This window comes from Vibrio sp. 10N.222.47.A9 (assembly GCF_963872585.1).
Classification (GTDB): domain Bacteria; phylum Pseudomonadota; class Gammaproteobacteria; order Enterobacterales; family Vibrionaceae; genus Vibrio; species Vibrio splendidus.
The window spans coordinates 103,203-160,873 of sequence record NZ_CAWNBB010000030.1 but is presented as its reverse complement, the minus strand read 5'-3'; the positions used below and the strand labels follow the sequence as shown (position 1 = coordinate 160,873).

The following is a 57,671-nucleotide window of genomic DNA, read 5'->3' as shown; positions in this document are numbered from 1 at the left end:
GGAAATCGCAATTGGTACACCGACCAACATGAAAGCAATTACCATTAAAAATAGAAATAACATTGCCATGATTAGTCTTCCTTACCGTTAGATTTTGTACCCGACTCGTTCGCCTTGTTTTGCTTAGTCGAATCCAATACCGCTGTCGCGTCTTCATCAGAACCCGCTAACACATCAGCTTTCAATGCATCCAGCTCTTCTTCGGCTTCATGGCCTGCAATCATGCGGTCAAGCTTGCCCGTCGCCACTTGATAAGCGATTTGGATGAATCGGAACGTCAGCATTGCCATACCAATCGGCAGCGCCATATAAGGAATAAAACGTGGCAGTTTCTCGTATCGCTCGCCTTCATTCAACCAGTCAGCAAGAAACTGAAGCATCTCGGGCATTGGAATATCATCGGTCTCGTACCAAGCGCGCTCAGTCGCGAACGGGTACCAGTAATTCCAAGAACCGATAAGAAGTAAGATTGAGAATGCTAGGCAGCTTGTGACGGCGATTAACGCATACACTTTACGTAGCTTTTCTGGGGCAAGGTTGATGATCACATCAACGCCAATGTGGAAGTGTTTTTTAACGCCATAAGATGCGCCCACTAACACCATCCAAGCGAACATGAACACAGTCAGTTCTAGTGCCCACAAGATATTGCCATTGAATGCGTATCTGAATACAACATTGGCAAAAGTAAGTAGCGTCATTGCGCCAAGGAAAAATGCGATTAATGACTCTTCAATCACATCTGTAACTCTTCCGACTTTGGAAAAAAAAGAGGTTTCCAGTGCTGATTCGCTAGAATTTGGTTGTTCCATTTGAGGATTATCCATAATTGACTCCGCTTATAGTTATTTTAATAAGGAGTGGCGAAATGCGCGCCACTCCCTTAGCGGTGTTATTGGTTTGAAGCTAACGCTGCATCGATAAGGTCTGAACCGATGTCTTTTTCAAACTTCTTCCATACTGGTTGAAGTGCAGCTACCCATGCTTCACGCTGTTCAGGCGTAAGTGTACGAACCTCACCACCGGCTTCGATGATGTTATTTTTGTTCGCTAGGTTAACTTTTGAAGATTCTGCATTACGTGTTTCAGAGACTTCTTGAACGATAGTGCCAAGCTGTGTACGTACATCTTCAGGTAGGTCTTTCCAGAAGTCGTTTGACGTTACCACTAGGTAATCCAAGATACCGTGATTGGTTTCAGTTACGCCGTCTTGTACTTCAAAGAACTTCTTACCGTAGATGTTTGACCATGTGTTCTCTTGACCATCGATAACCTTAGTTTGCAGGCCACCATAAACTTCTTTGAAAGACATCTTCTGTGGGTTAGCGCCTAGTTGTTCAAACTGAGCCACCAATACGTCTGATGCTTGAACACGGAATTTCAAACCTTCCGCGTCTTCAGGGTTGATAAGAGGCTTATTCGCCGACATCTGTTTCATGCCATTGTGCCAAAACGCTAGACCTTGAAGGCCACGACGCTTCATCGCATTCTTCAGTTTTTCGCCAGATTCTGAGTTTTGGAAACGGTCAACGGCTTCTACGTCTTCAAATAGGAAAGGAAGGTCAAAAATGCGGTATTTCTTAGTGAACTTCTCAAATTTAGACAACGATGGCGCCGCCATTTGAACATCACCATTTAACAGGGCTTCCAGTACCTTATTATCATCGTAAAGTGTTGAGTTAGGGAAAACTTGCATACAAGCTTTGCCATTCATTTCCGTGTTTACTCGCTCTTCCAGTAAAGAAGCGGCAATGCCTTTCGGGTGCTTATCGGTATTGGTTACATGACTGAATTTAATCACGATTTCACCTGGATCACAGTTTGCAGCAGCATTAAAACTTGTGAGCGCCAGAGCAGAGACAGACAGCAGGGTAAGAGGCTTAAACATTATTATTCTCCTTAGTAAACAAAACAGCCCTTCAATGGGAACTGCGTGCTTTCACTAAGGCAATTAGCGCGCCACATTGACACAAATCATTAACAACCCTTTAACTATAAGGCTTCATGATATCTGCCTGCTGCAATCACCAACTCGCTGCAAAAATCAATGGGTGGGAAATGACACATAGAATATTTGTAAATGGGTGGGAGTTGACCAAAGCATCACTAATGGATACGGCCGAATGAGGTCTGACCAAGAGCCACATTGCCGATGATACCTTGAAGTAATTTCGACCTATCCTGTAGAGTGCTGCACAACTTAGTCAGATTTACAGCCCCACTACTTACCAAGAGTTGATACCAATGAGTCAGATCTACCATCACCCAGTACAAATTTACTATGAAGATACCGATCACTCAGGTGTGGTTTATCACCCTAACTTTCTAAAGTACTTTGAGCGTGCGCGCGAACATGTCTTGGGTAGCGATAAATTGGCGGAATTGTGGAACGAGCACGGACTAGGTTTTGCGGTCTATAAAGCCAACATGACTTTTCAAGATGGTGTTGAATTCGCTGAGATCTGCGACATCCGAACCTCTTTTGAACTCGATGGCAAATACAAAACGCTATGGCGACAAGAAGTGTGGCGTAAAAATGCAACCAAACCCGCGGTGATTGGTGATATCGAAATGGTCTGTTTAGATAAAGACAAACAACTGCAGCCCGTACCTGCCGAAGTATTAAAAGCGATGCTTGGCGAAACGAGCTAACTTCGTCTCACCAAACCAGCTTAAAAGAGATGAGACGACGAAAAGGTTCTCATCTCTAATTGCATTGGCAGACTCGCCCCACCAAGCGTAACAGCAAAGCGATACTGGTCATCTAATCGACCCAAGCAACATTGCCAATCTGTAGAAATATCGTCTTGTTGATAAGAATCCAAATCCAACCCAATCCCGCTATCTAGCCTGATTTCGCGATACAATCTAATTTCATCCTGCAAGTTTGGTTGAAAATCCGAAGCGTGAATTGGCAATGTTTGCTCCGTCAGATTGGAGAATTCGAACGAAAAGCTTCGCAACGATGTGGCTAGCCCCTTACCCGTCGCTTTGATGTAAGACTCTTTCAACGCCCACAGATCGAAAAAACGCTCTCTCTGTTCTTCTTTGCTGAGCTCAAGTAAATCCGCCAATTCTTTATCTGAAAAGTAGTGCTTCATGATCGAGCCGATATTGGTCGAACTCCTTGCGTGTTCAATATCAACACCCAATTGAACTTGCTTCCCTTCTCTCTGGCAAACTGCAATCAACAAATGTTCTTTGCTATGACTAATATTGAAATTTAACCCCGTCTTGAGTTGCTGTTTGGCGACTAAACTTGGCTTTCCTTTCTCGCCATATTCAAAGCGCCACGCTTCAGGCATCAAATCAGAATAGCGAGACAGCACTTTTCTTAGGTAATTTCGAACATACAGAGCCTGAATTTGAGATGAGGGCATTCGATAGCGCTCAACTTTGGCTATCTCATCGGCTGCCAGTCTCTTTTTGAGCTGCGATACATTGTCTGGCTGGTCATTTAAATGACTCAGAGAACATAGCCACAAATCAACAACGGAAGTTTTCATTTAACTCGAACTCACTTCTAGAAATCACTCTTCAAAACACGATTGGAACAACCAAATCGAACAAATTTAACTCATCTATGATTTAAGTGAAACCTAGAGAATACGGGAGGGAAACACCCTTCACATACGGACTTAAAACCAATTTTTCAAATAATAACAAATTAAAACACAGATCACACTTAGCCTTGCACAAGAGGCATCCATTAAATGTTACTTACAAAAACATGACATAGATCTCACCAAATCAAAATATAGAGTAAAAACACTAAATAACAACTCATAACCATTAATTATCAACAAGTTAATGAAATTGAAAATGCAAAAATTAAAACCATACCAAATTCATCTGGTCTGAACAGATCATAGTGGCCTCTCGGAGCATTGTATCAATAAGTCACCTCGGGTAGCCTGCTCAACCATTAAACAAATTCACACGTTTTCTTTGCGGTTACCGACTTTTCATTTAGTCAGACTTTGAACAGGATTTTAATGGACATCGCCTCAACATTTGAATGCCACCGTCGCGCATGAAACACCTCCCCTACTCTCGTAAGTCAACGCACTTCGAAAGCCTAATTTCTATCTGGTTGCCGCCACTCAGCAACCTGAATTTTCAGCTGCGCTTCCCTAAATCTGTTTCAGATTTTCTTTCTTTAATTTTAAAAGCGCAGCCTCAAAACACGACATCACTTTCTGTGATTTCTAGTGGAGACTCATAATGAGCCAACCCGAGACAAATACACCGGAATCAGTCGACGATACTCGACTGAATAAACGCCTTAAAGATATGCCTGTCGCTATCGTTGGTATGGCGAGCATGTTTGCAAACTCTCGCTACCTGAATAAATTTTGGGACCTTATCAGCGAAAAAATCGATGCGATTACTGAAGTACCAGATACGCACTGGCGTCCAGAAGATTACTACGACTCAGATCGTACTACGCCAGACAAGTCTTACTGTAAGCGCGGTGGTTTCATCCCAGAAGTGGACTTCAACCCTATGGAGTTCGGTCTTCCGCCAAATATCCTAGAACTGACTGATACGTCGCAGCTGCTTTCTCTGATCGTTGCAAAAGAAGTACTTGAAGATGCCAAGCTGCCTGAAGGCTACGATCGCGATAAGATCGGTATCACGCTCGGTGTTGGTGGTGGTCAGAAGATCGCTCAAAGCCTAAATGCTCGCCTGCAATACCCTGTTTTGAAAAAAGTCTTCAAGAGCAGTGGCATCAACGACGAAGACAGCGAAATGCTGATCAAAAAGTTCCAAGACCAATACATCCACTGGGAAGAGAACTCATTCCCTGGTTCATTAGGTAACGTAATTTCAGGTCGTATTGCTAACCGCTTTGACCTTGGTGGCATCAACTGTGTGGTAGATGCTGCGTGTGCAGGTTCTCTAGCCGCAATGCGCATGGCACTGAGCGAGCTGGTTGAAGGCCGCAGCGAAATGATGATCACAGGTGGTGTGTGTACTGATAACTCGCCAACCATGTACATGAGTTTCTCTAAAACACCTGCATTTACCACCAATGAAACCATTCAACCTTTCGACATCGACTCAAAAGGCATGATGATTGGTGAAGGCATCGGTATGGTTGCTCTGAAGCGCTTAGAAGATGCAGAACGCGATGGCGACAGAATCTACTCAGTGATTAAAGGTGTCGGTTCTTCTTCGGATGGTAAATTCAAGAGTATTTACGCACCTCGCCCTGAAGGACAAGCAAAAGCACTGAAACGTGCTTACGACGATGCTGGTTTCGCACCGCACACGCTTGGCCTATTAGAAGCGCACGGTACAGGTACAGCAGCGGGTGATGTTGCTGAATTTGGAGGCTTAAACTCGGTATTCAGTGAGAACAATGAAGAGAAGCAACACATTGCGTTAGGCTCTGTGAAATCTCAAATTGGTCACACCAAATCAACCGCGGGTACTGCAGGTTTAATCAAAGCTGCATTAGCACTGCACCACAAAGTACTGCCGCCAACGATCAACGTATCGGCTCCGAATCCTAAACTGGATATCGAGAACTCTCCGTTCTACCTAAACACACAAACGCGTCCTTGGATGAAACGTGTCGACGGCACACCACGCCGTGCAGGTATCAGCTCATTCGGTTTTGGTGGCACTAACTTCCACGTTGTATTGGAAGAGTACACACCAGAGCACGCTCGCGGTGACAAATACCGTCAGCGCCAAGTGCCGCAAACGCTGTTATTCAGCGCAGAATCTCGTCAAGCACTGATCAATGAGCTCAAGCAGGTTTCAACTCAAGCTGCAGACGCTGCGTTCAAACTGGAAGCGCTTGCTGAACAACACGCTCTACGCGAAGTTGATGCTAAGCATGCTCGTATTGGTTTAGTTGTCACTGACCAAGCAGACCTTCAAGCGCAACTGACTCAAGCGGTTTCTATGCTTGAGAGCCAAACCAAAACACATTGGCAGATGCCAAACGGTACTAGCTACCGTGAATCAGCACTGATTGCTGAAAACGGTGCTGGTAAAGTGGCTGCATTATTTGCAGGTCAAGGTTCGCAATACCTAAACATGGGTCGCGAGCTTGCTTGTCATTACCCTGAGATGCGTCAACAGCTTGCTCAAGCGGATCAGGTATTTGGTCAACACAAGAAAACGGCTCTGTCGCAAATTCTGTTCCCAATTCCAACCTTCACACCAGAAGCAACCAAAGCTCAAGAAGCGGTGCTAACCAACACGGCCAATGCGCAAAGTGCGATTGGTACTGTGTCTATGGGTCAGTTCGACATCATGACTCAAGCTGGCTTCAAAGCCGACATGGTCGCAGGCCACAGCTTTGGTGAGCTAAGCGCACTATGTGCATCGGGTGTTATCTCGCAAGACGATTACTACCAGCTAGCTTTCGCTCGTGGCGATGCGATGGCGGCGACACCAGAACAAGGCGACAGCGGTACTATGTTTGCGGTCATCCTAGACGCAGACAAGCTTCCAGCCGTTGAAAGCTGCATCAGCCAATTCGAAGGTGTGAGCATTGCCAACTACAACGCTCCGACTCAATTGGTTATTGCAGGTCCAACAGCAACCGTTCAACAAGCAGCACAGGCGCTAACAGAACAAGGCTTCAAAGCGATTGCTCTGCCAGTATCTGGTGCTTTCCACACACCACTTGTTGCTCACGCTCAAAAGCCATTTGCTGCGGCAATTGATAAAGCTTCATTCAGCGCTCCAACGCTGCCGCTTTACTCAAACGCAACAGGCAAGCTGCACAGCAAAGACGCGAAAGCGATTAAGAAAGCATTCAAACAGCACATGCTGCAATCGGTTCGTTTCAGCGAACAAATTGAAGCGATGTACGAAGCAGGCGCGCGCGTATTCGTTGAGTTCGGTCCGAAAAACATTCTTCAAAAGCTGGTTGAAAAAACATTGGCTGATAAGAACGAAGAGCTTTACGCAATCAGCATCAACCCAAGCCCTAAAGGCGACAGTGACCAACAGCTTCGTTTAGCTGCGGTTCAACTGTGTGTGGCAGGTGTTTCATTAGACAACATTGACCCTTACCAAGCTGACATTGCTGAACCTGCAAAGGCATCACCAATGAACATCAAGCTGAATGCAACCAACTACATCAGCCCAGCTACTCGTAAGAAAATGGATCAATCATTAGCTTCGGGCAACGTCACCGAAAAGACTGAGATTGTTGAAGTGAAAGTTGAAGTCGAGAAAATCGTGGAAAAAGAAGTGATTAAAACAGAAATCGTTGAAGTACCTGTGGCTGCTCCTCAAGCTTCAAATGTACAACAGTCAACTGCTCCAGCACCAAGTGCACAAGTAGTAACAGCAGCTCAGCAGCCACAAGTGGCGCAACCTGCACCAGCGACTATCCAGCCAGCAGCTCAAGTAACGGTTGATGAGTCTTCACTGCAATCGTTCTTCAATGCTCAACAACAAGCAGCAGAAGTACATCAGCAATTCTTGGCGATTCCTCAGCAATACGGTGACACATTCAATACCCTAATGTCTGAGCAAGCGAAAATGGCAACAGCAGGCGTAGCAATTCCTGAGAACCTGCAACGTTCTATGGAAATGTTCCACCAGCACCAAGCTGAAACGCTAAAAGCTCACGCTCATTACCTAGAGATGCAAGCACACAGCAACAACTCAGCACTTAATATGCTGACGCAAGGTTCAGTACAAACGGCACAACCAACCTTCGTTGCTTCTGTAAATGCTCAGCCAGCGATTCAAGCTCCAGCTACTCAAACTACTCCAGCAGCTACCGTCCAACAGCCTGTAGCTCAAGTACAGTCGACTCCTGTACAAGCTGCGCCAGTTCAAGCTCAGTCTGTTCAAGTTACACCAGTACAGAAAGCAGCTCCTGCACCACAAGTAGCGGCTCAAGCGGCAGCGTCTGTTGCAGCTCAACCTGTGCCAGTTAAAGCGCAACCAGCTCCTGTGGCTGCACCAGTAGCAGTACAAACAGCCGACGCTGAAAAAGTGATGCTAGAAGTCGTTGCCGAGAAAACGGGTTACCCAACGGAGATGCTTGATCTAGAAATGGACATGGAAGCAGACCTTGGTATCGACTCAATCAAGCGCGTAGAGATCCTTGGTACCGTTCAAGACGAAATGCCAAACCTACCTGAGCTGAACCCTGAAGATTTAGCTGAGTGTCGTACTCTTGGTGAAATCGTCGAGTACATGAACAGTAAAAGCATGAACAGCAAGATGCCAGCATCAGCGCCTGTGGCAGCACAGCCAAGCGCAACTGCTGCTGTTCAAGCAGCTAACGGTCTTGATGCGAAAGTCGTTCAACAAACCATGCTAGAAGTGGTTGCTGAGAAGACAGGTTACCCAACTGAAATGCTTGATCTAGAAATGGATATGGAAGCAGACCTTGGTATCGACTCAATCAAGCGTGTTGAGATTCTTGGTACGGTTCAAGATGAACTGCCTACTCTTCCGGAGCTAAACCCTGAAGACTTAGCTGAGTGTCGCACTCTTGGCGAAATCGTTGACTACATGAACAGCAAGCTTCCGGCTTTGGCACCTGTAGTCGCTCAAACTGCAGCAACTTCAGTTCAAGCAGCTAGCGGTTTAGATGCGGCTGTCGTTCAGAAAACCATGTTAGAAGTAGTCGCAGAGAAGACGGGCTACCCGACTGAAATGCTAGATCTAGCAATGGATATGGAAGCTGACCTTGGTATCGACTCAATCAAGCGTGTTGAAATTCTAGGTACGGTTCAAGACGAGCTACCGACTCTTCCAGAGCTAAACCCTGAAGACCTCGCTGAGTGTCGTACTCTAGGCGAGATAGTCGACTACATGAACAGCAAACTTCCAGCTTCTGCTCCAGTAGCGGCTCAAGTATCTGCACCTACGCAAGCAGTATCAAATGGTTTAAACGCGGAGCAAGTTCAAAGCACAATGCTGAGCGTAGTGGCTGATAAAACAGGCTACCCAACAGAAATGCTAGACCTAGCAATGGACATGGAAGCAGACCTTGGTATCGACTCAATCAAACGTGTTGAGATCCTTGGTACGGTTCAAGACCAGCTACCAACATTGCCAGAGCTGAACCCTGAAGATCTAGCTGAGTGTCGTACTCTGGGTGAAATCGTTGACTACATGAATAGTAAGCTAGGCGCTACTGCTACTACGAGTACAGAAGTCGCTGCAGCAACTGTAGAAAGCACGAGCAATGACCTAAACCCTGCTCATGTTCAATCAACAATGATGGAAGTGGTTGCCGACAAAACAGGTTACCCAGCAGAAATGCTCGACCTAGCGATGGACATGGAAGCAGACCTTGGTATCGACTCAATCAAACGTGTTGAAATTCTAGGTACAGTTCAAGACCAGCTACCAACGCTGCCAGAGCTAAACCCTGAAGACTTAGCTGAGTGTCGTACTCTTGGTGAAATCGTTACTTACATGCAAAGCAAGCTATCCGCTGCTGCACCCGTAGCGCCTCCAAAAGCGGAATCAGTAACGCCTATCGCAGAAACAGCGACAGCGGAACTTCCTCCACACAATGAGGTAGCGCTAAAAAAGCTACCAGCGGCAGATAAACTCGTCGATTGTTTCTCAAAAGACGCTTGTGTCGTGATCACAGATGATGGTCACAACGCCGGTGTTCTAGCAGAAAAGTTGACCGCTAACGGCATTCAAGTTGCTGTAGTGCGTAGTGCTCTTTCTGCCGCGTCACCTTTAAACAGTGAAATCGCAAGCTACACCCTCAACAGCGTCGATGATGCTGGCGTCACTGCGGTTATTAACGACATCGAAGCAGACCTTAAAACGTCGAGCAAAGTGATTGCTGGCTTCATTCACCTACAAGCTATCGTTGATGCGAAACAAAGCAACGAGCAAGCGGTTAACTTGAATGCAGACTCAAGAGCTTCGCTAACCACAGCGTTCTTGTTCGCGAAGCACCTAAATGGCCAACTGAATGCTGTTTCTGGTCGCAGCGTGTTCTTCACGCTAAGCCGTATCGATGGTGGCTTTGGTTACCTAGATACTAAGCAACTAGCAAATGCAGAACTTAACCAAGCCGCGTTGTCTGGTCTCACTAAGACACTGAGCCATGAATGGTCAAACGTATTCTGCCGTGCATTAGATGCTGACGCTTCGATTGATGCTCGTCACCTAGCTGAAGCTATCACAGGCGAACTGTTCGATATCGATACCAACACGGTTGAAATCGGCCTTAGCCATGCGGAAAACGGGGAATCTGGTCGTGCAACATTGATTGCGACAACACCAGGTGATGCGCAAACCAAAAACGCAGGTGCTCAGCTCACCAAGAGCGACAAAGTTCTGGTGACGGGTGGCGCTAAAGGCGTGACGTTTGAATGTGCACTGACACTTGCTAAGCAATGTAAGTCTCACTTCATTCTTGCAGGTCGTAGTAAGCATATTACTTCAGCTGAGCTACCTCAGTGGGCACAAGGCAAGCAAGAGAAAGAGCTAAAACCAGCGGCTATCGCTCACCTACAAGCAACAGGTGACAAACCAACGCCGAAGAAAGTTGATACCTTGCTAAAACCGGTATTGAGCAGCCTTGAAATCAACGCAGCACTTGCCGCTTTCAACGAGATTGGCGCGAGCGCTGAATACCTAAGCTTAGATGTGTCGAACCATGAGTCAGTAGCGAAAACACTGGCGAATTTCGAAGGCATCACGGGTCTCATCCACGGTGCAGGCGTACTGGCTGACAAGCACATTCAAGATAAAACGCTTGATGAACTGAACATGGTTTACGGTACGAAAGTGGGCGGACTAGAAGCAGTTCTTAGTGGTCTTGATAGCAGTAAGCTAAAACTGATTGCGATGTTCTCTTCGGCGGCGGGTTTCTACGGAAACACAGGCCAAAGTGACTACTCGATGTCTAACGAAATCCTAAACAAAGCGGCTCTGCAGTTGTCTGCGCGTAACCCTCAAGCAAAAGTGATGAGCTTCAACTGGGGACCGTGGGACGGTGGCATGGTCAACGCAGCATTGAAACGTATGTTCACAGAGCGCGGCGTGTACGTAATTCCTCTTCAGGCAGGTGCAGAGCTGTTTAGTTCTCAACTACTGAACGAAACTGGCATTCAACTGCTGGTTGGTACGAGCATGCAAGGTTCTGACAACAAGGAAGCTGCTGTAAAAAAGCTTAATGCGGAGTCTGTGCATCTTGCAAAGAGTCCGCTGAATACAAGCATCACTGTGACACGTCATCTTGATCCGAAGGCATTACCTTTCATTCAAGATCACTGCATTGCCGGTAACCCAGTGTTACCGACAGTGTGTGCTATCCAATGGATGCGTGAAATAGCAGAGCAACTGTTAGGGGTGAACGTTAGCATTCACAACTATAAACTGCTTAAGGGTGTGATTTTTGATACTGATGAAGTGCAAGAGCTAACGCTTGTCTTGTCTGCAGACACTAAGAAGCCGTCCTCTGATGCTAAATCAAAAGGTCAGCTAAAAGCAGTGATCAGTTGCCAAGGGCGACCACAGTATCAAGCTCAGTTGCAAGTTCCCTCTGTGCAAGTGTCTGAAGATGTTCAACAAGCGTCAGTAAAACGCTTTGAGGCCAACACTTCAGCACCTGTAACAACGGCACAAGCTCTATACAGTGACGGTACTCTGTTTCATGGACCAAGATTGCAAGGTATTACCTCAGTCGAACGCTTTGACGACTTAGGTTTATTGGCTCAATGCCAGTTGCCTCAGATTGAAAACAGCGACTGCGGAGCATTTATTCCTAAGCAAGGCTTTGGCGATAGCCAGCCATTTGCTGAAGATTATCTGTTGCAAGCCATGTTGGTATGGGCTCGATTGAAATACGGTGCGGCAAGCCTACCGTCTGCAATCGGTGAGTTTATTTGTTACGCACCGATGCACGATGGTGACCAAGGTTGGCTAGATCTGAGCGTGATAAAAAGCACGGCTCGTTCGCTTCAAGCTGATATCTCGCTTTACCACCAAGATGGTCGTTTAAGCGCAGTAATGAAAGGTGCAAAAGTCACCATCAGCAAGAGCTTAAACGACGCATTTTTGCCGAAGTCTAGCTCAGCAGTATCGAAGAAAGAGGCGACTAAGAACCCAGAAAAGGAGCAATTATCATAGTGACTGTTCCTTCTAATAAAGCGATGCCATTGCGCATCGCTCTTTTAGCTCAGCCAGCAAACGCGGCTGAGCTTTCTGCCGACTTATTCCCCTCGTTCCCAGGCATGAAAACTGTTGTGGTTGATGGCAATTTTAATCAAGCACTTAGCCGTGCGATTGAGACTGTAAATCAAGGCACTGCTGTTAAACTCTGTTTGGATTCTCACTCACCATCATTGTTGATGTTAAGTGCGCTGAATGCTGCTCAGAATAAGATTCACCCACACGCGAATTTATCAGGTTTTGCCGAAGCTCTCGATCTAGATAATAGAGATAGCGTTCAGCTTGCTCTGGATATGTCACGCCGCCCCGCTTCAGATTTAAGCCATCAACAACAATACTCAACCCTATCTGCTTCGCAGCAGTTTAATGAGTTGTTGAATATGATTGAGGCAATATCGAGCCGTTCATTACCGAGCTATTCATTACCGAGCCACTATTGGTTCACTGAGCCGAACAAAGCACGTGTTGCTGCGTTAACCTTCAGCGAAGAAAACCAGAAATCCACCAGCCTGATATTGACTCAAGCGACCGGTTTGCAACAACCAAAACCATTGCTATCGAGCGAGCGTTTGATGTTTGTGGTTTCTGGCTGCGAACAAGCCGAATTGGTTTCTCAGTTAACCTCGTTAAGAGAAGAGCTAAAATGCGTTAGTGATTCATCGGACAGCGAGCTTGCTATCGCCGCCCTAATGCATTCGAACCTAAGTCACTTCGAAAGCGTTCAACACAATGCTGGCCGAGGTGCAAACATCGTGATTCAAGCCGCTTCAATTGAGGCTGCACTACAAGAGATCACCGCGCTAGAAAATGCGTTGCCAAAAGTAATGGCTGACAATAGCCACTACAAAACGCCAGCGGGCAGTTGTTTCTCACCGATGCCTCAAAGCAAAGGTGGCGTTGCATTTGTTTACCCTGGTGTTGGCACGGTTTATCCCGGCATGTTGCGCGAATTTCACCACCATTTCCCACAGTTATTTGCTCGTTTAGAACGTGAAGGTAACTTGAAAGAGATGCTGCAGGCTGAAAAAACCTACGCTGAAGACTCGCAAGAAATGTCACTCAGTGAATTGGCAATTGCAGGTGTAGGCAGTAGTTATCTGTTATCACAACTGCTGTGTGATGAATTCAAAGTGCAGCCAGATTTCGCTTTGGGTTACTCCAAGGGTGAAGCCTCCATGTGGGCCAGCTTAAATGTTTGGAAAAATCCGCATGCGCTGATTGAGATGACTCAAACCAGTCCTATCTTCACCACGGCTATTTCTGGCGAACTCACCGCAGTACGTCAAGATTGGCAGCTGAACGGCGACGAAAGCATCCAATGGAATAGCTTTGTGGTTCGCAGTGATGCGCAAGCGATTGAGGCTCTGTTACCAGAGTTTCCACGTGCTTACCTTGCCATTATCCAAGGTGACACTTGCGTACTGGCAGGCTGTGAAAGCACCTGTCGTGCTCTGCTCAAGAAACTGGGTAAACGTGGCATTGCCGCGAATCGTGTTACCGCAATGCACACCACACCGGCATTGAGCCAACATAGCCAAGTGCGTGAGTTTTACACACAACCACTGTTCGACGAATTGCCAAAGCATATCCGCTTTATCAGCGCAGCAGGTCTACCGACTGGCGAACCAATCAATATAGACAGCGACAGCATCGCCCTTTCGATTGCCGACACTTTCTGTTCGACGCTGGATTTCACCGCGTTGATCCAGAGTGCGCGTCAACAAGGTGCTCGCCTGTTTGTTGAAGTGGGTGCCGATCGTCAAACCAGCACATTGATCGACAAGATCAATCGTAGCGACAACGTAGCAGACCAGTACTGCTCAATCGCTTCCAATGCCAAAGGCGGGGACGATATTGTCACGCTCATCAAATGTATTGGTCAGCTCATTACTCATCAAATTCCACTGTCTGTCGAGCCACTTATTCAAGGGTTAGAACAACAGATCACCACGAAGCAATTAAGTGGTGTGTCTCAAGGCAGCGCAGTGAATCATCAAGGAGAGCTAGTATGAGTTCTCAATCGAATCAGGCTCAGAACAAACAGCAAGTGAAGTGCAATAAGATCGCGATTGTCGGTATTGCTAACCAATACCCTGAAGCTGATACGCCAAAAGATTTTTGGCAAAACTTGCTAAACAAAAAAGATTCTCGAACCACATTAAGCGCTGAAAAGTTAGGTGCTAAACCTGAAAGCTATCAGGGTGTGCAAGGTGAGTCAGACCGCTTTTACTGTGATAAAGGCGGCTACATCGAAAATTTCAATTTCGACAGCAATGGCTACCGTTTAACAGCCGAGTCATTCAAAGGCGTCGACCAAAGTTTCCTTTGGGCTTTGGATACCAGTCGCAAGGCTTTAGACGACGCAGGCGTTGATTTAAATGCCGATGTTTTAGATCGCACAGGCGTGATCATGGGCGCCCTTTCGTTCCCAACAACACGTTCGAACGACCTATTTCTACCGATGTATCACTCGGTCGTCGAAAAGGCACTACAAGCTAAATTAGCTAATGACCAGTTTTCACTGCTACCAACTAATGAAACCGCGCAAGACCTTAATCCTATCAATGGTGCTGCAGCACATAACGCCTCTAAGTTAGTGGCAGATGCATTGGGTTTAGGCAACGTGCAACTTAGCCTAGATGCGGCATGTGCAAGCTCAGTGTATTCATTGAAGTTAGCGTGTGATTACTTGAACACAGGCAAAGCCGACATGATGTTGGCAGGGGCGGTATCCGGTGCTGACCCGTTCTTCATCAACATGGGTTTCTCCATCTTCCACGCTTACCCTGATCACGGTGTGTCGGTTCCGTTTGATAGCAACAGTAAAGGTCTGTTTGCTGGCGAAGGTGCAGGTGTTTTAGTGCTAAAACGTTTGGCTGATGCAGAGCGTGATGGCGACAATATCTACGCAGTCGTCAGCGGTATTGGCTTGTCGAACGATGGCCGTGGCCAGTTCGTATTAAGCCCAAATAGCAAAGGGCAGGTACAAGCCTTTGAACGCGCTTACGAAGCATCAAACCTAACACCAGACAGCATTGAAGTGATTGAGTGTCACGCAACCGGCACGCCATTAGGTGACAAGGTTGAGTTAACCTCAATGGAGCGTTTCTTTGCTAACAAATTGAATGGCTCTAACCCACCATTGATTGGCTCTGCGAAGTCAAACCTCGGTCACTTACTGACTGCGGCGGGTATGCCAGGGATCATGAAGATGATCTTTGCGATGAAAGAAGGTGTACTTCCGCCAAGTATTAATTTGGACAAGCCACTATCGTCGCCTGAAGGTTTATTTGGCCCACAGACTCTGCCAACGCAGGTTCAACCTTGGCCAAGTAAAGCGGGTAACTCAGAGCGCTGCGCGGGTGTTTCTGTATTTGGTTTCGGTGGTTGTAACGCTCACTTACTGCTTGAAGCGTATTCAGACACCAGTCATGTAAACCAGATTCCAGAATCAGTATCTCCAAGCCTACAACCGTCTAATTTAAGCATTACTGGTCTAGCGTCTCACTTCGGTTCTCTGCAAAGTATCAACGCGCTAAGCACTGCGATTGAGACCAACAACGATGCTTTCATTGCTTTGCCTAAGAAACGCTGGAAAGGCTTAGACCAACATCCAGAACTACTGAATCAATTTGGTTTACACGACATTCCAAACGGAGCGTACATCGATCAATTCGATCTCGATTTCCTGCGCTTTAAAGTGCCGCCTAATGAAGATGACCGTTTGATCTCTCAGCAGTTGTTACTGATGAAAGTTGCAGACGAAGCGATCAAAGATGCCAAGCTTGTGGCTGGCCAAAAGGTTGCAGTTTTAGTTGCGATGGAAACTGAGCTTGAGATGCACCAATTCCGTGGACGCGTAAACCTGCATAGCCAACTGGCGGACAGCTTTGCCAACATGGGTATTGAGCTAACACAAGACGAATACCAATCGCTAGAAACCATTGCGATGGACAGTGTGATGGACGCAGCCAAGCTGAACCAATACACCAGTTTCATCGGCAACATCATGGCTTCGCGTATCTCTTCATTGTGGGACTTTAACGGCCCTGCCTTTACGATTTCAGCCGCTGAACAGTCAGTTGCTCGTTGTATCGATGTTGCACAAAACTTGATGTCGCAAGAATCCATGGACGCAGTCGTGATTGCAGCCGTTGACCTTAGTGGTAGTGCAGAGCATGTGATTCTGAAGAACAGTGTGAGCCCAGTGTCGCTTGATCCAAAATTCGGACAACCACAAGACGGCAGTTGGAATGTGGGTGAAGGCGCAGGTGCAATTGTTCTTGTTGAAGAAAACCAAGTAGCGAGCAACCAAGATGCGGCTTACGGCAGCATCAACGCATTAGCGTTTGGTTCCAGCGAGCGTAACAACGCAGTTATTGATGAGTTACTGACTCAAGTCGGTATGAGCTCGAACGATGTTTCTCTGCTTGAGCTTAACCATGCACCAGAATCTTCGTCTCATCAGTTTTCGTCTCTAAGTTTAGGGAACACAAAGACTACTCAAGCAAGTCAACGTGTGGGTCATTGCTCTGCTGCTTCTGGTATGGCAAGCCTGCTACACGGTCTGCTCAACCTGAACCTTGCACCTCTGAATCCGAATGTCAGTTCTAAGAGCGCGATTGTTGCCAACATCAGCGAAGGACAATGTTCACAGCTGCTACTAAGCCAATCGAGTGTTGAATCTCAATCACTTTCCGTTCGTTTAAGCAATGAACTGGCGAGCGATGCTAAACGTCAATTAGTTAAGCAAGTGACTCTTGGTGGTCGTGATATCTATCAACATATTGCCCAAACCCCAGTGACCAACTTGGCAACGATTCAACAGAAAGCTTCTGGTAAACAAGCAACAAGAGTGGCGTCGATTCCAACGACAGCAAGCATTCAAGCAGCTCTTGTGCAAAAAGAGTTAGAGAAGAAAGCATTAGCGCAGAACGCGGTAGAGCCAGTAATCGAAACTCCTACATCAGTATCCCCTACTCTGGCGCCAACTCGCCACAGTCAGCTAACAGGTAACCACAGCAATATGACTCATGTCCTATCCGCTAAAAATGGCGTATCGAATATCGACGCTAATACGGATGCAGCATCACAGCCGTCTGTAACACCATACAACCAAGCTTTTGCTCAAAATCAGCAAGCAGCTCAGCAAGTACACAAAGCATTCCTGCACACTCGTGCCCAAGGCATGCAGATGGCTGATGCACTATTGAAAGCACAGCTAAACGCAGTGACATCTGGTTTAGATAGCAATGCCCTTATTCAACAAACGAATGGTCAACAAACGCCAGCTCAGCCTGTTCAAGCTCAATCAGCTCAGGTTCAGTCAACACCAGTTAACGCACTTGCGACACCAGCTCCAGTAAAGCCTATCCGTAAACCATGTATCTGGGATTACGATGATCTGGTTGAATACGCTGAAGGTGATATTGCGAATGTATTTGGTCCAGATTACGCGATCATCGATAGCTACTCGCGCCGCGTTCGCTTACCAACCACTGACTACCTATTGGTATCTCGTGTAACCAAGCTCAACGCGACAGTGAACGAGTACAAGCCAAGCACAATGACCACCGAATACGACATCCCAGTTGATGCGCCGTATCTTGTTGATGGTCAGATCCCATGGGCTGTTGCAGTTGAATCTGGTCAGTGTGACCTAATGCTGATCAGCTACTTAGGTATCGATTTTGAAAACAAAGGTGAGCGTGTTTATCGCCTGCTTGATTGTACGCTGACCTTCCTTGGCGACTTGCCTCGTGGTGGCGATACACTGCGTTACGATATCTCAATCAACAACTTTGCTCGCAATGGCGACACATTACTGTTCTTCTTCTCGTACGAGTGTTTCGTTGGCGACAAGATGATCCTGAAAATGGATAACGGCTGTGCGGGCTTCTTCACTGATGAAGAGCTCGCAGATGGCAAAGGTGTGATTCACACTGAAGACGAAATCAAGGCTCGTAAACTTGCAACTAAGCAACGCTTCGACCCTATGCTGCACTGCCCTAAAACGCAGTTTAACCACCAAGAACTGCGCCACCTGCTGACTGCAAACATTGCAGAGTGTTTTGGCCCAACTCACCAATCAAATAGCCACCAGCCTTCTTTGTGCTTCAGCTCAGAGAAGTTCATGATGATCGAAAAGGTTAGCCGTGTTGAACCGCAAGGCGGCACATGGGGACTTGGTCTGATTGAAGGTCACAAACAGCTAGAGCCTGAGCATTGGTACTTCCCTTGTCACTTCAAAGATGACTCAGTAATGGCTGGTTCTTTGATGGCAGAAGGTTGTGGTCAACTGCTTCAATTCTTCATGATGCACCTTGGCATGCATACGCTTGTTCAAAATGGTCGTTTCCAACCGCTTGAGAATGCGCCTCAACAAGTACGCTGTCGTGGTCAAGTTCTACCGCAATCGGCAGAACTGACTTACCGCATGGAAGTGACCGAGATTGGTCTAAGCCCTCGCCCATACGCGAAAGCTAACATCGATATTTTGCTGAATGGCAAAGTGATTGTTGATTTCCAAAACTTGGGTGTGATGATCAAAGAAGACGACGAATGTACTCGTTACCTACCTTCTTTAGAAACAGCTGTCGCGACCCCTGTTATCGAAAGCTTGGACCATAAAAGCTTGGGTCATACACCAGCAGTTAATCAACAAGCTTCAGCTAATGCACCACTCATGGCGCAAATTGAAGATCTAGAAACTGCGCCAAATAAAGGTGTGGTTCCTCTTCAACACGTTGAAGCTCCGGTAACGCCTGATTACCCGAACCGCACACCCGATACAGTTCCGTTCACGCCTTATCACATGTTCGAATTCGCGACTGGCGATATCGAGAAATGTTTTGGTCCTGATTTCTCAATCTACCGTGGGATGATTCCACCACGTACTCCGTGTGGCGACCTACAGCTAACCACTCGTGTCGTTGAGATCGACGGTAAGCGTGGTGACTTCAAGAAACCTTCATCGTGTATCGCAGAGTACGAAGTGCCAGAAAATGCATGGTACTTTGATGAAAATAGCCACCAGACTCTAATGCCTTACTCGGTATTGATGGAGATTTCACTGCAGCCAAACGGCTTTATCTCTGGCTACATGGGCACAACACTGGGCTTCCCAGGTGAAGAACTGTTTTTCCGCAACCTAGATGGCAGCGGCAAAATGTTGCGTAACGTCGACTTACGCGGCAAAACGATCACCAACGATTCTCGTCTGCTTTCAACCGTTATGATGGGCACCAACATCGTACAGAGCTTCAGCTTTGAACTGAGCACTGACGGCGTGCCTTTCTATCAAGGTACAGCGGTATTTGGTTACTTCAAAGGCGCAGCACTGAAAGACCAACTTGGTTTGGACAACGGTAAAGTGACTCACCCTTGGCACGTTGATAACAACCGCACACCGGATGTAAACATCAACCTGCTAGACAAAACGACGCGTTACTTCAATGCACCTATTTCTGCTTCGGGTGAAGTGCAAGAGCACTACCAACTGGCCGGCGGGCGCTTGAACTTTATCGATACGGTGCAGATCACCAGCGATGGTGGTAAAGACGGTCTGGGTTACCTATACGCTGAGCGTACGATTGACCCAAGCGATTGGTTCTTCCAGTTCCACTTCCATCAAGATCCGGTAATGCCAGGTTCTCTAGGTGTCGAAGCGATCATCGAACTGATGCAAACCTATGCGCTAAACAAAGATCTTGGTGCTGGCTTCCGCAATCCGAAGTTTGGTCAAATCCAATCTGAAGTGAAATGGAAATACCGTGGTCAGATTAACCCTCTGAACAAACAGATGTCACTGGATGTACACATCACCGTAATCAAAGACGAAGACGGCAAACGCATCATCGTTGGCGACGCAAACCTGAGCAAAGATGGTCTGCGTATTTACGAAGTGAAAGACATCGCAATTTGTATCGAAGAAGCCCCTGCTATCGATAAAGCATAAGCCGCCATTAGTGACAGAGACAGAGAACTAGGAAAGAATTTAGTATGACAACTCAAACTACAATCAATAACGAAAAGCTATCTCCGTGGCCTTGGCAGATCGAAGAGAGCACAACTCGCTTTGATAACGCAGTAATGTCGACAATATTGAAAGACTTAAGCCTTGCTTGTTACGTCGTGAACCACCCAGAAAAAGGTTTAGGCGTTAGCCAACAAGCAGAGATTGCATCGGGTGATTCAGCAAGCTCAGCAAACAGTCAACCTGTTAGCGCATTTGCTCCAGCTCTTGGTACACAAAGCCTAGGCGACGAAGATTTTCGTCGCTGCCACGGCGTGAAATACGCTTACTATGCAGGCGCAATGGCAAACGGCATTTCATCTGAAGAGTTGGTAATTGCGCTTGGTCAAGCTGGCATTCTTTGTTCATTTGGCGCGGCGGGCTTAATCCCGTCTCGCGTTGAGCAAGCGATCAACCGTATTCAAGCAGCACTGCCAAACGGCCCTTATGCGTTCAACCTAATTCACAGCCCAAGCGAACCCGCGCTAGAACGTGGCAGTGTTGAACTATTTTTGAAGCACAAAGTGAAAACGGTTGAGGCTTCTGCCTTCTTAGGTCTAACACCGCAAATCGTTCACTACCGTGCTGCAGGCCTTAGCCGCGATGCACAAGGTGAGGTTCAGATAGGCAACAAAGTTATTGCCAAGGTAAGCCGTACTGAAGTCGCGAGTAAATTCATGCAGCCTGCTCCTGTAAAAATGCTGCAGGCTCTGGTTGATGAAGGCCGAATCACAGCAGAGCAAATGGAACTGGCACAGCTGGTTCCTATGGCCGATGACATCACTGCAGAAGCCGATTCTGGTGGTCACACAGATAATCGTCCGCTAGTAACACTGCTACCAACGATTCTTGCACTGAAAGAGCAAATCCAAGCTCAGTACCAATTCAAAACACCGCTACGTGTCGGTTGTGGTGGTGGCGTAGGCACACCTGACGCTGCTCTAGCGACATTTAACATGGGTGCGGCATACATTGTTACCGGCTCTATCAACCAAGCGTGTGTTGAGGCTGGCGCGAGCGAACACACTCGTAAGCTGCTTTCAACAACCGAAATGGCTGACGTGACTATGGCTCCGGCGGCAGACATGTTCGAAATGGGCGTGAAACTGCAGGTGGTTAAGCGCGGCACCTTGTTCCCAATGCGTGCCAATAAACTGTATGAGCTATACACACGTTACGACTCGATTGAAGCGATTCCAGTAGAAGAACGCCTGAAGCTTGAGAAGCAAGTATTCCGTTCAACACTGGATGACATTTGGGCGGGAACTGTGGCGCACTTTAACGAGCGCGATCCTAAACAGATCGAACGAGCTGAAGGCAACCCAAAGCGTAAGATGGCGTTGATCTTCCGTTGGTACTTAGGGCTTTCTAGCCGCTGGTCAAACACCGGTGAACAAGGTCGTGAGATGGATTACCAAGTATGGGCTGGCCCGGCACTTGGCGCATTCAACGCATGGGCAAAAGACAGCTACCTAGATGATTACCAACAGCGTAATGCGGTCGACCTTGCTAAGCACCTGATGCACGGTGCGGCTTACTTAGCACGTGTTAACCTGCTGACTTCGCAAGGTATCAAGCTTGACCCAGAACTAGCACGTTGGAAGCCGACGCAAAGAATGGCATAGGCATTTCAATACAGCGTTAATTAAGCTCAACGAATAAAAAAAGCGACCTTAACGGGTCGCTTTTCTTTTGGTCATTTTTCTTAAGCTGGCTAAAAGATTAAGACTTCTGCATACGCTTTTTCAGTCGCGCTAAATCAATGGCGCTTGAACGAACCGTTAATTTGATGTGTTCGTAGTCGTACTCTTCTTTAACCACACTCATATTTGAGCGAATCTCACCGATGATGCCTTGGCCAGAATAAGGGATAGTGATCTCTTCTTCGATCATGCCTTCTTCAGCAACACCAACGATGTACTTGTGCAGTTTCGTAATATCTAGCGGATCACGAGTCGACGTTAGCATCGCATCTGGGAATTCTTCGATCAGCTCTAATTGCTGTTCTTCAGTCAATCTATCGCACTTATTCAGCACTAATAGTTTTTCGCTGCCTTCAACACCCACTTGTGCTAATACGTCGTGTACCACATCAAGTTGTGCGCGGAATGAAACGTCAGAAGCATCAACGACATAAAGCAGCAATGAAGCGTCATGCGCTTCTGCTAGCGTTGAGTGGAATGATGCAACCAGATCGTGTGGCAATTTCTTGATGAAACCAACGGTATCTGAAACCAAGATACGCGGTTGAGTGATTGGCTGAAGTGCACGAACGGTGGTGTCTAGCGTTGCGAACAGTTTATCTTCACCGACCACTTCGGTTGCGGTCATTGCACGCATCATCGAAGACTTACCGGCATTGGTGTAGCCAACTAAAGCAACAGTGAAAAGCTCCGCGCGCCTTGTGCGTCGGGTCTTCATTTCATCTTGTACGCTTACTAGCTCACGCTTAAGCGCAGCAATTTGGTCACGTACGTTACGACGGTCTAGCTCTAGTGAAGTTTCACCTGCGCCCTGACCCATTTGACGCTCTTTATCACCCTCAGCCGTTTCACGAAGTCGTGGCACTAAGTAGTTTAGACGAGCGATATCAACTTGCAGACGAGCAGTACGAGTACGAGCGTGACGGCTAAAGATTTCGATGATGATGCCAGTACGGTCAAATACTTCCACACCCAAACTCGCCTCAACAGTACGCATTTGAGATGGGCTTAAATCACAGTCAAATACCACAACATCAGCGGCACCGTATTGGAAGTTGCCCGTTGGAAGATCATCAAAATCTAGCTCATCGATTTCAACATTAAAATCAAACGACTCATCAATAAAGTCTTCATCTTCTGCTTCTTCAATAGAGCCTTGATAACCAGTTAGGTGTGCAATTTCAGCAAGCTTACCGGCACCCAGCACGTTTTGTCGTTGTGATGAGCTGTGATGTTGCGATTGTGTTCCGACGACTTTAAACCCTAGGGTTGTCACTAAGCGAGCAAGTTCGGCAAGAGACTCTTTTGCTTCGTCACCTTTAAAATCCGGTGTCGTAATAGAAATAAGTAAAGCGTTATTCGCCGCTGGTTTTGCTGTTAGTTTCATGTTTTATTCTGTCTATGCACCAAAGTGCAACCTAGTATTTGATCTAAAGTAGTGTGATCCTACGCGTTTCTACGTCAGCTTTATAGAGCTAAGGGATACTAAATCACGATATTATTGCAGTAGAAGCATATATATCGTTTACCCCTCTGTTTTTATAAGGAATAAAAAGCAAGTATAGACAACGAAAAAGGCAGCATCACGTTACTTATTACTAGTTGGTGATACTGCCTTTGATTTAGACATGAACTTTGATTGTTAAACTAACTCAGCAACTAGAAGTTAGAAATTAGAAGTCGATTCTCGCTTCGGTTTGAGCATCGAAGAATACCGCTTTGGATAGGTCAAAATGCAGCGGTGCCATTTGCCCAACGGAAACTTCAAATTCTGGCGATAAACGACACGCGACTTCTTGGTCGTTCACTTTAACCATTGCGATGGTATCTGGCCCTGTCGGTTCCAATACCTCTAGCTGTAAGTCTAGCTTTGTAGAGGCGGAAACATCATCACCCTGCTGCTCAGTAATGTGCTCAGGACGTAGCCCTATCACCAACTCTTTGCCATCTTGGTCGCGCATACTCTGTGGCAAACGAATGTGGTGTTCTTGCTCCGCCGTGCCAGTTACTTTGATAATCGGATTCTGTTCCTCATCCAAATCCACCATGGTCTTAATGAAGTTCATAGATGGTGAACCCATAAAACCCGCCACGAACATATTGTTTGGCTTGGTATAAATCTCTTGCGGTGTGCCTAACTGCTGCAGTTCACCGTCTTTCATTACTGCGATGCGATCAGCGAGTGTCATAGCTTCAATCTGATCATGGGTTACATAAACAATCGTGGTATTCAGCTTCTGGTGCAGACGTTTAATCTGATGACGCATCTCAACACGCAGCTTGGCATCCAAGTTAGAAAGCGGCTCATCAAATAGATACAGCTTAGGACGACGAGCTAGAGCGCGTCCCATCGCGACACGTTGACGCTGACCACCAGAAAGTTGCGACGGTTTGCGATCAAGCAGTTGTTCGATTTGCAGCATTTCAGCCACTCGATTAACCTCAGCATCGATCTCTTGTTGCGGCATCTTGCGGATCTTCAAACCGAAAGCGATATTGCCGCGTACCGTCATGTTTGGATAAAGCGCGTACGACTGGAATACCATCGCGATATCACGATCTTTAGGTTCAACCTGCGCCACGTCTATGCCATCAATTACAATCTCACCCGAGCTAATATTCTCTAGCCCAGCGATGGTGTTCATCAAGGTGGATTTCCCACACCCCGAAGGGCCGACAAGTATCAAAAATTCCCCCGAATCGATACTGATGTCGATGCCCTTTAACGTTTCGTTGTCCGCGTTGCGATAGGTTTTACGGATCTGTTTTAAATCTAATGTTGCCATGGGTAATTATCCTTTTACTGATCCTGCCGTTAGGCCACGAACAAAATATTTTCCTGCGAAGACATACACCAACAGCGTTGGCAGTGCGGCGATGATCGCGGCAGCCATGTCGACGTTATATTCTTTAACGCCAGTGCTGGTGTTGACTAGGTTGTTTAATGCCACGGTGATCGGCTGAGTATCTGAGCCGGAATAGACCACTCCGAACAAGAAGTCATTCCAAATCGCGGTGAACTGCCAGATCACCGTCACCATGATGATTGGTGTCGAGATCGGTAATAAGATCTTGAAGAAAATCGTAAAGAAGCCAGCACCATCGAGCTTTGCCGCCTTGATCAATTCATCAGGAATCGAGATATAGAAGTTACGGAAAAACAGTGTCGTAAACGCCATGCCGTAGATAACGTGCACAATCACCAAGCCGACGGTTGTGTTCGCTAGCCCCATCTTGCCGAGCATAGTTGCCATTGGTAGTAGCACCACTTGGAATGGAATGAAGCAGCCAAATAACAACAAACTAAAGAACAGGTTTGAACCTCTGAATTGCCATTTCGTCACGACATAGCCATTGAATGCACCGAGCAATGTTGAAATCGCAACCGCAGGAATCACCATTTGGAACGAGTTCCAGAAATAGCCTTTGATGCCTTCACATTTCACGCCCGTACAAGCGGTGTCCCACGCTTTATACCAAGCGTCGAACACCCACTCTTTTGGCAAGCTCATCAGGTTGCCCGCCTTGATATCAGGCAGAGTTTTGAATGACGTCAGCGCCATTACGAACAATGGCATTAGGTACACTAAACAGAAGAAAAGCAGTGCTGAATAAATAAAGATTCGAGCAAAATTGATGTTATTCATCATGACTTTTTCTCCCTAAGTTCAGAGTAAAGATAAGGCACGAGAATCGCTAGAATGCCGGCAAGCATCATCATGGCACTGGCAGCACCAAGGCCGATTTGACCACGAGTAAAGGAGTGGGCATACATGAATAGCGCAGGAAGATCCGATGAATAACCCGGGCCACCAGCCGTCATTGCCGTCACAAGGTCAAAGCTCTTAATTGCAATGTGAGAAGTAATGATCACCGCACTGAAAACCACAGGGCGCAAGCAAGGTAAAATGATTTTGAGATAGATAGTGGGTAAGCTTGCCCCATCGATTTGAGCCGCTTTGATGATTGAAGAATCGATGCCACGCAGACCGGCTAAGAACATCGCCATCACGAATCCAGAAGACTGCCAAAGTGCTGCAATCACTAAGGTGTAAACCGACATTTCAGAATTGACGAGCCAGTCAAATTTGAAGTCAGTAAATCCCCAGTCTTGCATCAGTTTTTCAATGCCAAGACCCGGGTTAAGAATCCATTTCCACGCCGTACCCGTCACGATGAATGACAACGCCATTGGGTAGAGGTAGATAGTACGAATCGCGCCTTCTTGACGGATATTTTGGTCAAGCAATACCGCTAAACCAACACCTAGCAAGATAGCAATCGCCATGAATAGAAAACCAAACACGCCGAGGTTGGTGATCGAGGTGATCCAACGATCGTTATCCATCAGCTTTTCATATTGGGTTAAACCAACGAAGTTGAAGCTCGGAAGAAATCGAGAGTTGGTGAACGACAATGCGGCCGTCCAAAATATATAACCGTAGATACACACCACGGTCACTAACGCAGTTGGCGCCAGCACAATTTTAGGTAACCAATGTTGCAACCTGTCAGCAAAACTCGGTTTCGGTGCAGGCTGGCTCCTTGTGGGTTTTGGAGTCGACTCAGTCAAAACATGCTCCATAACTTATCCTTGTTGCACAATCGAGCCAATGGCTTACCTTTCGGCACCACATCAGCATCACGCATATTAGAATTGGGAGTGAAGAGCAGATAGGCTCCCTACGAGCCTACCCACCCTGGGGGTTCGATAAAGCAACACAACCCGTCACTCTCGTGCGTTGTGTGTCGCTTATCAAGTTAGATTAGATAGCCGCTTTCACGGCTTTTGCTAACTTAGCTGCCGCTTGTTTCGGATCGGCATCTTTCTCATTGAAGAAGTTGGTCACTACGTCATAGATAGCGCCTTGAGCGTAGCTTGTTGTCGCTAGGCCGTGAGCCATACTCGGAACAAGATCGCCCGATTCAGCACTCGCTTTGAAGGTTGCCATTGAGTCCAACGCACATTGGTCAAACTTAGACATATCCATATCTAGACGTACAGGGATAGAACCTTTGTTAAGGTTGAAGACTTCTTGGAAGTCTTTAGTAAGAATGGTTTTCGCTAGGTCTTGCTGCGCTTTTTGGTTCTCTTTGTCACTTAACTCAAAGAACGCAAAGCTATCGATGTTGAAGGTAAATTGGCCGTCAGTACCTGGAGCTGGTGCACAGATGTAATCTTTACCCGGCACTTTGCCTGCCGCAGTAAACTCACCTTTCGCCCAATCGCCCATGATTTGCATCGCGGCTTCGCCATTGATAACCATTGAAGTTGCGACGTTCCAATCACGACCTGGAGAGTTGCTGTCGATGTAGTCACGCATCTTTTTGAACTTGGTGAACACTTCCACCATCTTGTCGCCAGATAATACGTCCATATCAAGATCAACGAACGCTTTGTTGTAATCTTCACTGCCTAGAACATCAAGAGCCACCGCTTCGAATACGGTTGCGTCTTGCCAAGGTTGACCACCGTGAGCCAATGGAATGAAGCCAGCTGCTTTAATCTTGTCTGCAGCAACAAAAAACTCATCTAACGTAGTTGGAACCGTAACGCCCGATTTTTCTAAAACAACAGGGTTAGCCCAAAGCCAGTTAACACGGTGAACGTTGACAGGAACCGCCACATATTCGCCATCCCACTTCATCACTTTAGTCACCACCTCTGGCAGTAACTCATCCCATTGTTCTTGTTTGGCAGTCGCATCGAGAGACGTCAGAAAACCTAAACCACCCCACTCTTGAATATCATGACCTTTGATCTGCGCGGCAGATGGAGGGTTGCCTGATACTGCTCGCGTTTTTAAAACGGTCATCGCACTTTCACCGCCGCCACCAGCAACAGCAAAATCTTTCCAAGTATGGCCTTGTTCTTCAATCATCTCTTTCAGTACCGCTGCGGATTTCGCTTCGCCACCGGCAGTCCACCAGTGAAGCACTTCCACTTCACCAGCTTGAGAAAATGTTGAGGCAGCAAGAAGAGATAGAGTAAGTAGGGTTTTATTGATTTTCATTATTATCTTCCATGTTTTAGCGGACTCGACGTCCGGTTCAATAAAGAGTCTACTTATTCTGATTGATAAGATTGAAACAAAAGGTAAGCCCTATGTAACACAATTGTTACATTACACTTCTAGGCCTGTGGGGATATAGACTTTGGCTTCTAAGCCGCCTTGAGAGGAGTTGCGAATAATGAGATCTCCGCCGTGTCCGTGCAGGATATTTCGGCAGATCCCGAGGCCAAGTCCGTGTCCTTGGTCGTCGGTTGCAAGCCTAAAGTAAGGTTCAAAGACCATCTCTAGTTTGTCTTCTGGAATGCCATTACCACGGTCTTGAATAGTCACGACCACCCAAAGCTCATCACCACTAACTTCCACTACGGCAGATGAACCATACTTAACTGCGTTGTCGATTAAGTTGGTCAGTACACGCTTAATCGCCAGTGGTTTCGCGACCAATGGCTCAATGACGACCGGCTCGAACTCTACCTTTGTTTGGTACTGGTTATGAGATTCAATCACAGAGAGCACCATTTCATTGAGGTCAATAATGGCATTATTCTCGTGTAGATCGGTGTCTCTTACCGCTTGCAAAGCACCTTTGACCATCATCTCGAGCTCATCGAGATCTTTATTGAATTTGTCTTTCTTTACTTCACTCTCCAACAACTCTGCACGCAATCTTAGACGTGTTATTGGTGTCTTTAAGTCATGGGAGATCGCAGAAAAAAGGTGCTCTCGGTCGGCAACATAGCGACGAATCCGTTGCTGCATGCGATTAAAGGCTCGGGTTGCGGTGACCAGTTCAGTCGCCCCTTCTTCTTTCAGTTGGGGTTGCTGAATGTCCATACTCATCTCATTGGCGGCTCTTGCTAACTTTTTAAGAGGACGCACTTGGCGACGAATCATCAAGTAAGTTAGAACCAGCAGAATAAGCGTTGAAGAAACTAAGAAGATCACCTGCTCTCTGCCAAGAATCGTATCGTCGAGTTTCACATATGGAGCAGGCAACAAAGCCGCAATGTATACCCATTCATGGCTGGTCAATTCGATTTGTACAACCAGAATGGGTGGATTCAGCGGTTCTAACGTTAAAGTATGATGTGCCCAAGATCGCGGGAGATCGCTTAAATAGATGTCATTTTTGAGCAAGCGAAGGTGTTCAGGACGAGAAAAATCAACCCGCACTGACGCCACTTTATTGAGTTTGCTACTCAAAACACTTTCTATCGCTTCAATCGAGGCGGTTTTTAAACGGGTATCGGGGATCGGTTCGACAATCAAAGCCTCTTTATTGAAAGAAACGAAGAAGCGCGTACCGCCCATATTGCGTATTTGATCCAGCACGATATGACGATATTTAACGGGTAGAGATTGGAAAAAAGTCACCGTTGAAGCAAACATGTTCGCCATGCTCGACGACGCAGAACGAATCCCTTCCAGCTCTTTGTGTTTTGATTCGCTATACCATATAGACGTTGCGATACCTTGAGCTATCACCACGGCTAACAGCGTCAACAATAAGGTTCTTGCGACTAACGAATTTGGTTTCAACCAACTCATCCAGTTCATACGAGATATTTCATCCGGAATACTTCATTGGAAATACTTTATTAGCATTACTTCATTAATAGTAGGTCATGCTTAGTGTTCATACTGAACCGGTACAGCAAGAATGTAGCCATTACCGCGCATAGTTTTGATGTAGTGAGGGTATTTACCACTGTCGCCCAGCCGACTTCTCAGGCGACTAAGCTGCACATCAATGCCTCGCTCAAAAGGCAGCGCTTCCCGACCTCTGGTGGCGAAAGAGATGGTGTCACGGTCGAGAACTTCATTAGGACGAGTTAAGAACAGCATCAACAAAGAAAAGTCGCTGCCGGACAAGTCCATTTCTTCTGAATTTTCATTGTGGGAGATTCGATGCGCGAGTGTATCGAGCGTCCAATCACCAAAAATAATCTGCTTTGGCAGTGCATCACTTGGCTTGTCATCCACCACTTGAACACGGCGTAGTAGTGCTTTGATACGAGCCATTAATTGGCGCGGACTAAATGGCTTCGCAATGTAATCATCGGCACCAATTTCTAAACCAATAATTTGATCGGTTTCATCCGATACCGCTGTCAGCATGATGATTGGCACATTAGATTGCTTTCGAACTCGCTGACACAAGGTAAAACCATCGTCACCGGGGAGCATAACATCGAGCAGAATCAGGTCTGGATAACCTTGGCTTTGCAGGTGGGTTTCCAATTCAACACCGTCTCCAACAGAAGAGACATCGAAGCCCGATTTTGTAAGGTACTCTTCCAGCAGCTCGCGGATTTCTTGATCATCATCCACCACGAGAATTCGAGTATTTGTTGGCATCGCCCAAACCTATTAAATTTACAACTTATTCACATAGTGTATAGGCTGGCCGATTATTTGATTATTGACATGTTTGTAAAGTTAGACGAACAAACAGATAAAGATCACATCTTAGTGACCTCTACCTGTACTTAGCGACTCAAAGAATCATAGAAGGTTAAGAGGAACAGCTGATTTCCATGGCTTTGCCCCACTCAGGAGGCAGAGCTGCCAGATATTCGTAGTCTGGATGTTCTGCATAAGGGTCAGCCAGAACCACCATTAATGCTTCAATATCGCTGCTATCACCGCGTTCCGCTTTATCTATGGCGAGTTGGGCAAGGTAGTTTCTGAGGATGTATTTCGGGTTCACTTGTCGCATCTTTTCGCTGCGACCTGCCACTGAACTGTCTTCCAATTCGCAGCGTTGTAAGTAGTTATCCATCCATAGCTTCGCTGCCGCGCGGTCGATAACCAAATCAATCACTCCCTGTGGCGGCAAGGTATCCAAGTTCGACAGCGTTCTAAAGAATCTTGGGTAGTCGACTTTGTTTTGCGACATCAACTCAAACATAGATTCAAATAAACGACTGTCACCTTCTTGTTTCGAAAGCAGCCCCAACTTACGACGCATCATCTGACTGAAATAACCATTCATTTGTGGTTCATATTGTTCGAGTGCAGCCTCAAGTTCGGCTTTATCCACCAGCGGCGAAAGAGAATGAGCCAGTGCCGACAAATTCCATAATCCAATTCTTGGCTGCTGATTAAAAGCATAACGACCTTGGTAATCCGAGTGATTACAGATCAATCTCGGGTCATACTCATCTAGGAAAGCAAACGGACCGTAATCGAAGGTTTGGCCGATGATCGACATGTTATCGGTATTCATGACTCCGTGAGCAAAACCATTCGCTTGCCACAGCGCGACCATTTCCGCAGTGCGATCAACAATCTCATTAAACATGGCAGCGTATGGTTTATCTTCATCGAGGCATTCTGGGAAGTGCCACTCGATGACTTTGTCGGCCAATAATTTATGTTCTGCCAACTGATTGGTATAAAACAGGTGTTCAAAGTGACCGAAACGAATATGTGACTCAGCAGCGCGCACCAACAATGCGCCCCACTCTTGCTTCTCACGATAAACCGGCGTATCGCTGGTCATCATCGCCAACGCACGTGTGGTTGGGATATTAAGACCCGCCATCGCTTCGCTACATAGATACTCACGAACCGTTGAGCGAACAACCGCACGACCATCGCCCATACGTGAATAGGGGGTTTTACCTGCACCTTTAAGGTGTAAGTCGAACGTTTCACCACTTTTCGCGACAACTTGCGCTAATAACAGCCCTCTTCCATCACCTAAGTCCGGGTTATAAGAGCCAAACTGATGACCTGCGTATTTCATTGCTACAGGCAAGAATTGCTCAGGTTCAATATTGCCAGATAACGTCTCAAGCAATTCCTCGGAAGCGTTTTCAAATGACGGAAAGCCAAGTTCATTCGCAAGATTATGGTTCCATGCGAGCCATTGGACATTGCTGAGCGGTGTAGGTTGAATTGGGGTATAGAACAGTCGAGGTAATGCGGTAAATCGATTGTTAAATGAAATAGAATCCCAGACAGACATGAGAGGCACACTGTAGATAAAAGATGATTTAAGATTATCACAGTTTGATAACAACTTCAGATCAGGTTATGCAGTGAGTCTATTGAGATAAAAGGGTTAATCAGACAAAGAGATTATTCAGAGAAAAAAAGTTACTGAGAGAAAGGTACTGCTAAGAAGAGGAAAAGCTAAGTGGCTAGACTGATGAGAAGAGCCACATTTACGAGAGTAAGAGTTCTGACTTTGAAGACTTTTTAACAAGTGTATTCATAATAAAAACTGAAAATATTGAGCCATAAAACTGACTACATTAGAGCAAGAATACCCATTAGAGAAAGGGTAGAGAAAATCCAAGTGCGACTGATAACGCCGAAATTACTGTGTTGAATCATTTCTTGATGCTGCATATGTCTCTCCTCGAGAACGTGATGGTGTAACACCAATATATCGACTTTATGCCGATATCAGCAAGCACATTAATATTAACCTTTTATTACAACACCAAGAAACTTCTGTAACTATTCAACAATTTGATAAATCGAAAGCTATGCTCGACTTGTCGTCGAAAGCAGTGCGCCAGCCCCAATAAAGACACCTCCAGTGACACGATTGAATACCTTGGCTCGGCCTTTAGCAAACAACCAATTTGACGATTTAGCCCCTAAATAGGCGTAAACCAATAACCAAGACAATTCCATTACAATAAAGGTCAAAGCAAACACGGTGAACTGTGGAACCAGAGCGATCGATGGGTCAATAAATTGTGGGAAAAGTGCGGTAAAAAATAGAATAGCTTTGGGATTGCTCGCGCCAACAATAAAGCCACTGAGGTAATGCTGCGCAGCACTTTCTTTAACAGATTTAGAATCGGATTGTTGATTGGATAGGTTGTCATAATCTTGCTGACTAGAACGTAGCGACTTCCAACCAAGGTAGATTAGGTAAGCGGCTCCTGTCCATTTAATGACATTAAATACCACCTCAGACGAAGCGATAATCACACCTAGCCCGGTAAACGATAACGTTAGAATTCCAGTAATCGCAGTTAAGCTACCCAGCGCGGTAAATATCGATAATTTAAAGCCAGATTGCACACCTTTGGTCATGCATAATAAAGAGCTTGGCCCGGGCGAAGCTGTCAAAATCAGCACCGCTAATAAATAATAAATCCATGTATCAAAGCTCATCGCGAATTCTCCTTAACTCACTAAAACGACCAAACATTGACCATCAATATGTGATAATTATTCATATTAAGCAACCAAATAATATGCAACAAATCCTCAACGCTAAGTACGATATCCAAAATTTAGGCAATAAAAAACGCCATGCACTGCTGCATGGCGTTTAAATTAATACAGATAGGGTTTCTTTAATAACGAAGGTAACCCGAATCTAATCAAAGAAGCTTTTTCGATACAAAGCTTAGTCTTTGTAGAGAGAGAACTCATCTGCGCAAGCCACTAGCTGCTCACGAGTGATCATAAATACGCCATGACCACCATTAGAGAATTCAATCCAAGTGAATGGAATCTCTGGGTACTGAACCATCATGTGAACCATTGAGTTGCCCACTTCACAGATCAGAATACCATCATCCGTTAAGTAGTTTGGCGCGTTAGCTAAGATACGACGAACCAATTTCAGTCCATCAGTACCTGCCGCTAGGCCAAGTTCTGGTTCATGAGTAAACTCTTCTGGCAAGCTGTTCATATCTTCTTCGTCCACGTAAGGTGGATTCGATACGATCAGGTTGTATTTCTCTTTTGGTAAATCACGGAAAAGATCTGAACGGATTGGGAACACTTGCTGCTCCATGCCGTGATCTTGAACGTTCTGCTCAGCAACTTGCAATGCGTCAGTAGAGATATCAATCGCGTCTACTTCAGCGTCAGGGAATGCATGAGCACAAGCAATAGCAATACAGCCACTACCCGTACAAAGGTCCATGATGCGCGTTGGCTCTTCAGTTAACCAAGGTTGGAATTGAGCTTCGATCAGCTCACCAATTGGCGAACGAGGCACAAGAACGCGTTCGTCAACGAAGAACTCTAGACCACAGAACCAAGCTTTGTTGGTTAGGTAAGCCGTTGGTGTACGATCATTGATACGCTTGATTACGCGCTCAACAATACGCAGACGTTCGCTGCTCGTTAGACGAGAGTTCATAACATGCGAAGGAACATCAATCGGCAGATAAAGAGTAGGTAAAATAAGTTGTACCGCCTCATCCCACGCGTTATCAGTGCCGTGACCATAAAAAAGGCCCGCTGCGTTAAAGCGACTAACAGTCCAACGAATCACATCTTGAAGCGTGTGTAGTTCTGATACCGCTTCTTCTACAAAAATCTTATCCAAAATTGTCTCCGAAAAGCGCTACAATACTGCTAATTACGTTTCTAATTAGAATTCATAACCTGATGAGCAAAAAAGACACCGACTTCGATGACGATTTCGCCCTATTCAACGATGCAGTAAAGGGCGTTAAAAAGTTGCAACAGGATACCATAGTCCAGCAGCCAAAAAGAAATGCCAAGCAAAAAGAAATTACTCGCACGGCAAGACAAGCCAGTGATAGCGAGTTTTATTTCTCGGATGAGTTCATTCCGCATCTTAGCGAAGAAGGCCCAACACGTTATGCGCGTGATGATGTCTCTAAGTATGAGGTGAAGCGCTTACGTCGTGGTGTCTACGTACCTGATGTGTATCTTGATATGCACGGTATGACTCAACAAGAAGCGAAACGTGAGTTAGGTGCCATGATTGCGCACTGCGTGAAAGAGAGCGTGGCATGTGCCTGCGTTCAGCACGGTATCGGTAAACACATCCTTAAACAGAAGGTACCTTTGTGGTTAGCGCAGCACCCTGACGTGATGGCCTTTCACCAAGCACCTTTAGAGTTTGGTGGTAACGGTGCGTTGTTGGTTTTGCTTGCTATTCCAGACAAATAACCCTGACTCACTATTTCCCCTAACGTCAAAAACAGAAAAGGGCACCTCAAATCATTGAGGTGCCCTTTTCTTTGTTATCTTTCAGCCTACAGGTTAGATATAACCTCGACTATGGATTGATGTTCCAAAGTAACTCGCCTTTTTGTGTCTCAAGGTCGAATTCAATGCAAGCCAAACCTGACGTCGGAAACATAGGTGGCGCCATGCCCGTTGCAAATTCTGCTGTTAAGTAGCCCACTAGAGGTAAATGAGAAACAAATAAAATGGTCTCTAGTTTTTCTACTTCTGCCATTGCTACGGTCAAATCAAACACGTCGTCGGACATTCCATAAGGCGTAATATCATCACAGGTTTCTACTTTCTTTCCAGAAAACGCCTGAGAGATTTCTAACCACGTTTCTTGTGCCCTTAAATATGGGCTCACAAGCACTTTATCGAATTGACTAATCCCCTGCTCATTTGCAGCTTGAGCCACTGCAAGAGATGCCATTTTCCCGCGCTTGGTTAACGCTCGTTCTGCATCCGAGTCCGCAAAATGTTCTGCTTCACCGTGGCGCATTATGAATATTTTCATGTTCAGTCCTGTCTACGTAACATTTCGAAAGTCGATATATCCCATATCAGCGATACGCTACTTAGCGTTTGGCTCTCAAACTAGAGAAACCGCAGTCTATATAAATAATTATATCAAGTCACTTGCTAAAGAGTTCGACTTTCTTAACAATCTTATTAAAAGAAAATAAATCACTGATAAAAATCGATAAAAATGATTTAGAAGTCGCCAAAAAGCTCTTCATATCCCAAAATGTGATCGCAAGGTTTGCACCTCAAATCATCGCGTACATAATTTAAAAACCACCTTCTCTGGAGATGCTTCTGTGCATTTAAGCCCTAATGATGAACATCAATACCGTTACGTAACCTTGGATAACGGATTGCGAGTACTGTTAGTTCACGATCAGAACGCTCAAAAAGCTGCAGCCGCACTCGCCGTTAATGTAGGGCATTTTGATGACCCTACCGACCGAGAGGGTTTAGCGCACTACTTAGAGCATATGCTATTTTTGGGAACTGAAAAGTATCCAAAGGTCGGAGAGTTCCAAAGTTTTATCAGCCAACATGGCGGTAGCAACAATGCTTGGACCGGAACCGAACACACCTGCTTCTTTTTTGATGTTGAATTGAATGCCTTTGAAACCGCACTCGATCGCTTCAGCCAATTTTTCACAGCGCCACTTTTTAACGAAGAAGCACTAGATAAAGAACGCCAAGCCGTTGATTCCGAATATAAAATGAAACTCAACGACGACTCGCGACGCTTGTACCAAGTTACCAAAGAACTGGTGAATCACAATCACCCATTCTCGAAGTTTTCTGTCGGTAATATCGAGACGTTAGGTGACAGAAACGGTGAAACGATTCGACAAGAGATCTTGGCTTTCCACCAGCAACAATATTCAGCCGATCTAATGACGCTGACACTGTCTGGCAATCAATCATTAGACGAAATGCAAAGTTGGGTTGAGGAGCGTTTTAGCTCGATTACCAATCACAAACTACAAGGTAAAAAGGTTGAAGTACCGATTGTTGGTGAATTAAGCACGGGTGTACAAGTACACGTTAAACCGATAAAAGAAGTGCGCAAACTTATCTTAACCTTCCCAATGCCAAGCATGGACAAGCACTATGGGGTTAAGCCATTATCATTCTTTGCACACCTTATCGGTTACGAAGGCGAAGGCAGTTTAATGATGCAGCTGAAAGAGAAAGGTTGGATTACTTCCCTCTCGGCAGGTGGCGGCGCAAGTGGCAGTAACTATCGTGACTTCACGATCAGTTGCTCAATGACCATCGAAGGCTTAACCAAAACCGATAACGTCGTTCAAGCAATATTTCAGTACATCAAACTCATTGAACAACAAGGCATCGAAGAGTGGCGTTATCTTGAAAAACGCGCCGTTTTAGAGTCCGCTTTCCGCTTTCAAGAGCCCTCCAGACCGCTCGATGTCGTCAGTCATCTTGTTATCAACATGCAGCACTATCAAGAGCAAGATGTGGGGTATGGCGATTATAAGATGTCTCACTTTGACGAAGAGTTACAACGCTCTTTGCTTCCCTACTTATCTGTCGACAACATGCGGGTCACCATCGTAGCTCAAGGCTTCGAGTATGATAGAGAAGCGAAGTGGTATTTTACGCCCTACTCCGTTACGCCTTTTAGCTCAGAGCAGACCCAATGCTTTACGTGCATCAACCCCGGCTGGATGTTCGAGTTGCCAAGTAAAAACCCATTTATTTGCTACGACTTAGACCCTGCTGAACTCGAAGGTGATGCTAAGCACCCACAACTGTTAGAAGAGCTGGATGGCTTTAAGTTATGGCACCTCCAAGACCATCAATTTCGAGTACCTAAAGGTGTGGTGTATATCGCTATCGACAGCCCACACTCAGTCGCCACCCCGAGAAACATCGTTAAAACACGCTTGTGTGTAGAGATGTTCTTGGACTCGCTTGAAAAAGATACGTATCAGGCTGAGATTGCGGGTATGGGCTACAACATGTATACCCATCAGGGCGGTGTAACACTCACGCTTTCGGGATTCAGCGAAAAGCAACCACAGCTGCTCAATATGATCCTTGAGCGCTTCCAAGCACGCGACTTTAGTCCAACACGCTTTGAAACTATTAAGCATCAATTGCTCAGAAACTGGAATAATGCGTCGCAAGATCGTCCTATTTCTCAGCTGTTTAATGCGATGACTGGAATACTTCAGCCTAATAACCCGCCTTATTCCGTATTAATTGAAGCCTTGGAAACGATTGAGGTCGATGAACTCTCTTCTTTTGTTCAAGCTATCTTGGCAGAATTGCATGTCGAAATGTTTGTGTATGGTGATTGGAAAAAAGCCGATGCACACAAGATGGCTGAAACGCTAAAAGATGCATTACGTGTTCAAGACCAAGCTTACGAAGAGTCACTACGCCCATTAATCATGTTGGGTGAAAATGGTAGCTTCCAACGCGAAGTCGTATGCAATCAAGATGATTCAGCCATCGTGGTTTACTACCAATGTGCTGATATTTCACCTAAAAATATTGCGCTGTATTCATTGGCGAACCATTTGATGTCAGCCACCTTCTTCCATGAGATTCGTACCAAGCAGCAGCTAGGCTATATGGTCGGCACTGGCAATATGCCGTTGAACCGACACCCGGGTATTGTGTTATATGTGCAATCACCGAATGCTGCCCCAGCAGACTTGTTAGCCTCGATAGATGAATTCCTCAATGCTTTTTACATGGTGCTGTTGGAGCTTAACGACTATCAATGGCACAGCAGTAAACGCGGGCTCTGGAATCAGATTTCAACGCCAGATACCACCTTGCGCGGTCGCGCTCAGCGCTTATGGGTTGCGATAGGCAATAAGGACTTGGAATTCAATCAGAGAGAGCGTGTCTTAGAAGACCTCAAAGGTCTAACACGCTCAGACATGATGCGTTTTGTGGTCAGCCAACTTAAACCTCGCACGGCAAATCGTCTGATTATGCATGCGCACGGTAATGCTCATGATGAGGAAGAAAAGTTGTCGGCAGGTGTGGAGATTGGCTCAATTGATGAGTTTCAGTTACGTCCTAAAGACTGTGAACTTGGGTGATAAAGCTGGGATAAAAATCATAAGGTTGATGTGAAAGCATCAACCTTTTTTCTTGGGTGAAGCACAAAAGCAGATCTCCTATTACGCTCCTTCGTCGCTTTAGGAGATGACGGTAGTTTCGATTGAGATGTGTTTGATCACCTTTCTAATCAACGCAATAACTTACTTTTTATCTCTCGAACATCATTCCCGAAAAGGAGGAACGACTGAGTCGGGAATCTCATTCCTTTCACACTCGTTCATAAAACAATAAAGCCCGCATCAATCGCTTGGTACGGGCTTATTAATCAATGAGTTAGAAAGTTACTTATAAAAAGACTCATCCAAACCAGCACGTGTTAGTAGGCCATCGCATGGCGCAAAACGATCACCGTACTTCTTAGCGAAGTCGTTCATCATTTCGACCAATGACTTAATACCAATTTGATCCATGTATCGGAACGGACCTCCTAAGAATGGAGGGAAACCGATACCGAAAATAGCACCAATATCGCCATCACGTGGGCTGCGGATAATACCGTCATCCAAACAACGAACCGCTTCGTTTAGCATCGGTAACACACAGCGCATCGCGATATCGTTATCGCTCAACTTAGGATCGGGTTGCAGCTTAAGCAGCTTGTAAACTGACTTATCGACTTCTTTCTTCTTACCTTTGTAAGTGTAGAAACCTTTGCCACTCTTACGGCCTTTACGGTTGTCATTCAAAAGAATATCGAACACATCAGGGCCTTGGAAACGGTCGCCTAGTTCATTCACTAAAATTGGAATAATCTTCGCGCCGATATCAACACCCACCTCGTCTAACAAAGTAATTGGGCCAACCGGGAAACCGAAGTCCAATAACGTGCTATCGAGCTTTTCAATTGGCTCATTTGCCAGTAACAGATGCGCCGCTTCATTCATGTACGGAGCAAGAATACGGTTCACGTAGAAACCAGCCGTGTCTTTAACAACAATCGGTGTTTTACCTTGCTTCTTCGCTAATGCTACAACCGTCGAAATCGTCTCTTCTGACGTAGTTTCATGAGGAATAACTTCGACTAGCGGCATTTTTTCGGCAGGGCTGAAGTAGTGAAGACCGACAACGTTTTCTGGTCGCTGCGCCTTCTCCGCAATCTTATGGATTGGCAATGAAGACGTATTCGTCGCAAAGATAGTCTCTGGCTTTGCATTGGCTTCAATGTCCGCAACCATTGATTGCTTAAGATCGAGGTCTTCAAATACCGCTTCAATCACCACATCAGTGTGATTAAAGCTCGTAAAGTCGATACCACCAGAAAGCTGAAGCATCTTACTTTCCAGACCAGCTTTAGTCAGAATGCGACGCTTACGCTGCTTATCGAACAACTTAAAGTTGTAGTTCAGCGCGTTCAGCACGCCTTCATTGGATACGTCTTTAATGCGAACCGGAACTTTCGCTTTGGCAACGCTGACATGACTGATACCAGCACCCATAAGGCCGCCGCCCAGTACACCAACACGCTTAACCGCTTTGGGTTCTGCGTCTGCGCCGTGCTCTTTTTTCATTTCAGTGGTGGCAAAGAAAATCGAACGCAGGGCTTTAGATTCTGAAGTCATTACCAGTTCAGAGAAACGCTTCGCTTCATACTGAAGGCCTTTATCAAAACCGTTCTCAAGGCCGTAACGAATCACATCAAGAATCGCATCGGCTGCAGGGTAATTACCGCGTGTTTTCTGGTTGGTTTTCTTCGAAGCCTGTTCAAAAATAACCTTACGACCAAGACCCGTGCGTGAAATAAGCTTCTCTTTGGTCGAAGCTTGGCTTTTAGACGCAAGACGCTTACCTTTTTTGCCACCTGAGTTCTTTTCAACAAAGCTCTTAGCGACTTCAAGCAAGATAGTTTCTGGCACACAAGCATCGACAACACCGAGCGATTTCGCTTTCTTAGCACGCAACTGCTTACCCGTCAGAATAAGGTCAAGAGAAGGCAGCAAACCGATAAGGCGAGGTAAACGCTGCGTACCACCAGAACCAGGTAACAAACCTAATTGAACTTCTGGCAAACCAAGACGAGTCTTGTCTGAGTCGGTACATACACGGTAATCACACGCCAGCGCAAGTTCTAAACCGCCACCTAAACATGGACCGTGGATCGCTGCGACTACTGGATATGGAAGATCTGACAGTGTTTGGAACATCTCCTGCCCTTGACGAGCAAGAGACTGTGCTTCGTCAGCCGTTTTACAAGCATCAAGCATTCGTACATCAGCACCAGCGATAAAGTTATCTGGCTTTAGTGAATGAACGATTAAGCCTTTAACTCGGCTTTGTTTTTCTTTTAACTGCTCGAAGATGGCTTTCATTTCTTCAGCAAAAGCCGCTTGCAGCGTGTTCATTTTCTCGTTTGGCACATCAATCGCTAACCAAGCAATATCTTGCTCATCGATATTAAGAGTAAATGCTGTCGCTTTCTTTTTGGTTGATTCAGTCGCCGACGTTGAATCTGGTTGAGCGACGGTTTCTTTTTCTGTTGTTGTATCAAGAGTCGTAGACATTATTCTACCTCCAAGATCATTGCTGCACCTAAACCACCAGCCGCACACGCTGTGTTCAGTGCCAAGCCGCCACCGCGACGTTTCAGTTCACGTAATGTTTGAGTCATCATGCGTGCACCAGTCGCAGCAAACGGGTGTCCGTAAGCAATTGAGCTACCCAGCACGTTGAATTTCTCCATATCAATCTCACCGATCGCTTTGTCACGGCCAAGATTCTTCTGAGCAAACTCGTCACTTGCAAACATTTTGACGTTCGCTAGAACTTGGGCTGCGAATGCTTCGTGCATCTCAATCAGCGTTAGGTCTGACAACTCTAGACCTGTGTTCTTCAATACTTGAGAGGTCGCGTAGGTTGGCCCCATCAACATATCCGTTTCAACACCAATCGCTGAGAATGCATAGCCACGAATATAGCCAAGCACTTCTAAGCCTAGCTCTTTAGCTTTACCTTCGCGCATCAACATCACCGCAGCACCGCCATCGGTAAGAGGAGTTGCATTGGCTGCCGTTACACTGCCGTACTTTCTATCGAATGCCGGGCGCAGTTTAGCGTAGCCTTCAACCGTTGAGTCGTGGCGAACGTTGTTGTCTTCCGCTAGGTACTTTTTATAAGGCGCTGGGAACGCTGTCATCACTTCGTCTTTAATCTTGCCTTCTTTCCATGCTTGAGAAGCCAAAGAGTGAGAACGGTGAGCAAGTGCGTCTTGAGCTTCGCGAGTAATACCATGCGTCTTCGCCATCTGCTCAGCCGTTTGTCCCATGGATAAACCGGTCGAGTATTCTGCGACTGCCGGTGGCACTGGCATCAGATCTTTTACTGAAAGTGTTTTAAGAATCTTCAGCTTCTGACCCATGGTTTTCGTTTTACTCAGCGCTAATAAATTTGCCGCTAACTTTTTCGAAACACCAATAGGCAATACAGAAGAAGAATCCGCACCGCCTGCAATACCGACATCAATCGTGCCAGCCATAATGCTCTCGGTCACGTTAACTGCCGCTTGGAAACTGGTCGCACATGCTCGTGTCACACTGTAGGCATCGGTATTGATGTCCATGCCCGTACCCAACACGATTTCACGTGCAATATTCGGTGCTTCTGGCATTTGTACGACTTGGCCGAACACCACTTGCTCGATAAGCGCAGGATCGACATCTGTTCTTGCAAGCATTTCGCTCACAACCATTTTGCCTAGGTCAACCGCAGGCACTTGGCTAAATTCTGTACTCTGACGAGCGAATGGGGTTCGTAGTCCAGCGACAACGGCAACACGTTCTCCAGAACGCGTTTTGACTTCCTGTTTGCCCATGGTTTCTCCTTAAAGTTAAGAGGTCTGACCTGAAGCATTGTAAAGAAGTTGTTAATTAAATCAAACGAGCGTTTAAATAAACGTGATACGAGTATCTCACTGTTTGAAAATATAACTGCGCATTCAGGCGAACCTTTTTGGGGGAAAGGTTGTCGTAAGAGACTAAACTATTGTAAGCAAAGACTGTTATCGCTGTGTAGGGAATGGTTTTCTTGAGGCAAAAAAAAACCACACAAAACTGTGTGGTCGGAATGTATATAAAGCAATTAACTTAACGCCAATTGAAATAATCAGTTTCCTGATTAGGAGAAAGTAAAGTCAGCCTTCAAAAGGAAGTGTCGTCTTGCTCAACATGCTAGCCACGAATGACTAACTAGACGACAAGGTGTACTATAGCTTGTTCGAGGCCTTAGATTTTGAAGTAGATCAATTTTAATGTGATTTTACGGTTTCCTGCCGATCGTTAGCCCTAAAAACGAAACAGAATATAAAAACGAAGCACAACGTATAGAGGACAGCTATACGCAGAGCAATTATGGAGGCTCGTGTGTCAATAATAAAAATGTTTGGAAAGAAAACAGCCAAGCGTCCGGTCAACTCTGATATGGACAAACAAAGAAAGTACGAAGCACTCGTTCGTGCCTATCATCGTGACCTCTTTCGCTACGCCTATTGGCTATGTAAAGACAAAAGCATTGCCGAAGATTTAGTACAAGAGACTTGCCTTCGTGCATGGAAGTCACTCGATAGCTTACAAGATGAAAAAGCCGCTAAATCTTGGCTGATCACCATCTTGCGACGCGAGAACGCTCGACGTTTTGAACGCAAACAGTTTGATCTGGTTGATATCGACGATCATGGTAACGATGCAAGTGTCAGCGATGACCCACATCATCAACACCTGTGGTTGCAAGCTCAGATCATGAAACTTGAAATCGATTACCGTGAACCCCTCTTCTTACAAGTGATTGGTGGTTTTAGTGGTGATGAGATCGCAGATATTCTCGACCTCAACAAAAACACGGTGATGACACGTTTATTCAGAGCTCGAAATCAGTTGAAAGAGATGCTGGATACAGAAGAGGCAGAGAGGGGGCAACATAATGGATGATTTGGAATTTCGTCGTCGTGTATTGTCGGAACCTAAGCAACGTACACAAGATATTATTGATGCAGCAGCAAGCAGCGAAGCCAATAGTAACTTTCTAGACGATGTACTATCGCTTGATAAACAGATCCATTCAGCAATGAATGTGGATGTGCCAGACGATCTTGCTGATCGTATACTGTTCAATCAGACCTCAAGCGAAGAAAGCAAAGTAGTAAGACCTACGTTTGCTAGACGAGCGATGGCAATGGCTGCCTCGGTGGCGTTTGTTGCTGGTTTATTGGTTGGCCAAGTTAACTGGGGCAATGCATTCGTTTCACCCGCGCAAGCAAGTTTGGCAGATACGGCAATGAAACATGTTGTCGATGAAAAGAGCTTTGTGAGTGCGCTTGATGAGAATGTTACTTCACAACAAATCAATGCCAAGATGAATCCGTTTGCATTTCAATTTGATGAAGCCTTCCCTTACCACGTCTATTACCTGAACCATTGTGGCTTTGGCAAGTCCAACGCAATGCACATGGTTTTCCAAGGCGAAAAAGGCAAGGTCACTCTGTTTTTAACTGGAATTCCGACTGACAAGTCTATCGACTTTGATGAAAAAGGCATGTCAGGCTCAGTAACACCGATCGATGGCAGCAGTTTGATCCTTGTAGGCGAAGATGGCGAGGATGTCTCTAAAATCGCCGAAAAGCTGACAAAAATGATCAAACCAATGAGCTAATTTACTCTCAAAGCCCCGTAACAAAAGGCCCAGCAAGTATATCACTGATATTGCTGGGCTTTATTTATCAATAAACCGCAAAACCATTCACCACACCAATACCTCTAGAGTTAAAGCTCTAAAAAACAGCATTTCACACCATTTTCGTGCCAGATAGGCGTCATTTCCATAATTTTACCCTCAAAATTTCCAATGGTCGGATTTGTATATCGTATACTTGCGAATAGGATCAGCCACCATTGAGCAATTGCTCAAATTAATCGCCCTGTAGAGGCGGATATATAAAGGAATAAATGAATGACTACCAACAACACGCGTCTGTTTAAAAAGTCTCTTTTAGCAGTAACAATCACACTGGCGTCTTCGCAAGCGATGGCAGCAGGTTTCCAACTTAACGCACAATCAGCAACCGGCATCGGCCGTGCTTTCGCTGGTGACGCCGTAATCGCAGATAACGCGTCAGTAATGGCACGTAACCCTGCAGCAATGGCACTATTTGACAAAACTGAGCTATCTCTTGGTTTTGAAAGTATTACTTCAATGATTGAAGTTAAGGATGCTACCTATAAAGGCTTCATGGGAAGCACCTCCAGCAATGCTGATTATGACGATGCTGGTGATACTTCTATAGCTCCAAATATTCACCTTATTGTTCCTATCAACGAAAAATTTGCTGTAGGCTTCAATGCTTATTCGAACTTTGGTACAAAAACTGAGTTCAGCGATAGCTATGTGGGTGGTGAATACGGCGGTCTTACAGATGTAAAAAGTGTTAACTTTGGCCTAGCTGGTTCGTACCGTTTAAACGATCAATGGAGCTTCGGCGCTGGCCTTGATCTTATTTACGGTAAAGGCGAGCTGAAACGAACAATGAGTTCAGAAGTTGGTACTCCACCTAGCCCATTGCTACCTCAAGCAGGACAAACCGTTCTTGACGCTGAAGCAGATGGCTGGGCTGTTGGCTTTAACCTTGGTACTGTTTTCGAATTGAATGAAAACAACCGTTTTGGTTTGGCTTATCACTACTCTCCGAAACTTGAAGCTGAAGGAGATATCAGTTACCAAGGCACTGAATATAAAGATGATACTCTTTATATGCCTCTACCTGATATTGTTGAGTTCTCTGGCTTTCACAAAATCGAAGATACTAAATTCGCGGTTCACTATTCAGTACAATGGATTGGTTGGAGCTCATTTGACAAGCTAGAAGCAGAAAAAGCGGGTGTTCTAAATAATTACGAATGGCAAAATGGTATGCACTACTCTCTAGGTGGTACATATTACATGAATCGTGATTGGACACTTCGTGCCGGCTACATGTATGACACTAGCGCACAAGATGAAGTAACTTCAGTTTCAGTGCCAGATTCAGATCGCCAATGGTTCTCAGCTGGTTTCACATACCACATCAACGAAGCATCAAACGTAGACTTTGGTTTCACATACCTAATGGGTGACGATGTTAAAGTCAACGAATCAACTTCTGTTGTTTCGTCAATTTCAGCAACAACTCGTGCTGATGCAATCCTAATGGGTCTGCAGTATAGCCGTAGCTTCTAATATAATCGAAGTTAACAATCCCAAAGGGTCGCCTTACGCGACCCTTTTTTATTGCATAACCCTCTGACCAACATCAATTTAAGCTTACAGCTGTAGCCTGCAGAGGCAAAATATGCCTACAAGTGTACGCTCAAACTTCGCAACACAGCCGAAACATTTAGATTATTTCTCTAATAATTAAACACATTTACTCATTTAATCCCTAAAACACTGTTTTATTCGAATTTCATTTTTAAAGTAATAGCTCTAAACGTAGAATCACGACACTAAATACTTATGATTCAGCGAACATAATAATGAAAATGAATAAGACTCTTCTATCTGCTGCAGTGGCAGTTGGACTACTTTCGACTTCTACCGTCACTCACGCGGCCGGTTTTCAACTAGCAGAATACTCAGCAACGGGCTTAGGCCGTGCGTACGCTGGTGAAGCCGCAATGGCTGACGGTGCAGACGCACAATGGCGTAACCCAGCAATGCTGACTTACCTAGAAGGCACACAAGTTTCTGTTGGCGCTATCTATGTTGACCCGAACATTGATATCGACGGTACTTCTACGTCTATGATGGGTCAGTCTACTTCATCAAACTCTAGTGATTTTGCACACAGTGCAGTAATTCCAAACTTTTATGTTTCTCATAAGTACAACGACAAGTTTGCATTAGGTTTTGCTGCGGGCACTAACTACGGTATGGAAACAGACTTAGGTAAAGACTTTGGTGGCGCAAACCACGGTAACGAAGCAAGTGTTACGACAATGGAGCTAAACCTAAACGCGGCATACCAAGTACTTGAGGGCGTATCTATTGGTGGTGGTGTTCGTTACATCATGGCTGAAGGTAGCTTTGGTGCAGTATCTACAGCGAACTCTCTAGTTCCTTTACCTGCAGGCACTGCTTTAAAATATATGGAAGGCGATGATACGGCTTGGGGTTGGCAAGTGGGTACAGCATGGCAGATCAATGAAAGCAACCGCCTAGGCTTTACCTACAAATCAGAAGTAGACCTCACTCTAGAAGGCTATGCAAAAGGCTTTGGTTTCAACCAAGCAAACCCAGCAGCTCACAAGAGCGGCTCAATGGATCTTGCTCTTCCAGCAACAGCGGAACTTGCTAGCTTCCACCAGCTTACTGAAAAAGTTGCGGTTCACGCAAGCATTAACTGGACAAACTGGAGCAGTTTTAAAGAGCTTGTTGCTGATTTTCCGGGTGAAAACAGCGTAGAAATCAAACAAGAGAACTGGGAAGACAACTACCGCTTTGCTCTTGGTACGACTTACCAAATGACACCTAAGTTAGCTTTACGTTCTGGTATTGCATACGACACTTCAGCGGTAAGTGAAGAGCACCGTACAGCAACGATCCCAGAAACAGACCGTACTTGGTTAAGCATTGGTGCTGGATACCAATGGTCTGAGCAATTAACTCTAGATGCCGGCTTCACTTACATTTTAGCGAAAGATGCTAAGATGCATGAAACCGATACTGCTGCGGATTTATTTGGCGGTAGCTTCGAAGGTGAAGTGACGGGTAGCATTTGGCTAGTAGGTATCCAAGCTAACTACCGTTTCTAATCTAGTTACTTAATCTAAAGTAGCAAATATAAAAAAGGCTCGATGTTATTTTCAACATCGAGCCTTTCTTTTATCCGTTATTCAAAATCTTATATCTAGTAATCTTCTAGGTATCCGTCAATGAAATCTTCTTCTTCCAGATCGACTTCTTCCGGTTCGATTTCGGCTTTAAAGTCACGACGCTGAATGTAAACTTCACGAGTCAGAGCATATGGATCTGGCGAGTCATCCAACAGAGCTTCTTGAGAAACTAATTGAGCACGAGTTTCCATACCTTCAAATGCCCACTTTCCTAGGCTCGCCCAGAAGTTCAACAGAGCTAAAGGCACATATAAACTATCCACTTGCTCCGTCACTTCACGAGTCGTAATAGGACCATAACCCGGCACCATAAAGTACGGCCCATTCCCTACCCCATAATGACCAATCGCATCAGAAAACGACTTGTCGTCATATTTGGTGATACCCGCTTCACTGGCAATATCGATTAGGCCCAACAAACCAAAAGTTGAGTTAATCCAAAAACGGTTGAAATGGTCGAGTGCTTTCTCGCCATTACCCATGAATATGTTGTTCACCATGCTCGCAGGTTCGTCTAAGTTGGCTAAAAAATTTGAGATACCAGAACGAACTGGAACAGGGGTATAGCCAACATAAGCGAGTGAAACAGGACGAACTAAATAAGGATCAAGATATTCGTAGTTGATATCCCACATCGCTCGGTTGAACCCTTCGAAAGGGTCATTCGGGTGGGATTCTTCGACGTATTCAGAGGTTTCGAGGTTATTATCGTTCGTGCTTTCATCTGGCGCGCTAGAACAGCCCACCGTTAAGCTTGCGATAAAAAGTAAACTCGAGAGTCTTAAAACACTGACAGACATATCACCTTTTCCATAAGGAATTCATATAATAAAAAAAGGCCAGCAATCGCTGGCCTCAATTGGTTGCGTAAGTCTATACCGTTTGTTGCAAAATCGGAATAGCTAACACCTATGCAAAATGATGATTAATATTGCTTATTGATATTAATGGTCACTGGAGCACCCAGTTCAACCACTTCACTTTCACCGTACCAATCACCATCGCGAGTTGAAACGTTACCATCTGTATCAAGCCTAGCTCTAACCATCAGAGTTTCAAGGCTAGACAACTTAGAGCCTTCCATCATGCTGTTACCATCATCGAGAACAACAGTGCGAGGGAAAGAACCCAATGGGTAACGGGCTGCAGCGACCGGCATTGGCGAACCATCAGCTCTATGTACCGAAACAACCAACACAGACTTAGGATCAGCGTTCACGTCGCCAGACAGCTCAAGCGTTACTGCAACGCTCTTACCTTGGTCAACACCCATGGTGTCGCCCATTTTCTTCTGAGCACTTTCAATACTGCGTGACAACATCTCGTAGCGACTGTCTTGTGGACCAATCATCTGTTGCATGATGCTCCAGTACTTCACAGCACCCGGGTAATCTTGACGTTCAAAAGAATCAAACGCTAGCAGTGAGAACACTCGAAGGTCGACATAATCGTTTTGGATCAAACGGCTCAAAATCAAACGCGCTTGGTTTTGATCGGCTTCATCAGGTGAAAGCATCAGTGCTTGAGCAAAACCTAGCTGAACATCTTCATTCTTAGGTTCAAGTTTGTAAGCTCTTTCCATAGAATCTTTCGCTGTTTCTGCGTCGCGGTTTGCTAATGCAATACGGCCAAGCAGTAACCAACCGGTTGAATCTTTTGGTTGATAGTGAAGACGAGTACGAAGCGCTAGAGTCAAATCTTCAAGTTCATCATCGGTAAGCGTTCCACCTTCTGATGACATTAACTTTTTAGACAACTCAGGAAGGTTCGAACTCACTTCTTGCCAGTGTTGAACCTTATCTAATGCACCAAACTGAAAGTACATACCATAAGTCACAACCAGGACCAGGATCACTGACGGTACAACGACACCCAGCGTAGATATTTTTGTTCTCTTGATTTTTTCTTGCGTTGGAACGTCATCAAGTAGCGACTGTTTTAAGTCAGCGATCAGTTCTTGCTGGTTATCAACAAGGCCTTCTTCAGCTTCTACTTCTAATTCAACTAAGCGATCTTTATAGAAGGCTTTATTCAACTCATCGCGAAGCACGTCATCGTTGTTTTCTTTCTTATTCAAGAAAGGCAGAACAATCAATAAAACTGCGGCTAGCGAAAGGACAATTGTAGAAATCCAAAATAGAGTCATTACTGTTTATCTCCGTCGTTCTCTTCGTCGAGTAACGCTTTTAAACGTGCTTCTTTATCTGCATCCCAGTCTTTATTGGACTCTACTGCTTTCGATTTTGACTTTCTGCTTCGTAAAACAATCAAACCAAAACCTAATACAACAACCGAAAACGGCCCAACCCAAAGGATCGATGTCGCTAAGGTCAGTGGCGGGTTGTACGTTACAAAGTTACCGTAACGAGCAATCATGTAATCAATAATTTCTTGCTCAGACTTGCCATCTTTTGTCATCTCATACACTTTTTGACGCAAGTCGACCGCAAGTTCCGCGTTCGAATCACCAATCGTGTTGTTCTGACATTTTGGGCAACGAAGCGTATTGCTCAAATCTTTAAATTGTTGCTCTTGATCAACCGTATCAAACTCATGAAATTCGATAGGCGCAGCCGTTACCGACGCAGAGATAGCGAAGGTGGCAAACATTGCTACAAGTGTTTGTTTAATCATTTCGCCTCCTCCAATAACTCTTGGTACATCGGCTGAAGCGTCGATGCCCAGTTAGTCGGGTTCACGTCACCAACATGGCGGTAACGAACCACACCGTTAGCATCAATTAGGAAGGTCTCAGGAGCGCCATATACGCCAAGGTCAAGACCTAACATACCGTTGCCATCGAACAAGCTGATTAAGTACGGGTTGCCCAGTTCTTTCAACCAACCAACCGCTTTATTGCGATCATCTTTGTAGTTAAGACCAATAATCTTAACGCCTTGATCCGCTAACTTATTCAGGTAAGAGTGCTCTGCATAACAAGTAGGACACCAAGTCGCCCACACATTAAGAAGCAGAGGCTCACCTTTAAAGATAGCTTGATCATGAAACTTACCCGGCTGTTCTAAATCCTCTAGGCCAAACTCAGGTACCTGCTTACCAATCAATACGGATTCAAGTTTAGTCGGGTCATCACCCGACTGGTTACGCATCAATTGAGTTGCAAAGATTCCAGCTAGAACCATGAACGCAATCAATGGAATGAATAAAATCTTCTTGTTCATTCGAATTAAGCCTCCTGCTCTTGAGCCGACTTTTTCGTTGGCTTACGGAAACGGTAACGACGGTCACTGATGGCAATCACACCACCAATCGACATGATCAAAGAACCCGCCCAGATCCAACGTACAAATGGTTTGTAGTAGATACGTACAGCCCAAGATTTGTTGTCGTCTAAACGCTCACCCATTGCGATATAAAGGTCGCGCGTTACGCCACGATCAATCGCCGCTTCAGTCATCATAGACTTAGCTGTAGTATAGAAACGTTTTTCAGCGTGAAGCGTGTTGATGTATTTGCCTTCTTTGGTAATTTCAAAGTCAGCGATGTAACCATCGTAGTTAGGGCCATCTTTGTCACGAACCCCTGTAAACAGGAAGCTGTATTCTTCAAGTTGGTAGCTTTCGCCTGGCGCTAAACGCACATCACGTTCGATGCTGTAGTTTTGTACCATCGCGATACCGATCACTGTTACGGCTAAACCCATGTGACCACAGATCATTGCCCAATGGCTACGAGGTAGCTTAGTTAGGCCTTTCATGAAGGTATGACGGTGTGTTGCACGCTCATGCAGCTCAAAGCCGTGCATGAAGAAGATCCAGAACGCCATCACCCAACCAGCAAAAGCAGTACCACTGAAGCGGTCAGCTAGCATGGTCACCATTAGTGCACTTAAACCTAACGAGAAGATACCCGAAACTAACATTGGCTTGATAAGCTTAGACAGGTTGTCACGTTTCCAACGGATCAGTGGACCGATACCCAATAGGAACGAGAACGGGATCATTAACCAGAAGAACAACATATCAAAGAATGGTGCACCGATTGAAACCGAGCCCAGCCCTAATTGCTTATGAACAAGTGGTAACAACGTACCCACTAACACAACCACTAACGCAGCAATCAATAAGATATTGTTGCCGAGTAGTGCGTTTTCACGAGAAACCAAATCAAAGTTACCACGGACACGAACCGATGCGCCTTTAACAGCAAACAACAGCAGTGAACCACCGATAACGAACACTAGGAAACCTAGAATAAACATACCACGAGCAGGATCTGACGCGAATGCGTGAACAGATACCAAGATGCCCGAACGAACTAAGAATGTACCTAGTAAGCTTAAAGAGAATGCAGAGATAGCCAGCAATACTGTCCAGGCTTTAAATGTGCCACGCTTTTCTGTTACCGCAAGCGAGTGCATCAGCGCTGTACCAGCCAACCAAGGCATGAATGAAGCGTTTTCTACTGGATCCCAGAACCACCAGCCACCCCAGCCAAGTTCGTAGTAAGCCCACCATGAACCAAGTGCGATACCTACCGTTAGGAATAACCAAGCTGCGATTGTCCAAGGACGAGACCAACGAGCCCATGCCGTATCTAGACGACCACTCATTAGAGATGCAATGGCGAAAGAGAACGCAACCGAGAAACCTACATAACCCATGTAAAGCATAGGCGGGTGAATAATCAAACCCGGGTCTTGCAGTAGTGGATTCAAGTCACGGCCATCGACAGGAAAGTAAGGCAGTGTACGTAAGAACGGGTTAGACGTTACGATAATGAACAGCAAGAAGCCGACAGTAATCAAACCCATGATAGCCAGTACGCGAGCCACAGACTCTTGAGGCATACCACGGCTAAACGTCGCTACTGCAACCGTCCAACCCGCTTGGATAAGAACCCAAAGCAGTAATGAACCTTCATGAGCACCCCAAACCGCTGTGATTCGGTAGTACCAAGGAAGTTGGCTATTCGAGTTACTTGCTACGTATTGAACCGTAAAATCATTGGTGTAGAACGCGTAGCACAAGATAAAAAACGAAATCGCTAGGAATCCGAACATACCCCATGATAGCGGTCGTGCACTATTCATTAATAATGTGTTATTTCGAGCTGCCCCATACAGCGGGAGCACACTCAATAGCAATCCCAGCCCTAAGGACAGGATCATGGCAAAGTGGCCGATCTCGGCTATCATTGAGCACTTCCTTCTTTTTGTTCTGTCGAGTACTGCATTGGCTCATGGGTTTTCTTCATTGCTTCAGCAACTTCAGAAGGCATGTACTCTTCATCGTGTTTCGCTAAGACTTCGAAAGCTTCAATTGTTGTCGCATCTTTCAGAACGCCTTGAGCAACAATACCTTGCCCTTCACGGAAAAGATCAGGAAGAATGCCATCGTATAAAATCGTTACTTTAGGACCAACATCTTTCAAGTCAAAACTTACACGTAGTGATTCGTTGTCACGGCTTACAGAACCGACTACAACCATGCCACCAATACGCAGACGTTGGCCAACTTCAGGTTTCTTGCCGTCTTTGCCGTTAACAAGCTCAGTTGGCGTGTAGAACAGATCCATGTTCTGGTTAAGCGCATAAACCATTAATCCAACAGTTGCACTGATACCAAAAAAGATCGCTAAGACAATGCCCAGCCTCTTTTTACGTCTTGGGTTCATAGAGTGTTCTCCATATTTTTTGCTGCATCGATACGAGCTTGACGATCAATCTTAGCTTGTACTTCATTTAGTAATTGCTTACCACGACGAACGCTTAAGACCAGTAAAATGATCATCGCGAGGAATGTGATTCCAAATGCACTCCATACATATGAGGCGTAGCCACCCATGGCAAAGAAATCACTCAGAGATTCAAAATACATAATTACCTACCCTACTACGCTTTATCAGCCGCGAGTTTACGAACCCACGGACGGTGACTTTCTTTACTGATGATTTCGTTTCTAAAGCGAACCATAGTCACAGCACCAAAGAAAAAGGCGAAGCCGAAGATGTTGAGAAGAAGCGGCCATAGCATGTCACTTGAAATAGAAGGCTGATCGAACTTAGTAATCGTCGCGCCTTGGTGAAGTGTATTCCACCACTCTACTGAAAAGTGAATGATAGGTAGGTTGATGACACCAACGATCGCCAAAATACCTGCTGCTTTCGCTGCGGTTTTTTGGTCGTCAAACGCGTGGTGTAGTGCAATCACACCCAAGTATAGGAATAGAAGAATCAGCTCTGAGGTCAAACGTGCATCCCAAACCCACCAAGCACCCCACATTGGTTTACCCCAAACAGCACCGGATAGCAGCGCTATGAAGGTAAAGACAGCACCAATAGGCGCCATAGCCAATGCCGCCATGTCTGATAATCTCACCTGCCATACCAAGCCGATGAATGCCGCAATTGCCATCGACATGTAGACGCCCATCGACCAAATTGCAGACGGAACATGGATATAGATGATACGGAAGCTATCGCCTTGTTGGTAATCAGAAGGCGCAAATGCAAGCCCCCACACAGTACCTACTGATAGACACAATAGCGCTAGGATAGAGAACCATGGCAGAAGTTTACCAGCAAGCTGATAAGAGGTTTCTGCTTTGGCATAGGGATGGAGCCATTTCCACATGTTGTAATCTCACTCTTACTTCATATTGCTTACAGCTATCACAGCTATAATTATTATAATTTATTTGGCTTACTGTCTCTTTCAGTGACTCTATGAGTTTAAAAGCTTCAATTAGTTCACTCTGAACAAACAAAGTGGAAGTGAGCGCTTGGTTAGCCAGTTTTAATCAGATAATTAACTAGTTAACACTCACTCTCAGCGCTGCGCTTATGGCAAATGGTGTGAGCGTCATTGCGCCCATTAGCATTGCCCCTAACACAGCTAATTGTCCGTTATACGCAACGCCTAGTGCTGCCGCATCAATCGCGGATGTAGCAAATATAAGAATTGGGATATATAACGGCAAAATAAGCAGACTTAACAGCACACCGCCTTTTTGTAATCCAACCGTTAAAGCGACACCAATCGCACCAATAAAGCTTAATGCAGGCGTACCAACCAATAACGTTAAGACCACCGATAACCAAGTATCGAAATCCAAGGACAGCAGTACCGCTAACAACGGACTGATCAATATTAATGGTAACCCTGTCAATAACCAGTGCGCTATGACCTTGGACAATACTACCAACTGCAACGGGATGGGCATCAGCATCATCTGCTCGAGGGCGCCATCTTGGAAATCATCTCGGAATAATCGTTCGAGAGAGAGTAATGCAGAAAGTAAAGCAGCAACCCAAACAATGCCCGCTGCGATACGCGCAAGTAGGTTTGGCTCAGGGCCGATACTCAATGGGAAAAGGGTGATGACAATGATAAAAAACCACAGAGGGTTAAAGATATCGGCTTGGCGACGAAATGCGATCAGCAGCTCACGTCGAATGATCGTTGTCATTGAAGAAATCATATTACTCACCCAACTTTATTTTTCTTAGTTTCGGGCTATCAGCAAACATATCTTGGTGTGTGGTTAATAACACAATGCCACCGTTGTCTGCATGCTGAGAAAAAAGAGACTCAAGAACTTTAACGCCCTGCTTATCAATGGCAGTCAGCGGTTCATCTAGAATCCACAACATTTGCTTACTTAACCACAGACGAGCCAATGCTACACGGCGCTGTTGACCCGCCGAAAGTTGGCCTGCAGGCACGTCTTCTCGTCCAGCAAGGCCGACTTGAGCCAATGCATTGTAAAGTTCTTCCTTACTCGTTCCACTGCTGTGAATCGATTGATAGAAGCTCAGGTTCTCATAGGCACTAAGCTCGCGTTTTACGCCAGTTTGGTGACCAAGAAAAAGCAAATTTTGGTGATACACATCTCGACTCGTTTCAATGGACTCACCATCCCAAGAGATAGTGCCTTCATCACGATCACCTAAGCCGGTGATAATCCTAAGGAGTGTCGTTTTCCCAGTACCGTTACGACCTTCAACTTGAACCAGCTCACCGGGTTTCAATTGAAAAGACAACGATTCAAATAGAACCCTGTCGTCACGAATAGCAGTTAAATTTGAGACTTCAAGCATAGGTAAATTTAGTCGAGTAATGAAAGGGCTATAGTAGCACACCAATATGGTGACAAAACAGGACTAGGCGTTTTCGATAGAACAAACTCCGTAAGAAACTGTTACCACCGCATCACAATTTACACATTTTCATCAACAAACAAGATACTGCCTTAGATACAAGCACTTATAAACATCGTTCTATATAGAGCTGTCAGGCATAAAAAAAGAAGCCGAAGCTTCTTTTAAGAGGAGTGCACGATAAACATCAATTACTCAATACGCAGCGAGCGCTCACTTTAACGACGTCGAGTTGGGTCTCTGCGCTTATGAGATGCATCTGGTTGTTCATCGTACGATGAAGGGTTACTTCTTAGCGAAGGAATTTTTTCCTTACCTGCGAGCTTATTCTGCAGAGACATCATCAGCTCAGCTTCAGCTTTAGGTAATTCACACTCTTCGATCAGTTCGTTTATCCCTGCACCAAGCTGAACCATCTTCGTTGCACGCGTGTACAAGCGCCCATCGGTATCAACATGTTCCAGCTCTACAATGCGTTCATTCAAGTGCTTTATTAGATCTTGCTGTTCCGTCACTTTCTGGCCAAGGCCAACCACGACAGAGCGAACCTCAAGCAATTGCTTGCTCGATTTTTGAAGCTCTTTGTCCAAGTTACGAACTTGCAGGCGTGACTGATCGAGCTGCTTTTGAATCGCACGTTTTACTTTGCTAATCAAAATCACGATGAATAACGTAAAAACCCCGACTCCGCTAATCAGAGCAACAGGGCTTAAAGGAAGCGCTTCAAACATTACAGGTGAGCCATCTCATCCCATTCGTCTTCGCTTAGTAGTTTGTTTAGATCTACTAAGATAAGCAGCTTGCCATCACGGTTACTTACACCTTGGATGAACTTAGCACTTTCATCAGTACCAACACTTGGAGTAGTGTCGATTTCAGAAGAACGTAGGTAAACCACTTCAGCAACGCTGTCTACTAGAATGCCAATGACTTGACGCTCAGATTCAATAACGATGATACGAGTGTTGTCTGTGATTTCACCTTGCATCAAACCAAAGCGAGAACGAGTGTCGATAACAGTAACAACGTTACCACGCAGGTTAATAATACCTAGAACGTAATCTGGAGCACCCGGTACTGGAGCAATTTCACTGTAGCGAAGTACTTCACGTACCTGCATAACATTAATGCCGTAAGTTTCTTCTTCTAGCTGGAATGTCACCCATTGAAGTACTTCATCATTGGTTGGGTCTTTTCTTACTTCAATTTCACTCATATGAGACATATTTAATCCTCTTGCCGTCGTTACCGACCACTATTATTAACTTGATGCGTTTATTGTTAGCCTAATGCTTATTACTAGCTTAATGCTTTTACATCTAGCCCTGCGTTTAGCATGGCGATCAATGCTTCAACATGAATCAAAGCACACATTTTTTCTTTTACCATACCAGCGAGCCATGGGCGTTTACCTGCCATTTCTCGCCAACGAACTTTATCTGTATTAAGAAGCTCGGTACCTTTAAGTTCAGTACCCGCAAGCCCCCATAAGCTTTCGCCAAGCATCACTATATATTGATAGTTTTCTTTGTATTCATCATTCGTTAGTTTCTCAGGCATCACCCACTTTGCGGTGTCGACCACATCTAACTGACTATCTCGATTTGTTTGCAAACCTAAATACCAAGCAGGCTTACCAATCAAATGGCTTAGCTCTTCAAGGCGATGAATACCACCAAGCTCATCAAGAGGAACAGCAAATGTTACCCCGTTGACGTCAAAATACAGTACCTGAAAATCTTCTGTTCGAGCCGTAGTTTCCCAAGAGGTAAACCGTTCAATACCGCCAGATTGAGTTTCAAGCTCAACCTCGGGCTCACTGACAGATTCAATTTCTGACTCTTCAGTGTGAGTTTCGTCTTGCAGAGCTTCAACGTGCGACTCTTCAGCTGTTGGTGATTCTTCAGCTATTGGCGACTCGGCTTGCTGCTCAATTGGTCGTTCAACAGGTCGATCAACAACCATTGATGAATCTGACTCTGGGAGGTTCCAATCTTGAATCTCAGGTTCTACAGAAAGCTGAACGGATTCCACCGCCGCATCAAACATTTGCATGTCTGCTTGCTGAGCGATTTTCTGCGTGTTCTGATCCATTAATTCATCAAGATTCAGTTCATCAACCACGTTCGTCGCTTCTAAGCGGCTCAGTAATTTTTGAACGTCTTCCAGATTGGGCACTTCAAATTCAGCTTCTCGTAACTCGGCATAAGTCGAGTAACTCGAATGTTTGGGCTCTGGCTCTGGCTCTGGC

42 protein-coding genes (1 of these 42 only partly in view) are annotated in these 57,671 nt (G+C 45.6%); 12 read left to right on the top strand and 30 right to left on the bottom strand.

Annotated elements, in window-relative coordinates; genetic code table 11:
- The 3 genes from AACT19_RS09065 to AACT19_RS09055 all read right to left on the bottom strand — a co-directional run.
- On the bottom strand, positions 1 to 69 hold the 5' portion of the coding sequence (locus AACT19_RS09065) for a TRAP transporter large permease (protein WP_004736074.1). 1,293 nt of this gene lie to the left of the window's left edge; 69 of the gene's 1,362 nt are visible here — the first part of the coding sequence; its start codon is at positions 67 to 69; its stop codon lies off the left edge, out of view.
- A gap of 2 nt (positions 70 to 71) precedes the next feature.
- Complete coding sequence (locus tag AACT19_RS09060) at positions 72 to 827, bottom strand: TRAP transporter small permease (protein WP_017076776.1); 756 nt, start codon at positions 825 to 827, stop codon at positions 72 to 74.
- Between the two features lie 65 nt (positions 828 to 892).
- Complete coding sequence (locus AACT19_RS09055; RefSeq protein WP_004736072.1) at positions 893 to 1,888, bottom strand: TRAP transporter substrate-binding protein; 996 nt, start codon at positions 1,886 to 1,888, stop codon at positions 893 to 895.
- 356 nt (positions 1,889 to 2,244) lie between these two features.
- Between AACT19_RS09055 and AACT19_RS09050 the strand changes: the two genes are divergently transcribed.
- Positions 2,245 to 2,652 carry a thioesterase family protein gene (locus AACT19_RS09050; protein WP_029222362.1) on the top strand — a complete coding sequence of 136 codons (408 nt, stop codon included), beginning with the start codon at positions 2,245 to 2,247 and terminating at the stop codon, positions 2,650 to 2,652.
- A 20-nt stretch (positions 2,653 to 2,672) separates the two neighbouring features.
- Here AACT19_RS09050 and AACT19_RS09045 read toward each other — a convergent pair whose 3' ends face one another.
- Entirely contained in the window at positions 2,673 to 3,506 is an 834-nt protein-coding gene (locus tag AACT19_RS09045) for a 4'-phosphopantetheinyl transferase family protein (protein WP_076646031.1), read from the bottom strand.
- 527 nt (positions 3,507 to 4,033) lie between these two features.
- Here AACT19_RS09045 and AACT19_RS25520 point away from each other — a divergent pair.
- Genes AACT19_RS25520 through pfaD form a run of 5 tightly spaced genes read left to right on the top strand, consistent with a single transcriptional unit; the run spans position 4,034 to position 21,774 of the window.
- Positions 4,034 to 4,225 carry a hypothetical protein gene (locus AACT19_RS25520; RefSeq protein WP_017076779.1) on the top strand — a complete coding sequence of 64 codons (192 nt, stop codon included), beginning with the start codon at positions 4,034 to 4,036 and terminating at the stop codon, positions 4,223 to 4,225.
- Positions 4,225 to 12,093 (top strand): type I polyketide synthase, encoded by a 7,869-nt coding sequence (locus tag AACT19_RS09040; RefSeq protein WP_076646030.1) that lies wholly within the window; start codon positions 4,225 to 4,227, stop codon positions 12,091 to 12,093. Before AACT19_RS25520 ends, AACT19_RS09040 begins: the two co-directional genes overlap by 1 nt.
- Positions 12,093 to 14,147: a PfaB family protein gene (locus AACT19_RS09035; protein WP_076646029.1), complete on the top strand. Its 2,055-nt coding sequence runs from the start codon at positions 12,093 to 12,095 to the stop codon at positions 14,145 to 14,147. The genes AACT19_RS09040 and AACT19_RS09035 overlap by 1 nt, the downstream gene beginning before the upstream one ends.
- The gene (locus tag AACT19_RS09030) at positions 14,144 to 20,092 is read left to right on the top strand and encodes a hotdog fold thioesterase (protein WP_076646028.1); all 5,949 of its coding nucleotides are present in this window, start codon (positions 14,144 to 14,146) and stop codon (positions 20,090 to 20,092) included. Before AACT19_RS09035 ends, AACT19_RS09030 begins: the two co-directional genes overlap by 4 nt.
- 44 nt (positions 20,093 to 20,136) lie before the next feature.
- Positions 20,137 to 21,774, top strand: a complete 1,638-nt coding sequence (gene pfaD / locus AACT19_RS09025) for an eicosapentaenoate synthase subunit PfaD (RefSeq protein WP_076646027.1) — start codon at positions 20,137 to 20,139, stop codon at positions 21,772 to 21,774.
- A gap of 97 nt (positions 21,775 to 21,871) precedes the next feature.
- On the opposite strand, the gene hflX is transcribed toward pfaD, so the two are convergent.
- From hflX to prmB, 10 genes are all read right to left on the bottom strand, one after another.
- A complete protein-coding gene (hflX, locus tag AACT19_RS09020) occupies positions 21,872 to 23,239 on the bottom strand; it encodes a GTPase HflX (protein WP_017076784.1) in 1,368 nt (455 codons plus the stop codon).
- Positions 23,240 to 23,525: 286 nt separating this feature from the next.
- On the bottom strand, positions 23,526 to 24,638 hold the full coding sequence (locus AACT19_RS09015; RefSeq protein WP_017091002.1) for an ABC transporter ATP-binding protein: 1,113 nt from the start codon (positions 24,636 to 24,638) through the stop codon (positions 23,526 to 23,528).
- A gap of 6 nt (positions 24,639 to 24,644) precedes the next feature.
- Positions 24,645 to 25,502: a carbohydrate ABC transporter permease gene (locus AACT19_RS09010; protein WP_076646026.1), complete on the bottom strand. Its 858-nt coding sequence runs from the start codon at positions 25,500 to 25,502 to the stop codon at positions 24,645 to 24,647.
- Positions 25,499 to 26,437: a carbohydrate ABC transporter permease gene (locus AACT19_RS09005; RefSeq protein WP_010439457.1), complete on the bottom strand. Its 939-nt coding sequence runs from the start codon at positions 26,435 to 26,437 to the stop codon at positions 25,499 to 25,501. Before AACT19_RS09005 ends, AACT19_RS09010 begins: the two co-directional genes overlap by 4 nt.
- A gap of 181 nt (positions 26,438 to 26,618) precedes the next feature.
- Positions 26,619 to 27,866, bottom strand: coding sequence for an ABC transporter substrate-binding protein (locus tag AACT19_RS09000; protein WP_004736057.1), 1,248 nt, complete (start codon positions 27,864 to 27,866; stop codon positions 26,619 to 26,621).
- Between the two features lie 111 nt (positions 27,867 to 27,977).
- Positions 27,978 to 29,423 carry an ATP-binding protein gene (locus AACT19_RS08995; protein WP_017076787.1) on the bottom strand — a complete coding sequence of 482 codons (1,446 nt, stop codon included), beginning with the start codon at positions 29,421 to 29,423 and terminating at the stop codon, positions 27,978 to 27,980.
- A 72-nt stretch (positions 29,424 to 29,495) separates the two neighbouring features.
- Positions 29,496 to 30,224, bottom strand: coding sequence for a response regulator (locus AACT19_RS08990; RefSeq protein WP_017076788.1), 729 nt, complete (start codon positions 30,222 to 30,224; stop codon positions 29,496 to 29,498).
- Positions 30,225 to 30,381: 157 nt separating this feature from the next.
- The gene (locus AACT19_RS08985) at positions 30,382 to 31,839 is read right to left on the bottom strand and encodes a protein adenylyltransferase SelO (protein ID WP_076646025.1); all 1,458 of its coding nucleotides are present in this window, start codon (positions 31,837 to 31,839) and stop codon (positions 30,382 to 30,384) included.
- A 524-nt stretch (positions 31,840 to 32,363) separates the two neighbouring features.
- Entirely contained in the window at positions 32,364 to 33,005 is a 642-nt protein-coding gene (locus AACT19_RS08980; protein WP_017087910.1) for a LysE family translocator, read from the bottom strand.
- 238 nt (positions 33,006 to 33,243) lie between these two features.
- Positions 33,244 to 34,176 (bottom strand): 50S ribosomal protein L3 N(5)-glutamine methyltransferase, encoded by a 933-nt coding sequence (gene prmB / locus AACT19_RS08975; RefSeq protein WP_076646024.1) that lies wholly within the window; start codon positions 34,174 to 34,176, stop codon positions 33,244 to 33,246.
- Positions 34,177 to 34,238: 62 nt separating this feature from the next.
- On the opposite strand from prmB, the gene smrB reads away from it, so the two are divergent.
- The gene (gene smrB / locus AACT19_RS08970) at positions 34,239 to 34,769 is read left to right on the top strand and encodes an endonuclease SmrB (protein ID WP_004736048.1); all 531 of its coding nucleotides are present in this window, start codon (positions 34,239 to 34,241) and stop codon (positions 34,767 to 34,769) included.
- Positions 34,770 to 34,878: 109 nt separating this feature from the next.
- On the opposite strand, the gene sixA is transcribed toward smrB, so the two are convergent.
- On the bottom strand, positions 34,879 to 35,343 hold the full coding sequence (gene sixA, locus AACT19_RS08965; RefSeq protein WP_017076794.1) for a phosphohistidine phosphatase SixA: 465 nt from the start codon (positions 35,341 to 35,343) through the stop codon (positions 34,879 to 34,881).
- Positions 35,344 to 35,647: 304 nt separating this feature from the next.
- Here sixA and AACT19_RS08960 point away from each other — a divergent pair, with 304 nt between their 5' ends.
- Positions 35,648 to 38,425: an insulinase family protein gene (locus tag AACT19_RS08960; RefSeq protein WP_076646023.1), complete on the top strand. Its 2,778-nt coding sequence runs from the start codon at positions 35,648 to 35,650 to the stop codon at positions 38,423 to 38,425.
- Between the two features lie 303 nt (positions 38,426 to 38,728).
- Here AACT19_RS08960 and fadJ read toward each other — a convergent pair whose 3' ends face one another.
- Together fadJ and fadI are read right to left on the bottom strand one after the other, a co-directional pair.
- Entirely contained in the window at positions 38,729 to 40,945 is a 2,217-nt protein-coding gene (gene fadJ, locus AACT19_RS08955) for a fatty acid oxidation complex subunit alpha FadJ (RefSeq protein WP_076646022.1), read from the bottom strand.
- Positions 40,945 to 42,252: an acetyl-CoA C-acyltransferase FadI gene (gene fadI, locus AACT19_RS08950; RefSeq protein WP_017076797.1), complete on the bottom strand. Its 1,308-nt coding sequence runs from the start codon at positions 42,250 to 42,252 to the stop codon at positions 40,945 to 40,947. Before fadI ends, fadJ begins: the two co-directional genes overlap by 1 nt.
- Positions 42,253 to 42,814: 562 nt before the next feature.
- Here fadI and AACT19_RS08945 point away from each other — a divergent pair.
- From AACT19_RS08945 to AACT19_RS08930, 4 genes are all read left to right on the top strand, one after another.
- On the top strand, positions 42,815 to 43,363 hold the full coding sequence (locus tag AACT19_RS08945) for a sigma-70 family RNA polymerase sigma factor (protein WP_004736042.1): 549 nt from the start codon (positions 42,815 to 42,817) through the stop codon (positions 43,361 to 43,363).
- Positions 43,356 to 44,084, top strand: coding sequence for a DUF3379 domain-containing protein (locus tag AACT19_RS08940; RefSeq protein ID WP_017095923.1), 729 nt, complete (start codon positions 43,356 to 43,358; stop codon positions 44,082 to 44,084). Before AACT19_RS08945 ends, AACT19_RS08940 begins: the two co-directional genes overlap by 8 nt.
- A 297-nt stretch (positions 44,085 to 44,381) precedes the next feature.
- Complete coding sequence (locus tag AACT19_RS08935; protein ID WP_065605063.1) at positions 44,382 to 45,644, top strand: outer membrane protein transport protein; 1,263 nt, start codon at positions 44,382 to 44,384, stop codon at positions 45,642 to 45,644.
- A gap of 296 nt (positions 45,645 to 45,940) precedes the next feature.
- A complete protein-coding gene (locus tag AACT19_RS08930) occupies positions 45,941 to 47,218 on the top strand; it encodes an outer membrane protein transport protein (protein ID WP_076646021.1) in 1,278 nt (425 codons plus the stop codon).
- Between the two features lie 95 nt (positions 47,219 to 47,313).
- Here AACT19_RS08930 and AACT19_RS08925 read toward each other — a convergent pair whose 3' ends face one another.
- The 13 genes from AACT19_RS08925 to AACT19_RS08865 all read right to left on the bottom strand — a co-directional run.
- On the bottom strand, positions 47,314 to 48,099 hold the full coding sequence (locus AACT19_RS08925) for an MlaA family lipoprotein (RefSeq protein ID WP_017076800.1): 786 nt from the start codon (positions 48,097 to 48,099) through the stop codon (positions 47,314 to 47,316).
- A gap of 125 nt (positions 48,100 to 48,224) precedes the next feature.
- The gene (gene ccmI / locus AACT19_RS08920) at positions 48,225 to 49,445 is read right to left on the bottom strand and encodes a c-type cytochrome biogenesis protein CcmI (RefSeq protein WP_076646020.1); all 1,221 of its coding nucleotides are present in this window, start codon (positions 49,443 to 49,445) and stop codon (positions 48,225 to 48,227) included.
- Complete coding sequence (locus AACT19_RS08915; protein WP_017084526.1) at positions 49,445 to 49,933, bottom strand: cytochrome c-type biogenesis protein; 489 nt, start codon at positions 49,931 to 49,933, stop codon at positions 49,445 to 49,447. Before AACT19_RS08915 ends, ccmI begins: the two co-directional genes overlap by 1 nt.
- Positions 49,930 to 50,481 carry a DsbE family thiol:disulfide interchange protein gene (locus AACT19_RS08910; RefSeq protein WP_004736035.1) on the bottom strand — a complete coding sequence of 184 codons (552 nt, stop codon included), beginning with the start codon at positions 50,479 to 50,481 and terminating at the stop codon, positions 49,930 to 49,932. Before AACT19_RS08910 ends, AACT19_RS08915 begins: the two co-directional genes overlap by 4 nt.
- A gap of 5 nt (positions 50,482 to 50,486) precedes the next feature.
- A complete protein-coding gene (locus AACT19_RS08905) occupies positions 50,487 to 52,457 on the bottom strand; it encodes a heme lyase CcmF/NrfE family subunit (RefSeq protein WP_017084525.1) in 1,971 nt (656 codons plus the stop codon).
- Positions 52,454 to 52,936: a cytochrome c maturation protein CcmE gene (gene ccmE, locus AACT19_RS08900; protein WP_017076805.1), complete on the bottom strand. Its 483-nt coding sequence runs from the start codon at positions 52,934 to 52,936 to the stop codon at positions 52,454 to 52,456. Before ccmE ends, AACT19_RS08905 begins: the two co-directional genes overlap by 4 nt.
- On the bottom strand, positions 52,933 to 53,139 hold the full coding sequence (gene ccmD / locus AACT19_RS08895) for a heme exporter protein CcmD (protein WP_004736230.1): 207 nt from the start codon (positions 53,137 to 53,139) through the stop codon (positions 52,933 to 52,935). The genes ccmE and ccmD overlap by 4 nt, the downstream gene beginning before the upstream one ends.
- 14 nt (positions 53,140 to 53,153) lie before the next feature.
- Positions 53,154 to 53,894 (bottom strand): heme ABC transporter permease, encoded by a 741-nt coding sequence (locus AACT19_RS08890; protein WP_076646019.1) that lies wholly within the window; start codon positions 53,892 to 53,894, stop codon positions 53,154 to 53,156.
- 178 nt (positions 53,895 to 54,072) lie between these two features.
- On the bottom strand, positions 54,073 to 54,741 hold the full coding sequence (gene ccmB, locus AACT19_RS08885) for a heme exporter protein CcmB (RefSeq protein WP_004736228.1): 669 nt from the start codon (positions 54,739 to 54,741) through the stop codon (positions 54,073 to 54,075).
- 1 nt (position 54,742) lies between these two features.
- Positions 54,743 to 55,360, bottom strand: coding sequence for a cytochrome c biogenesis heme-transporting ATPase CcmA (ccmA, locus tag AACT19_RS08880; protein ID WP_012603450.1), 618 nt, complete (start codon positions 55,358 to 55,360; stop codon positions 54,743 to 54,745).
- Between the two features lie 278 nt (positions 55,361 to 55,638).
- Complete coding sequence (locus tag AACT19_RS08875) at positions 55,639 to 56,151, bottom strand: DUF2802 domain-containing protein (RefSeq protein WP_004736226.1); 513 nt, start codon at positions 56,149 to 56,151, stop codon at positions 55,639 to 55,641.
- The gene (locus AACT19_RS08870) at positions 56,151 to 56,645 is read right to left on the bottom strand and encodes a chemotaxis protein CheW (RefSeq protein WP_004736225.1); all 495 of its coding nucleotides are present in this window, start codon (positions 56,643 to 56,645) and stop codon (positions 56,151 to 56,153) included. Before AACT19_RS08870 ends, AACT19_RS08875 begins: the two co-directional genes overlap by 1 nt.
- Before the next feature lie 74 nt (positions 56,646 to 56,719).
- Positions 56,720 to 57,671 (bottom strand): chemotaxis protein CheW (locus tag AACT19_RS08865; protein ID WP_242658934.1); only part of this gene is annotated, 952 nt, incomplete at its 5' end.

Coding starts and splice junctions, on each gene's coding strand:
- AACT19_RS09060 (WP_017076776.1), bottom strand. CDS start 827: ATGGATAATCCTCAAATGGAACAACCAAATTCTAGCGAATCAGCACTG.
- AACT19_RS09055 (WP_004736072.1), bottom strand. CDS start 1,888: ATGTTTAAGCCTCTTACCCTGCTGTCTGTCTCTGCTCTGGCGCTCACA.
- AACT19_RS09050 (WP_029222362.1), top strand. CDS start 2,245: ATGAGTCAGATCTACCATCACCCAGTACAAATTTACTATGAAGATACC.
- AACT19_RS09045 (WP_076646031.1), bottom strand. CDS start 3,506: ATGAAAACTTCCGTTGTTGATTTGTGGCTATGTTCTCTGAGTCATTTA.
- AACT19_RS25520 (WP_017076779.1), top strand. CDS start 4,034: ATGAAACACCTCCCCTACTCTCGTAAGTCAACGCACTTCGAAAGCCTA.
- AACT19_RS09040 (WP_076646030.1), top strand. CDS start 4,225: ATGAGCCAACCCGAGACAAATACACCGGAATCAGTCGACGATACTCGA.
- AACT19_RS09030 (WP_076646028.1), top strand. CDS start 14,144: ATGAGTTCTCAATCGAATCAGGCTCAGAACAAACAGCAAGTGAAGTGC.
- pfaD (WP_076646027.1), top strand. CDS start 20,137: ATGACAACTCAAACTACAATCAATAACGAAAAGCTATCTCCGTGGCCT.
- hflX (WP_017076784.1), bottom strand. CDS start 23,239: ATGAAACTAACAGCAAAACCAGCGGCGAATAACGCTTTACTTATTTCT.
- AACT19_RS09015 (WP_017091002.1), bottom strand. CDS start 24,638: ATGGCAACATTAGATTTAAAACAGATCCGTAAAACCTATCGCAACGCG.
- AACT19_RS09010 (WP_076646026.1), bottom strand. CDS start 25,502: ATGATGAATAACATCAATTTTGCTCGAATCTTTATTTATTCAGCACTG.
- AACT19_RS09005 (WP_010439457.1), bottom strand. CDS start 26,437: ATGGAGCATGTTTTGACTGAGTCGACTCCAAAACCCACAAGGAGCCAG.
- AACT19_RS09000 (WP_004736057.1), bottom strand. CDS start 27,866: ATGAAAATCAATAAAACCCTACTTACTCTATCTCTTCTTGCTGCCTCA.
- AACT19_RS08995 (WP_017076787.1), bottom strand. CDS start 29,423: ATGAACTGGATGAGTTGGTTGAAACCAAATTCGTTAGTCGCAAGAACC.
- AACT19_RS08990 (WP_017076788.1), bottom strand. CDS start 30,224: ATGCCAACAAATACTCGAATTCTCGTGGTGGATGATGATCAAGAAATC.
- AACT19_RS08985 (WP_076646025.1), bottom strand. CDS start 31,839: ATGTCTGTCTGGGATTCTATTTCATTTAACAATCGATTTACCGCATTA.
- AACT19_RS08980 (WP_017087910.1), bottom strand. CDS start 33,005: ATGAGCTTTGATACATGGATTTATTATTTATTAGCGGTGCTGATTTTG.
- smrB (WP_004736048.1), top strand. CDS start 34,239: ATGAGCAAAAAAGACACCGACTTCGATGACGATTTCGCCCTATTCAAC.
- sixA (WP_017076794.1), bottom strand. CDS start 35,343: ATGAAAATATTCATAATGCGCCACGGTGAAGCAGAACATTTTGCGGAC.
- fadJ (WP_076646022.1), bottom strand. CDS start 40,945: ATGTCTACGACTCTTGATACAACAACAGAAAAAGAAACCGTCGCTCAA.
- fadI (WP_017076797.1), bottom strand. CDS start 42,252: ATGGGCAAACAGGAAGTCAAAACGCGTTCTGGAGAACGTGTTGCCGTT.
- AACT19_RS08945 (WP_004736042.1), top strand. CDS start 42,815: ATGTTTGGAAAGAAAACAGCCAAGCGTCCGGTCAACTCTGATATGGAC.
- AACT19_RS08940 (WP_017095923.1), top strand. CDS start 43,356: ATGGATGATTTGGAATTTCGTCGTCGTGTATTGTCGGAACCTAAGCAA.
- AACT19_RS08935 (WP_065605063.1), top strand. CDS start 44,382: ATGACTACCAACAACACGCGTCTGTTTAAAAAGTCTCTTTTAGCAGTA.
- AACT19_RS08930 (WP_076646021.1), top strand. CDS start 45,941: ATGAAAATGAATAAGACTCTTCTATCTGCTGCAGTGGCAGTTGGACTA.
- AACT19_RS08925 (WP_017076800.1), bottom strand. CDS start 48,099: ATGTCTGTCAGTGTTTTAAGACTCTCGAGTTTACTTTTTATCGCAAGC.
- ccmI (WP_076646020.1), bottom strand. CDS start 49,445: ATGACTCTATTTTGGATTTCTACAATTGTCCTTTCGCTAGCCGCAGTT.
- AACT19_RS08915 (WP_017084526.1), bottom strand. CDS start 49,933: ATGATTAAACAAACACTTGTAGCAATGTTTGCCACCTTCGCTATCTCT.
- AACT19_RS08910 (WP_004736035.1), bottom strand. CDS start 50,481: ATGAACAAGAAGATTTTATTCATTCCATTGATTGCGTTCATGGTTCTA.
- AACT19_RS08905 (WP_017084525.1), bottom strand. CDS start 52,457: ATGATAGCCGAGATCGGCCACTTTGCCATGATCCTGTCCTTAGGGCTG.
- ccmE (WP_017076805.1), bottom strand. CDS start 52,936: ATGAACCCAAGACGTAAAAAGAGGCTGGGCATTGTCTTAGCGATCTTT.
- ccmD (WP_004736230.1), bottom strand. CDS start 53,139: ATGTATTTTGAATCTCTGAGTGATTTCTTTGCCATGGGTGGCTACGCC.
- AACT19_RS08890 (WP_076646019.1), bottom strand. CDS start 53,894: ATGTGGAAATGGCTCCATCCCTATGCCAAAGCAGAAACCTCTTATCAG.
- ccmB (WP_004736228.1), bottom strand. CDS start 54,741: ATGATTTCTTCAATGACAACGATCATTCGACGTGAGCTGCTGATCGCA.
- ccmA (WP_012603450.1), bottom strand. CDS start 55,360: ATGCTTGAAGTCTCAAATTTAACTGCTATTCGTGACGACAGGGTTCTA.
- AACT19_RS08875 (WP_004736226.1), bottom strand. CDS start 56,151: ATGTTTGAAGCGCTTCCTTTAAGCCCTGTTGCTCTGATTAGCGGAGTC.
- AACT19_RS08870 (WP_004736225.1), bottom strand. CDS start 56,645: ATGTCTCATATGAGTGAAATTGAAGTAAGAAAAGACCCAACCAATGAT.